This window comes from Paraburkholderia sp. UCT2, from assembly GCF_014397665.1.
GTDB lineage: Bacteria > Pseudomonadota > Gammaproteobacteria > Burkholderiales > Burkholderiaceae > Paraburkholderia > Paraburkholderia tuberum.
In genome coordinates this window covers 56,083-106,147 of sequence record NZ_VZQO01000025.1, presented here as the reverse complement: position 1 = coordinate 106,147, position 50,065 = coordinate 56,083, and the positions used below count along the sequence as shown (strand labels likewise).

The following is a 50,065-nucleotide window of genomic DNA, read 5'->3' as shown; positions in this document are numbered from 1 at the left end:
TTCCGCATCAAGCGCCCACACTTATCGACTGTTAGTTTTTAAAGATCGGTCCGCCAAACCCGCCGCGCCTGAACCACCACTACCCGGCACTGCTTCGTTTGCGTCGCTGCGTCTGCAGCAGAGAGACAAGATTATGGAGAACTTCCGTCGGATCGTCAACAGGTTTTTATCACTCGCTTAACCTGCCCACGCCGCTGAAGCCCACGCCATCAAAGGCTTCCCGCTTCTCCGCACCCCGGTGTCCGGAGCGCGAAAGAGCGGAATTCTAGTCGCCGCAGCCAGAACTTGCAAGCGAAATCCTGGGGTTTTCCTTAGGGGATCTTTCCCATACGGCCCGGACCGTCTATCGATGGGGTTTTCACCTCGGGCGCCAGCGTCTGGGCGGCGGATGCGCCGATCGTCCAATCATGCAGCACGGTATAAGCGACCGCCAGCAACGTCGGGCCGATGAAAACACCAAGAAAACCAAACGCAAACGCGCCGCCGAGGATGCCGAGCATCACCAGAATCAACGGCATGTCACTGTTTTTGCCAATCAGGATCGGCTTGATGACGTTGTCGGCCATGCCGACTACCAGCAGGCCCCATATGACCACAAAAATCGCCCATCCAGTCGACCCGCCCTGATACAGCCAGATCGCTGCCGGCAACCAGACAATGACCGGACCGCCCGGCACCACCGACAGAAAAAACGTCACGAGCCCGAGCAACGCCGGCGCCGGTACGCCCGCCATCCAGAAACCGAATCCCGCGAGAACCGCCTGTACGAGGGCCGTACCCAGAATCCCGTAGACCACCCCCTTCACCGTGCTGCCCGCCAGCGCCAGCAGATACTCGGCGCGCTCACCGGCTACTCGACGCATGCCGGCGTTCAGCCAGGCGGCCGCCCCCTCGCCACCGGTATAAAAGAAGAACGCGAGCACGATGCTCAACGCCAGCAGCCCCAGCCCATGCGTCACCGCAAGCGCCGCCGCCAGAATCCACTTCCCAGCCGGAGCGGCGAGCGTGCGCAATTGCGCGATCAACTCGGAATTGCTGCTGGTCAAGCGCTCCCAAAACGCCCCGATGCTCGAACCAACCAGCGGGATCCGCTGCACCCACGGCGGCAGATCGGGCAACCCCGACTCGAAAAGTCTTTGCACCAGCGCAACGATGTCGTGAACATGCGCGCCGAACGCGAAACCCGCATAGACGAACGGCCCGAGCACCACGACCAGAATAATCAGCACGATCAAGGTCGCGGCCAGCTTGCGCCGCCCGCCGACCACGCCAGTGAGTCGCCGGTAGAGTCCCCAGGAACTGTAGCTGAGGATGGCGCCCCACAGCAGCGCGGTCGTAAATGGCGCCAGCACCAGCAACGACCCACCCACGAGCACAATCAATGCGAATACCGCGGCAAGTCGCTCGATCAGTTGGTCAGATTTCACGATGAATCTCCTATTGCGCCAGACCGTGGCAATGACATGACACACGCCCGTCAGGCGCCCGCTGAACGCCGTCAGTATAGAAGCGAGTTGGGCGTCCCGGGTGTCTTATACCATCCCGCCAGCGTGTTGCAAGTCGCTTGCGACTGTGCCGGTGGCGACCGCATTTTTTGAGATGAAAGCGCCCAAATTGCCCGGAGATTGCTGGCCAATCCATATAGCTGCCTGGAAAAGACTAGAATATAAGGTTCCGTGCCCCCAATTTTTCTGGATTTATGCGCTCGCGAATCACCAAACGTCTCCCTCCCGACGCCGACAAGCTCGTCGGTCTCTCGCTCGCGCTTTTCGCGTCGGGCAGCCGTACCGAAGATCGCTTCTGGGAAGCGAAGCTCGACGCGCTGCTGGCCAAAGTCGTGCGCAACGCCAACCAGACTACGCTGGACGCCGCGCTCGACCATCTGCAGCAAAACCATCCGGATGCCTACGGCGCGCTGGCCGACATGGCGGAAACGCACAGCGAATCGTTCGCGATCGAACATGAAGGCGTGTCTTATGAAGCGCTGCTGATCGCCGCGCCTGTGCTCGCCTGGACCCGCTACGTGATTCCGTCCGGCCCGCTCAAGTCCGACGCCGCCGACGCCCTGCGCGCACACCTGCAAGCGCACGTGCTCGCCGCCAACACGCGCGTGGCAATGGCTCCGTTCCTGTTCAGCATCGACCAGTTGCCGCGCCATCACGTCGAAACGTGGCGCATCGCCCAGCAACTTGCGCAAGCCGCGGTCAGCGGCGGCAACGCGAAGCTCAATTTCGGCGAACTGCCGGAGACCTCGCCGATTCTGGCGGACCCGCGCTTTTTGCTCGCCGTAGTCGCCGCTCCCTTCGGCGACGCGACGTTCCGCTGGCAGGAAGAAGAGCACGGCACTCGCATCGAGCGCGGCCAATGTCTCGAGCAATGGGCCACCCAAGGCGGCGCGAATCTGTCGGTTGTGCTGCCGGGCTGCGAATTCGAATGTCTGCTGCCGGATGCGTACTACTCGGCGTGCCGCGACGCCGATGAAAGTGTGCGTCCGCACACCGTGCGTACCGCCGTGCGTTATCTTTTCGACACTATTGGCGCGGCGCCGCAGGATCTGCGCGCGGTGGTCGCCGGCTTCGGCGAACGGCGCATCGACGAGTACCGCGTCGGCTTCACGCGCAAGGGCAGCAACGACGTGATCTACGGTGTCGTGTGGCCACTCTACGGCCGCGAAAACGGCGAGGCGGGCATCGACGAGGAGCCGGAGGAAATCACCGGCTCGGACGAACCGCTCGAGGAAATCGTCGCGCTGCTCAAGGAAACCGGCATCACGGATGTGCGCCGCCACGCGGGCCGCTTCGAGCCGGAATATTGCGACGACTGCGGCGTGCCGCTGTATGCGGACCCGCTCGGCGAAATCGTCCACGCGGAAATGCCCGAAGACGCCGAGCCCGCGCAACCCCATTTCCATTGAGACCGAAGTCGACATCCCTGCCTTATCGCAAAAAAGCCCCGTATATACGGGGCTTTTTTTGTTGATTGTCCGCATTTCTTATGCCTTTTGGACAGCCGTCAAAACGAAGGGAATTTGTCATCATAGGCACGGTGACGCATCGCCGTGATCGAGTCAGCTCCACGAGTACCACAGATGCGTCGCGCCATTTCGCCCGATACATCTGGAGACATGCATGCGCTTCGCGATTCTCAATTCAAACGCAGAACGACGTGATGGACTCAAGGCCTTGCTGCGGCAGATCGACCGGCTGGCACGCTTCACAGAAGCCGATGAATGGCGTCTGCTCGAACGTCCGTTCAAGCGTTATCGGCCTGATCTCGTCGTGATCGACTGGGAGGACTGGATGTCGGTTGCGCAGGTGCGTGCGTTGCTCAGCCACTTTCCGGACCTGCGCATCAGCGTGCTCACCGACGGGACTTTGCCCGCGCTCGTGCGCGCGCTGATGGACGAAGGTGTGCTCGGCGTTGTTCCACGCGACACCGATCCCTGCCTGATCGTGCGCGCATTGGAAATGGTGCTGCTCGGCGGTCACTACGTGCCGCCCGGCGCGCTGGCGATCGATCCGCCGCTGCCGACCGACACCGCGATCCGTACGTTCGACGAAGAAAGTCCGCCGCCCCGCCGCAACAAGCTCTCGGGCGGGCTGTCACCGCGGCAGGAGCAGATCATGCGCTGCGTGCACATGGGCAGCACCAACAAGATGATCGCGCGCACGCTCGGCATTAGCGAAGGTACGGTCAAGATCCACCTGACGAGCATATTCCAGCAACTTGGTGCGCCCAATCGCGCCGCCGCGGTCGCGCTTTACAACGGATGGCTCACGAATCATTTGCAAGTGCTCCGCAACAACGGCGAGCACAGCGCGCGGCCGGTCATCCGCGGGCAGCCTGGCCCAGTTCCACTCCGGCGCCGCACACGTGCGCGCTTCCAGTATCCGTTGCCGGGCAGCGACACCAGCAGCGCGCTACCGATGGCCGCGGAGCCCGCCACGTCGTACGGCGAGGCCCCACCCGGCCGGCCCGCGCGGAAGTCGGTCGGGCCGGGTTCCGCATGACGCGGGGCGCGAGGCACGCCGCGCGCATGGGTTGGAACGTCCCGCATGCGCGCAGCGTCGAGGGTGGGCTGGCATGGAATCCGCTCACACCTTTTGTCGTCCAACGAGTAATATGAGACACATGGGTTTCCTCTACACACCGCTTCCGTTTTGGGTCGCTGTCGGTGGCTGGATTGCCACTGCGATGGTGATCGCGCTCGCGCTGTGGAAAAAACCTTTCAAAAGACTTCAGGACGGCACGCTCCAGCATGTCTGGCTCGCGATAATCGTCGCGGTGTCGGTGCTGTGGTCGAGCAACGCCTGGCTCGACGACGGCACCGTGATGCACCTGCTCGGCGCCACGCTCGTCGTCACGCTGTTCGACTGGGGGCTCGCCCTGATCGCGATGGCGGTGGTCGCGGGTCTGGCCGCCGTCGTCTTCGATGCGCCGTGGCAGGGCATCGCGCTGACGTTCCTCGTGTACGGAGCCCTGCCCGTCGCCATCTCGACCTTGCTCCAGCGCATCTGCACCGCGTGGCTACCGCGCAATCTTTTCATGTTCATCTTCGGCCAGGGCTTCGTTTCGCCCGCCATTGCCGTGTCGTTGACGGCCGCGGCAGCGCTCGGCATCCATATCGTCGTGTCCGGCGGTTCGATGACCGTGGTGCCGATCGGCTACGCGCTCAGCGTGCTGCTGCTCGCCACCGGCGAAGCATGGTTCACTGGCATGGCGACCGCGCTGATCGCGGTCTACCGTCCCGCATGGGTGACCACCTACGACGTGCGGCGCTATCGTCTGGGCGGCCCGCGCACCTGAGAATGCGCGCTTTGACGTCGCGTGCGGCGCATCTGTGATAATCAGCGCCTCATCACTGGAGACTTTCCGGGCGCCCCCATAGGACAAGGCAGAATATTTGCAGCAACATTGAACTCAACCCTTGCGCGCGGCATCTTATTTGCCTCATCTCCCATTTGCGTCTAAAGAACTAGATGGATCGCACCAATGTACCGAGCCGGTTGCTGCGGGTGATCGGCCGGTTGGCAGCCTGCGCAGCGAGTCTCTCGCTCATCTGCGCGGCTCCCGCATTCGCTGATCAGCTCGAACAGCACAACGACCTCGTCAAAAGATTTATCACCGAAATGCACGCGGATCCGCTCGTCGCGGACTGCGCCGCGCATGGCGACTTCGTCGCGAGCACGTCGACCGCTTTCGACCACGTCGAATTCCCGTCCAGTTCGTTCGACAGTGCGCACTCGTCGGTCACGCCATGGAACGACTCGTTCGACGAAGGCAAGCAGCGCGTCAAGGTGGACAGCATCGTCACCGTCGAGGGCGTCGGCGTGCGCCAGGACAACTCAGGCGAGCCGGCCGATCTGAAATTCCGCTGCGGCTACGTCGGCTCGCAGATGCTCGCATTCAGCTGGAACGATCCGGTACCGCCAAACCGCGCGCATAGCGCGGGATCGGGCAAGCACAAAGGCGGCAAAGGCAAGCACGCGGTCGGCGGCAAGACGTCGAAGAAGTCGTCGAAGACAGGCTCGGGCCAATCGTCGCGCACGACGTCGAGCAAATCGGCAAACAAGAACTCGAAGAAGAAGAGCCAATGACATCTGGCGCTGATCGAGCCGCGCCACCGTCCGATCAGTCGCCCCAATAAAAAACGAGGCACGCACTTTTGCCGTGCGTGCCTGGTTTTTTGTGTCCATCCGTCCGCTTCTTCAGGCGAACGTCTCCACGTGTCGCAGGATCGCTTGCAACATTGCGGCGCCAAGCGATGCGCTGCGCTCGCCGTTCCAGCCGACCCGCTCGTCGGGCAGATTTGCGTTGTCCTTGAACGGCATTTCCAACGTCAACGACAGACAGCCGAATTCGTTGCCGATGTACTTCGACGCGAGCTTCAACGCATCCTCGCGATACTTGCTCGCCGCATAGCCATACTTGTCCTGAAAATCCGGACTCGCGTGCTTGAACGCCTCGATGAACGCCGTCTGCTCGCGGCCCTGCCGCTCGGTGAAGCCCGGCAACATTTCGGAGCCCGCGACGAACACATACGGCAATGCCTCGTCGCCATGAATATCGAAGAACAGGTCGCAGCCTATCGCATGAATCGCGTCGCGCACCACCAGCACCTCGGGACTGCGCGCGGCATCCGGCTCCATCCATTCGCGATTCAGGTTTGCGCCGGCCGCGTTGGTGCGCAGATTGCCGCGCACGCTGCCGTCCGGATTCATGTTCGCCACGATGTGAAACACCGCATGATCGTAGAGCTTGCGCGCGACCGGGTCGCCCGCCCAATCGCCCCAACCGACGAGGCGCTTCACGAACCCCTCGATGAACCATTCGGCCATCGTCTCGCCCGGATGCTGCCGGGCAATCAGCCAGATGTTCTTTTTCGGCGCGGCGTTGGCGGCATCGTTGGCGGGCGGCGTGCCGAGCGTGAGCAGCGAAATCGGCCGGCCTTCGACCGTCTTGCCGAGTTCGGTCAGCGACGCGTGCGGCATCTGCTGCACGGCGCCGAGAAACTCCGCATGACGCTCCTCGCTGTACGGTTCGAAGTACGCGTAGTAGATGCTGTCGAAATCGGGCGTATGGTCGATCGTCAGCACGCGGCCGTCGTACGACGTCGGCACGCGAAACCAGTTCACGCGGTCGTAGCTCGCGACCGCCCGATAGTCGCGCCAGCCCTCCGCGAACGCGCACGCGGCGGCGTTCTCGAAGGTCATCACGCAGCGCTCGCCCGCCGCGCCCGATAGGCGGAAATAGAACCACTGCGCAAACTCGGCGTGGCTGTCGGGCCGTACGCGCAGGCGAATATTGCCGGCGTCCTCGCAGGACAACACATCAACTGCGCCTGCGTCGAAATTGCTCGTAATCGATAACGTCATCGGAGTCTTCCCTGCCTGAATTCACGCTGCCTTTTTTGCGCAGCGGCACGCTTATTCCGCAACGCGGCGGCGAAATACGAAAGTGGAGTCGTTCGAGGCTTCGGCACTGAACGCGTAGCCTTCGGTCTCGAAGTCCTTCAACTGCTCGGGACGATCGAGGCGATTTTCCACCGCGAAACGCGCCATCAAGCCGCGCGCGCGTTTTGCATGGAAGCTGATGATTTTGTAGCGGCCGCCCTTCCAGTCTTCGAACACCGGCGTGACGACCTGCGCGTCGAGCAGCTTCGGCTTGACCGACTTGAAATATTCGCCCGATGCGCAATTGACCAGCACGCGCGAGGTGGCCGCATTCTTCTTCAACTGCGCGTTCAACGCGTGCGTGATCCGCTCGCCCCAGAACGCGTACAGATCCTTGCCGCGCGGGTTGACGAAACGCGTGCCCATTTCGAGCCGGTACGGCTGCAGCAGATCGAGCGGACGCAGCAGGCCGTAGAGGCCCGACAGCACCCGCACGTGATTCTGCGCATAGTCGAGATCGGCCGACGACAACGTCTTCGCATCGAAACCTTCGTACACGTCGCCGTTGAAAGCGAGCACCGCCTGCTTGGCGTTGTGCATGCCGAATTGCGGCGACCAGTCCGCGTAACGCTGAAAATTGAGGTGCGCGAGCTGATCGGAAATGCTCATCAGCGAGGCGATCTGTTGCGGCGACAAACGGCGCAGGCCGCTGATCAGTTCGGCGGCGTCATCGACGAAATCGGGGATCGTGTGCTTTTTGACGTGCGGCGGGGTGTCGTAGTCGAGCGATTTCGCCGGCGACAGAACGATTATCATAGAGGCTTGCAGGCACGCCGTGCCTGGCGGTCAAAGACGAAAGCCCGATTGTAACGAATGCCCGGTTCCCTCGCCTCAAGCGGCGCGTTGCGCGTCGTACTCGATTCCAATGTCTGGATCGACATACTCGTATTCGACGACCCTCACACGCGGCCGATCGCCGCCGCGCTCGAAAACGGCGCGCTCGCCGCGCTGATCGACGCGCGCTGCCTCGCCGAGCTCGCCTACGTGCTCGACTATCCGCAGTTCGCGCACCGCAATGTCGACAAAGCCGCTGCGCTCGCGGTCGTCGCGCGGCTGGCGCAACTGGTCGAGCCGTGTGAGCCGACCGAGTCCGCCGCCGACGCGCGGCCGCTGCCCCAATGCAAGGATCGCGACGATCAGAAGTTTCTCGAGCTTGCGCATGCGGCGCAGGCCGACTGGCTCGTGTCGAAAGACCGTGCGGTGCTGAAGCTCGCGAAACGGATCGCGCGCGACTTCGGCTTCAGGATCGCGCAACCGGCACCGTTCGTCGCGGAAATCGGCATCGCGCAGAATGCTGGGGGCGAGCCCGTCAACGCGTGAATCCGACCGTCCGTGTGGCGCGTTGAGCCGAGCGCATGTTGAAGGTTCATCGTCAGGCGGCTTCTGACGATCAACGTGACACCCGCGGCGCGCACAGCGTGTCGCGATTCCCTACAATCAGGCTTCGCCCTTCGCAACGACAGTTCGAGAACCGGCCCACCTTATCGCCCTGCTACCCACGACGCCATGAACGCACCGCACGACACGCCCACGAGCCCCACGTTTCCGTCTCGCCTGCCGAACGTCGGCACGACGATTTTCACCGTGATGAGCGCGCTCGCCGCGGAAAAAGGCGCGGTGAATCTGGGTCAGGGCTTTCCCGACTTCGCCTGCGATCCGCGCATCGTCGACGCGGTCGCGAACGCGATGCGCGACGGTCACAACCAGTATCCGCCGATGGCCGGTGTGCTGCCGCTGCGTCAGGCGATTTCGGACAAGATCGCGAATCTGTACGGCCGCCACTACGACGCCAATAGCGAAATCACCGTGACCGCGGGCGCCACACAGGCGTTGCTGACCGCGATTCTTTGCACTGTCCATCCCGGCGACGAAGTGATCGTGATCGAACCGACCTACGACAGCTATCTGCCGTCGATCGAACTCGCGGGCGGCAAGCCGGTTTTCGTCACGCTCGACGCACCCGACTACGCCATCCCGTTCGACAAGCTCGCCGCCGCGATCACGCCGAAGACGCGGCTCATCATGATCAACACGCCGCACAATCCGACCGGCACCGTGTGGCGCGAACAGGACATGCGCAAGCTCGAGGAGATCGTGCGCGGCACCAACGTGCTGATCCTGTCCGACGAGGTGTACGAGCACATGGTCTACGACGGCGCGCCGCATGAAAGCGTCGCGCGTTATCCGCAACTCGCGCAGCGCAGCTTCGTCGTGTCGAGCTTCGGCAAGACCTACCACGTGACGGGCTGGAAAGTCGGCTATGTGGCCGCGCCCGCCGCGCTGAGCGCCGAGTTCCGCAAGGTGCACCAGTTCAACGTGTTCACCGTCAACACGCCGATGCAGATCGGCCTCGCCGATTACATGAAGGACCCGGCGCCGTACGTGGAGCTACCGGCGTTCTATCAGCGCAAGCGCGATTTCTTCCAGGCGGGCCTCGCGAATTCGCGCTTCAGGCTGCTGCCGTGCACGGGCACGTATTTTCAATGCGTCGACTATTCGGCGATCAGCGACCTGCCCGAAGCCGAATTCGCGCAATGGCTGACCGGCGAAATCGGCGTCGCGGCGATTCCGGTCTCGGCGTTCTATCACGAGGCGCACGAGTCGGGCGTGGTGCGCTTCTGCTTCGCCAAGCAGGAAGGCACGCTCGCTACCGCGCTCGAACGGCTCGCGCGGCTCTAGGATGCCTTGCGCGATGCCACGAACGAACCCACGTTACTTGCCATCGCGCTGCGCGGCATGGGTGTGCGCTTCGCACCCACGCGCGCTTCATGGCACTGCGCTCATTCCCTCAGGACGCACGCGACGCCGCGACACAGGCCTTGCGATCCTCCGTCACGCGCTGCGCAGCCGGCCGCGGGTTGACCGTCTTCACGTAGCGCTTCCAGTCGATCCCCGCTTCGAGCAGAAGATCGCGGCCGTAAATGGTCTGTGTCGCCATACCGACGAGCGGCAGGCTCACGTAGCCGGCGGTATCCGCCACGCTGAATTGCTCGCCGCACAGATACGGCGAGAACTTCGCGATCCGTTTGAAACCGGCGATGTGATGCGTGAGCAGCTTCTCGACGCGCCCTTTCGTCGCGTCGCTGACCGTGCCGCCGAAAAACGCTTCCTTGTACAGATTGCGCACTGTCAGCTCGAGATGTACATCGACGAAAAAGATCATTTCGCGTTCCTTGGCGGCCTGCCACGGATCGGCGCTGAAGATCCGCTTGTCGGGAAAACGCGCAGCCAGATATTCGACGATGCACTGCGACTCGCAGAGGTCGCCGTGCTCGGTCTGCAGATATGGCACCTTGCCGAGCGGCGAATGCTCGAGCAGCGCTTCTTCCTGACTCGGCTTCACGAACTGCTCCTCGAACTCGATGCCATGTTCGAGCAGCACGAACTTGACCTTGTTGTAGTAGTTGGACAGCGCAAAACCGCACAGCTTGATCATGGGGTGTCTCCTTGTGTCATGGTGTGTGAGACCGCGCGTCGAGGTTGAAGCAGCGGCTTTCCATCGAATCATCCAAGAAATTGCACGATCGTGCTATTCTAAAATAACCATGGAGTCGGGCATCACAATGAACTCTCGCAATTTCAGCATCGAGACCATCGGCATCGTCGGCACCGGCGCGATGGGCCGCGGTATCGCGCAAATCGCGGCGCTCGCTGGCCTGCGCGTGCGGCTCTACGACACCCACGCGGCCGCCGTCGGCGCCGCGCGCGACTATCTCGCGGAGACTTTCGCCAAATTGACGGCCAAAGGCAAGCTGGAGCAGTCACGCTCGCTCGCCGCGCTCGCCAACGTGAGCGGCGTGCAGGCGATCAGCGAACTGGTCGGCTGCGATCTCGTCATCGAGGCGATCGTCGAAAAGCTCGAGGTGAAGCAGGCGCTGTTTCGCGAGCTCGAAACCGTGGTCAGCGGCCGCTGCATCCTCGCGTCGAATACGTCGTCGCTGTCGATCACCGCGATTGCCGCGGGCTGCACCGATCCGTCGCGCGTGGTCGGCTATCACTTCTTCAATCCGGTGCCACTGATGAAGGTCGTCGAAGTGATCGACGGCCTGCGCAGCGACCCCGAAGCCGGCGACGCGCTGATGGATCTCGCGCGCCGCATGGGCCACACGCCGGTGCGCGCGAAGGACATGCCGGGCTTCATCGTCAATCACGCGGGCCGCGGCATGAATACCGAGGGCTTGCGCGTGGCGGGCGAAGGCGTCGCGAGCTTTGCGGACATCGACCGCATCATGCGCGAGCAGGCCGGCTTTCGCCTCGGGCCGTTCGAGCTGCTGGACCTGACCGCGCTCGACGTGTCGCATCCGGTGATGGAGTCGATCTATCACCAGTTCTACGAAGAACCGCGTTACACGCCGTCGCCGATCACGGGCACGCGGCTATCGGGCGGACTGCTCGGCCGCAAGAGCGGCGAAGGTTTCTATCGCTACGTAGACGGTAAGCAGCAGGTTGCCGCCGAAGCGCCCGCTCCGACCACGCTGCCGCAAAGCGTGTGGGTCAGCCAACGCTACCGCGACGCGTATGAGGCCGTCGTGCAACTGGTCGGCAAAGCGGGCGTAAAGCTCGACGAAGGCGCGACGCCCGCCGCCGGTTCGCTGATCGTCGTCACGCCGTTCGGCCACGACGCGACCACGGCCGCGGTCGACGAAGCGCTCGACGCGAGCCGCGTCGTCGCCGTCGACGCACTGTTCCCGCTCGTCGGCGCGCAACGCCGCACGCTGATGACCACGCCGGCCACGACACGCGCCGCGCGCGATAGCGCGCATGCGCTGTTCGCCGCCGACGGCATCCCCGTCACCGTGATCCGCGATTCGACCGGCTTCGTCGCGCAGCGGGTGGTCGCGACGATCGTCAACATCGGCTGCGACATCGCGCAGAAGCAGATCGCGACGCCGGAGGACATCGACCTCGCCGTCACGCTCGGCCTCGGCTATCCGCGCGGACCGCTCGCGCTCGGCGATGCGCTCGGCGCCACCACCATTCTCACGATCCTGCGCAACGTGCACAGCGTGCTCGGCGAGCCGCGCTATCGTCCGTCGCCGTGGCTCGCAAGACGCGCGCAACTCGGCCTCGCGCTCACGCAGCGCGACGCCGCCGACATCCCAACGGAGACCCAATCATGAGCGCCGCCCTGCTCGCTTCACGCCCGGCCAGCAGCGAATCCACGCTGGTGCTCACGCTGTCGAACCCCGGTGCGCGCAACGCGCTGCATCCGGACATGTACGCCGCGGGCATCGAGGCATTCGATACCGTCGAGCGCGATCCGTCGATTCGCGCCGTCGTGATCACCGGCGCCGATAACTTCTTTTGCGCAGGCGGCAACCTGAACCGCCTGCTCGAAAATCGCGCGAAAGATCCCTCCGTGCAAGCCGATAGCATCGACATGCTCGCTCAATGGATTTCGGCACTGCGGCTATCGTCGAAGCCGGTCATTGCCGCGGTGGAAGGCGCGGCGGCAGGCGCGGGATTTTCGCTCGCGCTCGCCTGCGATCTGATCGTCGCCGCGGACAACGCCAAATTCGCGATGTCCTATGCGCGCGTCGGCCTGACGCCCGACGGCGGCGGCTCGTGGTTTCTCGCCGAGGCGCTGCCGCGCCAGCTGGCCACCGAGGTACTGATCGAAGCCAAGCCGATCGGCGCCGCGCGTCTGCACGTACTCGGCGTCGTCAACCGGCTCACCAAAGCCGGCACCGCGCTCGATAACGCGCTCGCGTGGGCCGACGAGCTCGGCGCGATTTCGCCCAATTCGGTCGCGCGCATCAAGGGGCTGATCGCCGCGGCCGGTACGCAGCCGCTCGCGGATCATCTGCTCGCCGAGCGCGATAACTTCGTCGCGTCGCTGCATCATCGCGACGGTCTCGAAGGCATCACCGCGTTCCTCGAAAAACGCGCCCCCATCTACAAATAAACGACGAGAGAGCCGCCCGACATGCCCGACTACCAACTGCCGAAACGTCGCCGCATCTTCCTGATGCGTCACGGCGACGTCACCTACTTCGACGACACCGGCCGCGCGATCGATCCCGAAACCGTGCCGCTGAACGCGAACGGCCGCGAGCAGGCAAGCGCGGCGGGCCGCGTGTTCGCCGAACAGCAGGTGCGCTTTGACCGCGTGATCGTCAGCGGCTTGCCGCGCACGATCGAAACCGCGCGGTGCGTGCTTGCCGAAACGGGTCAGCAGATCGAGCCCGAAATCGAGCCCGCGTGGCGAGAAATTCGCGGCGGACGGCTCGGCGGCATCCCGCCGAGCGATATCGAGGCCGCCTTTCTCGGCGTGTTCGACGGCATCGTGCCGGAGAGCATGCGCTTTCTCGACGGCGAAACGATCGGCGAGCTGTTCGATCGCGTTCTGCCGGCCGTCACGGCGCTGCGCGAAGACACGTCGTGGGACACCGCGTTGCTGGTGCTGCACGGCGGCGTCAATCGCGCGATCCTGTCGCACGCGCTGACGGCCGGCGGCCGCACGTTCTTCGGTCATCTGGCGCAGGCGACCGGCTGCATCAATGCGCTCGACGTCGGCGCCGCGCCGCGCGACTGGGTGCTGCGCATGCTCAACTATTCACCGCCGTCGCCGTTGCATCGCGACGTTCGCAACACCACGATGGAAATGCTCTACGCACAATTCATCCGATACCAGCGTAGCTGACACCGAACTGGAGGAGACACATGGCGCAAGCCACGCAGACCGGCGAACCCGCACGCAGACAGGACTACTCGGCTTTCGAGGGCACCCGCCCGGTCAACGAGCGGCAACGCTTCGACAACGACGCGCTCGCCGCGTGGCTGGCCGGACATGTCGACGGATTCGAGGGGCCGCTCACGCTCGAGCAATTCGCGGGCGGACAATCCAATCCCACGTTCAAGCTGATCACGCCGTCGCGCGCGTACGTGATGCGCGCGAAGCCCGGACCCGCGGCGAAGCTGCTGCCGTCCGCGCATGCGATCGAACGCGAATATCGCGTGATGCACGCGCTCGCCGACACCGACGTGCCGGTCGCACGCATGCTCGCGCTGTGCGAGGACGAAAGCGTGATCGGTCGCGCGTTCTACGTGATGGAGTTCGTGGAAGGTCGCGTGCTGTGGGATCAATCGCTGCCCGGCATGACGCCCACCGAGCGCTCGGCGATCTACGACGAAATGAATCGCGTGATCGCGGCGTTGCACAGTGTCGACGCCGCCACCGCCGGCCTCGCCGACTACGGTAAGCCAGGCAATTACTTCGCGCGCCAGATCGGCCGCTGGAGCAAGCAGTATCTGGCGTCCGAGACGGAGCCGATCGACGCGATGCACCGGCTGATCGAATGGCTGCCGCAGCATATGCCGGCCGAAACGAACGAGCGCGTGTCGGTCGTGCATGGCGACTACCGGCTCGACAATCTGATTTTCGATCGCAACGAGCCGCGCGTGCTCGCGGTGCTCGACTGGGAACTGTCGACGCTCGGCGATCCGCTCGCCGACTTTGCTTACCACTGCATGGCGTGGCATGTCGACCCCACGCAGTTCCGCGGCATCGCGGGACTCGATTGGGCCGCGCTCGGCATTCCCGATGAAGCGCGGTACGTCGAGCGCTATTGCCAACGCACCGGTTTCGAGATTCGTGGCGACTGGAATTTCTATCTGGCCTACAACATGTTCCGCATCGCAGCGATCCTGCAAGGGATCATGAAGCGCGTCGTCGACGGTACCGCATCGAACGCGCAGGCGCTCGACGCCGGCCGGCGCGCGAAGCCGATGGCCGAACTCGCCTGGCACTATGCGCAGAAGGTTCTCTAGACACAAGGGCGCGCCCTGCTCCCCATCATTCGCAGTCCGTTACCCGCGAGGTCCAAGATGAATTTCGATTACACCCCGAAGGTCCAGGCGTTGCGCGGAAAACTGCTCGCCTTTTTCGACGAGCACATCTACCCGAACGAACAGGCGTTCTATGCGGAGATCGCGCGCAACCGCCAGAACGGCAACGCATGGGTGCCGACCGAACTGGTCGAGCAACTCAAGCAGAAGGCGCGCGACGCCGGTCTGTGGAATCTGTTCCTGCCGCAATCGGAGCGCGGCGCGGGCCTGACGAATCTCGAATACGCGCCGCTGTGCGAGATCATGGGCCGTGTGCCGTGGGCGCCGGAAGTGTTCAACTGCAACGCGCCGGACACCGGCAACATGGAGACGATCGAGCGCTACGGCAGCGAAGAGAACAAGCGCGAGTGGCTCGAACCGCTGCTGCAAGGGCAGATCCGTTCGGCGTTTCTGATGACGGAGCCAGAGGTCGCGTCGTCGGATGCGACGAACATCCAGACCAGCATCGTGCGCGATGGCGACCATTACGTGATCAACGGTCACAAGTGGTGGTCGTCGGGCGCGGGCGATCCGCGCTGCAAGGTCTATATCGTGATGGGCAAGACCGATCCCGACGCGCCGCGCCATCAGCAGCAGTCGATGATCCTCGTGCCCGCCGACGCCACCGGCATCACCGTGCATCGCCCGCTCACGGTGTTCGGTTACGACGACGCACCGCACGGCCACATGGAGATCACACTCGACAACGTGCGCGTGCCCGCTACCAACATGCTGCTCGGCGAAGGCCGTGGCTTCGAGATCGCGCAAGGCCGTCTCGGCCCGGGACGCATCCACCACTGCATGCGCCTGATCGGTCTCGCCGAACGCGCGCTCGAATTGATGGCGAAGCGCTCGCTGCAGCGTGTCGCGTTCGGCAAGCCGGTGGCGTCGCAAGGGGTCACGCAGGAGCGTCTTGCCGAGGCGCGCTGCATGATCGAGCAGGCGCGTCTGCTCACGCTGAAGACCGCGTACATGATGGATACCGTCGGCAACAAGGGCGCGCGCGGCGAGATCGCGATGATCAAGGTGGTCGCGCCGAACATGGCGTGTCAGGTGATCGACTGGGCGATTCAGGCTCATGGCGGCGGCGGCGTCAGCGACGATTTTCCGCTCGCATATGCCTATGCGTCGGCGCGCACGCTGCGTTTCGCCGACGGCCCCGACGAAGTGCATCGCAACGCGATCGCCAAGCTCGAACTTGCGCGCCATACGGATGCGGGCGCGGCGGCTCGCGTTGAGATGCCGGTCACACGCGTTTGAGTGCTTCGGCTCGGTGTGAGCGTGGGGCCTGAGCCCGCGGCAAGCAGCGTCGCGCGATCTATGCTCTAATTTTCGGCAACGGCGGCGCCCTCTTTGCGGCGCCGCTTCGACGAACAAAGGAGCCAGGATGATCGACGTCTATAGCTGGGCAACCCCGAACGGCCACAAGATTCATATCATGCTCGAGGAAACGGGCCTACCCTACAACGTGCATGCCGTGAACATCGGTGCCGGCGACCAGTTCAAGCCGGAATTTCTCGCCATCAGTCCCAACAACAAGATTCCCGCGATCGTCGATTCCGAAGGTCCGAAAGGCGCCGACGGCCGGCCCTTCGCGCTATTCGAATCGGGCGCGATCCTGATTTATCTGGCCGAGAAAACCGGCAAGTTTCTACCGAACGATCCGGCCGAGCGCTACGCGGCACTGCAATGGCTGATGTTCCAGATGGGCGGCCTCGGTCCGATGCTGGGGCAAACGCATCACTTCCGCGTGTATGCACCCGAGCAGATCGAATACGCGGTCAATCGCTACACCAATGAGGCGCGACGTCTGTACGGCGTGATGGACTCGCAACTCGGCAAGACGCGGTACCTCGCGGGCAACGACTATACGATCGCGGACATCGCCGCGTTTCCGTGGACCCGTTCGTGGAAAAACCAGGGCATCGAGCTCGATACCTTGCCGAACGTGAAGCGCTGGCATGAAGAGATCGCTGCGCGGCCGGCGGTGGTGCGCGGCGTCGACGTGCTGGCGTCGGCGCGCGCGCCGCTGATGGACGACAAGGCGAAAGAGGTGCTGTTTGGCGCGACGCAGTACGCGAAACACTAGTTTCGGCCGTCTCGCTGACGCGGCTCGACACAAACAGAAAGCGCGAGCGGCATGCCTGCCGGCTCGCGCTTTTTCATTTCGTCTGCGAAGGGAAAACGCTAGAAGTAATGCCGCGTGATGAACTCCGCGACGCACACCGGTCGTTCGCTGCCCTGACACTCCAGCGTCACGTTCCACGCGAGTTGCACGCCGCTGTTGTCGACGTCGGTCACCGACTCGACGGCGAACTTCCCGCGCAGCGACGACCCCACGAGTACCGGCGACACGAAACGCACGCGGTTCAAGCCATAGTTGACACCCATGCGCTGCTCGATCTTCACCGTTTTGCCGAGCAGAGCCGGAATCAGCGACAGCGTCAAAAACCCATGCGCGACCGGGCCGCCAAACGGCGATTCGCGTTTGGCCCGCTCGGGATCGATGTGAATCCACTGATGATCGCCGGTTGCCTCGGCGAAACGGTCGACCCTCTCCTGATCGACGCTCAGCCATTCGCTGACGAGCGGCTCGGCGCCAATGAGCGCGCGCAAAGCACCCGCATTGTCGAAAGCGACTAGCGTCGCCGCGCTCGCCGTCATGCCGCCGCTCCCGGATTGCGCAGGCCGAACATGCCGTTCGAGCGCACGGTGATCACCGTTTCGCCGTGCTGATTGATGCCCTCCCAGCGTGTCGACACGATGCCGCGATCCGGCTTGCTCTGCGACACGCGCTTGTCGACGATGACGTTCATCATCGTGATCGTGTCGCCGACTCGTACCGGCTTGAGCCAGCGGATCTCGTCGATCCCGGGCGAACCCATCGATGTCGAATCCGCCAGTACCTTGCGCACGAGCATGCCCATCATTACCGAGCAGGTGTGCCAACCACTCGCGACGAGGCCGCGGAACGGCGATTCGGCCGCGGCGGCTTCGTCGAGATGAAACGGCTGCGGATCGAACTTCTGCGCGAACTCGACAATCTCCTCGCGCGTGAACATGTGCTTGCCGATTTCGCGGCTCGAGCCCACTTCCATGTCTTCGAAACTGATTTTCATCGTGCACCTCCTTTGTCCGGTGGAACGGCCCGATCAGTCTTCGGCGACCGCAAATCCGGGCAGCGTGGCAAACCGCGCGAGATGATGATCGACGTCGCCAAGCGTGGTCTCGATGATCGCGAGGCGCTTGAACAGATGCGCGGCCGCCACTTCGTTCGTGACACCCATGCCGCCGTGCAACTGCACCGCCTGTTGACCAACGAAACGCGCGGCCTGGCCGACCCGAACTTTTGCCGCGGAGATCGCTCGACGGCGCTCGTTCGCGTCTTCACTCGCGTAGCGCATCGCAGCCAGATACGTGATCGAGCGCGCCTGCTCCGCGTGGATCAGCATCTCAACCATGCGATGCTGCAATGCCTGGAAACGCGCGATCGGCTGGCCGAACTGCTGGCGCGTTTTGGTGTACTCGACGGTGGCGTGATTGAGCGCGTCGAGCGCGCCGAGCGCTTCCGCGCACAGCAGCAGCGTGCCGTAGTCGGCGATCTGCTCGAGGGTTGCCGCCCCCGCGTGTTCGCCGGCGAGCCGGCGCGCGGGCGTGCCATTGAATTCGAGCGTCGCGGCGCGTTGACCGTCGATCGTGCGGTACTCGGTGAGCGTGACGCCGGCCGCGTCACGCGCGACGACAAAGAGTGCGATCTCGCCATCGAGGCGCGCCGGCACGATCCAGTGGTCCGCCTGCGCGCCGTGCAGCACGACCGATTTGGTGCCGCTCAGCGTGTGCTGCGCACCCTGCCCGCTCGCGGTCGTCGCGACGTCGAACAGATCGTAGCGCGCATGCGGCTCGTGAAACGCCACGGCCAGCCTGGCTTCGCCCTGGGCCGCCCGTTCGAGCAGCGCGGCATCTTCGCCGTCGCCGGTGCCGGCAAGGCGCAGCGCTTCGATGCCGACCGCGGCCGCCCAAAACGGCTCGACGACGAGCGCGCGGCCGAGCTCCTGCATGACCACGAGCATGTCGATCGGACCACCGTTGAAGCCGCCCTGCGTTTCGGGCACCGGCAACGCGGTCAGCCCCAGTTCGGTGAACGCGGCCCAGTGCACAGCCGATACGCCCGCCTCCGAGCGCACGATCTGCTGGCGCGCTTCGAAGCCGTAGCTCCTGTCGAGATAGCGGCGCAGCGCATCGGCAAATTGCTGTTGTTCGTCGTTGAAAGTGAAGTCCATGCGCCGCTCCTCAAAGTCCGAGAATCATCTGCGCGATGATGTTCTTTTGAATTTCGTTCGAGCCGCCGTAAATCGACGTCTTGCGGAAGTTGAAGTAGTACGCGGCAAGCGGCGCGGCATCGTCGTCGCCGGCAAGACTGTGCTCGCGTTCGCCTTCGAGGAACGGCACGTCGAACGGCGCGGCCAGCGGGCCGATTGCTTCGAACATCAGCTCGGTGAGCCCCTGTTGCACTTCCGTGCCCTTGATCTTCAGCATCGACGCTTCCGGGCCCGGGCCGCGACCGCCCGCCTCGTTGGCTACCACCCGTTGCACGGTGACTTCCAGCGCCATCAACTCGATTTCGAGACTCGCTACCTTCGCCGCGAACACCGGATCGTGCAGCAGCGGCTTGCCGTTCTTTTTCTGATTCAGCGCGACACGCTTCAGAAACGCCAGCTCACGCTTCGACGCTCCGACTCGCGCAATGCCGGTACGCTCGTGGCCGAGCAGATATTTCGCATACGTCCAGCCGCGATTTTCTTCGCCGACGAGATTGTCGACCGGCACTTTGACGTCCTCGAAGAACACCTCGTTGACTTCGTGATCTTCGTCGAGCGTGATGATGGGCCGCACCGTGATGCCCGGGGTTTTCATATCGATCAGCAGGAACGAGATGCCCTCCTGCTTTTTGGCGCCGCTGTCGGTGCGCACGAGGCAGAACATCATGTCGGCGTGCTGGCCGAGCGTGGTCCAGGTCTTCTGGCCGTTGATCACGTAATGATCACCGACGCGCTCCGCGCGGGTGCGCAGCGACGCAAGGTCGGAACCCGATCCCGGTTCCGAGTATCCCTGACACCACCAGTCCGTGCCGTCGAGAATACGCGGCAGATAGTGGCGCTTCTGCGCCTCGTTACCGTACTTCATCAGCACCGGCGCAACCATCGACACACCGAAGGGCAGCACGGAAGGTGCGCCGATACGCGCGCACTCTTCTTCCCAGATATGTCGTTGCGTCGCGTCCCAGCCGGGGCCGCCGTATTCGCGCGGCCACGAGACTGCCGACCAGCCTCGCGTGCCGAGCAGCCTGTGCCAGCTTGCGAAGTCTTCGCGGGAAAGCCGTTTGTGATTGAGAACCTTGTCGCTCAGCTCGCGAGGCAGATTCGCTTCGAGCCAGGCGCGGATGTCGGCGCGGAATGCGTCTTCAGCGGGGGAATAGTCCAGATTCATGCGTAGTGTCTCCTGGCCGCCGCCACCCGGCCGCCTGGAGCCACCGCGCTATTGCAGTGGTTCCTTCAGCGCAGCTGGGACCGGCAGCGGCATCACTTCGATGCCTTCCTCGACCAAGGCACGCGCATCCTCCGGTGTCGTGACACCGCGAATACTGCGCACAGGCGCTTCGTTGTAGTGAATGCGCCGTGCTTCCTCGGCGAAGCGGTCGCCCACGTTCTCCGTCTTCTCCAGTACCTCGCGCAGCGCGCGCATCATGTGCGCCTGCATTTGCTCCACGCCCGCCGGCGCCTTCGAGTCGGTCGCGCCCGACAGATTCAGACGCGGTGCCGAAGGCAAACGGCTCACCTCGTTCGCACCGCAGATCGGACATTCGACGAGCTTGCGGGACTGCTGCGACTCGAAGTCATCGGTCGAAGCGAACCAGCCTTCGAACCGATGGCCATGCGGACACTGTAAATCGAGGACCTTCATGTGGAATCAGGGCTTGCGTGCCAGTTTAGCGCAAAATGGAAATTTGTGAACGATCGTTCGCAAAGCTTTAGAGCCGACGCGCAACCGCCGGTAGCCGCAAGGGAATATGACGCGGGTGGGCGATTTTAACGCTTTACGGCATATGCTGCCGAAGGCGGCCCGGCTAGTAAGCGGTGCCACATCTGCTCCGCTCTACGGCCCGCTTGCGGCGCACTGCTACGCCACGAGATTGCTCAGTTGACAGCTCACACGCGGTTCAATCTGACGGGCCTCCTTCGTCAGATTGATCTGCTTCGCGAGTTTTGCGACATCCGCCACACCGATCTCGATCTCGTACCCGCCGCGCGCGGTCAGCCATTCGAGCACGTCCGCCAGATGCCACACCGATGCACTGCCTTCGTGGACCGGTGACGGGAAGTCGATTGCGTTGTTCAGCATCAGCTTGCGCATGTTTTGCCGCGACACGCCGGCCACCTCGGCCACGTCGGTCAGCCCTACGAAGTCAGGTCCCGCCTCGATCAGCTGCGCGGACGGCACCGCACCTTTCACGTCCTTGAGCGCGCTGGTGACAGCCGCGAGCGCGCTCGCGCCTTCACGGCTGAAAAGCAGCCCGAGGCGGCCGGGTTGCCCGACGCCAATCGTGGCGTCGTCGCACCCCGCTTCGCCCAACCGCTCGACGATTGCGTCTGCATCGCATTCTTCCGCGGCGAGGCGGTATTTCAACGTGAACACATATTCCATACGTTACTCCTGTCTTCGTTGAGCCCAGGTTGTTGCGATTCCTGCTTGATACCTGCGTGATACCTACGAACCCACTAGCGCCGTGCCGTGCAGTTGCCGACGATGCGCCGCAAGTGCCTGGCGTGATTGCCGGCATTCTTCGGCGTACTCCAGACGCTCGATATACAGAACTCCCCGCAACGACATTCGGCGTCTCTGAACGGGCAATGGATTTTTCCCCACGCATGACCTCTTCCGCCGTCCTGAACGCGCCAGCCGTGCTGCTCCGCGTATGCCAATGCGGCCTCGATCTCTTTCTTCATGTGCCTTGCTCGAACCATCGAGACCTCCAATTTAGTCGCTCCAGCACAGGTTGTCAATTGACAACCTGTGCTGGAGCAGAAATGAGACCACTGCGATCTTTAACGTCAGCCATCCAAAACAAAATCGACGACGAATTCGGTGATCGAGAGGTTCATATTAGCCGGCCGCCGGCGCCACGACGAGCCGGCCAGATGGCATAGGAGACGGCTTATTTTTCGAGCCAGAAAGAAACCGGGAAGCCAATGAAAAGCCCCTGCCGGTCATCGACCAACAGGGGCTCCGTTCACCTGCAACGCGGATCAGCTATCGGGCAGACGCGAACTTATACCGTTTCGGGCGCCTCGGTCGGCCACGTACCCGACAGCACTTTCTCGAGCCAGAAGGTACCGATGATCGTCTTCACATCGGTGATCTTGCCCGTGCGCACCCACTCGGATACCTGCTCCACGGTCGCGGTGAAAAGTTCGAGAAACTCGCCTTCATCGAGGTTGCGCTCACCCGCGGTCAAGCCCCGCGCGAGATAGATATCAATGAATTCGGTCGAGTAAGAAATGATCGGGTGAATCCGAGTCAGGTACACGTACTCGCGCGCGGTATAGCCGGTTTCCTCGCGCAGTTCCCGGACCGCGCAGGCCAGCGCGCCCTCGTTCGGGTCGAGCTTGCCGGCCGGATATTCGACCATCACCTTGCCCATCGGATAGCGATACTGACTTTCGAGCAGCACGCGAGCGTCGTCGAACAAGGGGATCACCATGACGGCGCCCGGATGCTGAACGTATTCGCGCGTTGCCTGTTTGCCGTCGGGCAGTCGGACCGTATCGTACTTGACAGTCATGAACGGTCCTTGATGGACCGTCTTGCTGTCGATACAAGTCTCGGTTAGCGCGGCGTCGTGATTGGGAAGCTCAGCCATGTGCGGACCTCAGAACAGCCAGGCGCGCGCGACGGCGGGACGCCGTCAGCGGCGTTTGACGAGATATTGGAAGGTAAAGCCGGGGAAAGCGAACACGACGAACAGCGCGAACGTGATCGCGTAGAACTGCCAGCCCTGCTCGAAGCGATTTCCCGCGCGCGCTTCGAGCAAAAAGCCCAGCGCGCCGACCACGAAATACAGCACGATCAATTCGGCAATCCGGAGCCAGGCGCTTTTCTTCGCCGCTTTCAACGGCACCGCGGCGAAGAGGCGCTGATTCAGGAACGGCAGGTTGGCGCCGACCAGCGCCAACAGCACGATAAACCAGCCCGCAGCGGACATCAGAGCAGCAGCGTGTGCTGGATCGCCTGCAAGCAGGCGCGCAACAGCGGATCCGGCACGATACCGAGCACCAGCACGGCGACGCCGTTCAACGCGAGCAACGCGCGCGTGCTCGTGTCCGCCACGATCGGCGACTTGTCTTGCGGCTCGTCGAAGTACATCAGCTTGACGATACGCAGGTAGTAGAACGCGCCGAACAGCGACGTGATCACGGCGAGCACGGTGAGCCAGGTCAGGCCGGCGTTCATCGTCGCTTGCAGCACGGCGAGCTTCGCATAGAAGCCGACTGCCGGCGGAATACCCGCGAGCGAGAACATCATGATCATCATCACGAACGCGAATACCGCGCTGCGCTGATTGAGGCCCTTGAAGTCCTCCAGCGTGTCCGCTTCGAAGTCGCGGCGCGCGAGCAGCATGATGACGCCGAAGGTGCCGAGCGTCGTGATCAGGTAGACGATGCTGTAGAACATCGCCGAGCCGTACGCGTTCGCGGCGCCCGTGGTCTTCTGGTCGACCACGCCGGCGAGCAGGCCGAGCAGCACGAAGCCCATGTTCGAGATCGCCGAATACGCGAGCATCCGCTTGACGTTGCGCTGCACGATCCCGGTGATGTTGCCGACGATCAGCGACAGCGCCGCCAGAATCACCAGCATCTGCTGCCATTCGACCGCCAGCGGCAGCAGGCCCATCACGAGGAAACGCAGACCCCACGCGAACGCCGCGACCTTCGGGCCGCCGCCGACGATGAGCGTCATCGCCGTCGGTGCGCCCTGGTACACGTCAGGCACCCACATATGGAACGGCACCGCACCCATCTTGAACGCCACGCCCGCCACGATGAAGATGACGCCGAACAGCAGCACGGTCGGATCGTAGTGGCTCGTGCTGATCGCCTTGAACACTTCGTTCAGGTCGAGCGAGCCGGTCGCGCCATACAGCATCGAAACACCGTACAGCAGGAAGCCGGAAGCCAGCGCGCCGAGCACGTAGTACTTCATCGCCGCTTCGTTCGACGACGCCACTTCGCGACGCAGCGCGATCACCGCGTACAGCGACAGCGACATCAGTTCCAGACCGAGATACAGCGTCAGGAAGTTATTGCCCGAGATCATCACGATCTGGCCGAGCAGCGAGAACATGCCGAGCAGGAAGAAGTCGCCGCGGAACAGGCTACGGTCTTCGAGGTAGCGACGCGAATAAACGATCGTCACCGCATAGCCGAGCGACACCACTGCCTTCATCACATTGGCGAACGGATCGACCACGTACATGTGATCGAAGAAGTAATGCACTTGCGGGTCGAACGCATTGATCGCGAACCAGATCCCGGCGACGAGCGTCGAGTAGAACGCGATGAAATACGTGGTACGGCGACCCTCCTGGCCGACGAACGTGTCGTTGAGCCACGCGATGACAATGGCGAGCATCACCAGTGCGTCGGGCAACAGAGCAGTCATAGGGGCGTTTTGCATGGTCTTAAATTCCTCCGCTCGTCGTTACTGAGGCAACGGCAGCTTCGATTGGGCAACGTGGGAGAGGAGGTTTTCCACGGATACGTGCATCACATCGGTAAAGGGCTTCGGGTACAGGCCCATGAACAGCGTCAGTGCGGCGAGCACAGCCAGCATGAAAAATTCGCGACGGTCGATGTCGAGCAGGTTCTTCACGTGGTCGTTCGCGACCGCGCCGAAGTACACGCGCTTGTACATCCACAGCGTGTAGGCCGCGCCGAGAATCAGCGTGACTGCCGCGCCACTCGCGATCCAGAAGTTGTACTGGACGGAAGCCAGAATCACCATGAATTCGCCGACGAAACCGGAAGTGCCCGGCAAGCCGCAATTCGCCATCGCGAACAGCATCACGAACGCCGCGAACTTCGGCATCACGTTGACGACGCCGCCGTAATCGGCGATCTGACGCGAGTGCATGCGGTCGTACAGTACGCCGATGCACAGGAACATCGCGCCCGACACGAAACCGTGCGAGATCATCTGCACGATCGCGCCTTCCGCGCCGAGCTGATTGAAGATAAAGAAGCCGAGCGTGACAAAACCCATGTGCGCGATCGACGAATACGCGACCAGTTTCTTCATGTCGGCCTGCACCATCGCGACGAGACCGATGTAGATCACCGCGATCAGCGACAGCGTGATGACGACCGGTGCGAGGAGATGGCTCGCATCAGGCGTGATCGGCAGCGAGAAGCGCAGGAAACCGTACGCACCGAGCTTCAGCATGATCGCGGCCAGCACGACCGAGCCGCCGGTCGGCGCTTCCACGTGCGCGTCCGGCAACCACGTGTGCACCGGCCACATCGGCACCTTCACCGCGAAGGCCAGGAAGAACGCGATAAACAGTAGCACCTGCGGCGTCATCGCTATCTGCGCGTGCTGCCACGTGGCGATGTCGAACGAGCCGGTCTGGTTGTACAGATAGATCAGCGCAACCAGCATCAGCAGCGAGCCCGCCAGCGTGTACAGGAAGAACTTGAATGCCGCGTACACGCGGTTCGCCCCGCCCCACACGCCGATGATGATGTACATCGGGATCAGCGTCGCTTCGAAGAACACGTAGAACAACAGGCCGTCGGCCGCGCTGAACACGCCGACCATGATGCCCGACAGGATCAGGAAGGCCGCGAGGTACTGGCCGACGTTCTTCGTGATCACTTCCCACGCCGCGATCACGACGATCACCGTGATCAACGCGGTCAACGCAACGAACCACATCGAAATGCCGTCCACGCCGAGGTGATACGTGATGTGGAAGCGCTCGATCCAGTTCGCCTGCTCGACGAACTGCAGCTCGGCGGTGCTCGAATCGAAGCTGGTGATCAGTGGCAGCGTGACGAGGAAGCTCAGAACCGAGCCGATTAGTGAAATCCAGCGCGCGGGGGCGGGGTTCTCGTCGTTGCCGATCGCGAGGACCAGCAGACCGAAGAAGATCGGCAACCAGATCGCGATGCTCAGAATCGGATAAGCGTGCATGGGTGTCCCTCGCCTTTATTTGCCGCCGAGCGTTACGAACAGGGTCAGGAGCCCCAGCATGCCAATGATCATGGCGAACGCGTAGTGGTAGATGTAGCCGGATTGGAGGAAGCGGATCACGCTCGCGAACCAGCCGATAAAGCGTGCGCTGCCGTTGACGATGCCGTCGATCACGACCACGTCGCCTTCCTTCCACAGACCCCGGCCAATGGCCACCGCGCCTCGCGCAAACACGACTTCGTTGATCTTGTCCATGTAGTACTTGTTATCGAGCAACGTGTAGATCGGGCCGAATGCGCGCTTGATGACAGCGGGCAGATCCGGACGGACCAGATACAGGAACCATGCGACCACCACGCCTGCGAGCGCGAGCCACACAGGCAGGCCCGACACCGAGTGCAGACCCATCGATGCCCAGCCATGGAATTCTTCGGCCATCTCGTGCAGCGCCGGATGGCTCTCGCTGATGTAGATCACCTTGTCGAACGCGACGCCGTGCTGGAAGAAGTCGCCGAACAACATCGGACCGACGCCGATCGCGCCGATCACGATCGACGGAATCGCCAGCAGCACGAGCGGCACCCACACGACCCACGGCGTTTCGTGCGGCTCGTGAGCGTGGTCGTCGTGACCATGACCATGGTCGTCATGCCCATGCGACTCGGCCTCCGCGCCCATCGGTGATTCCGGGTGCTTCGGATTACGGAAGCGCTCCTCACCGTGGAACACCATGAAATACATACGGAACGAATACAACGCGGTCACGAACACGCTTGCGACCACCGCGAAGTACGCGAAACCCGAGCCCGGCAGATGCGACAGCTTCACCGCGTCGATGATCGAGTCTTTCGAGTAGAAGCCCGAGAAGAACGGCGTGCCGATCAGCGCGAGCGAACCGATCAGCGACGTGATCCACGTAATCGGCATGTACTTGCGCAGGCCGCCCATGTTGCGCATGTCCTGATCGTGATGCATGCCGATGATCACCGAACCCGCGCCGAGGAACAGCAGCGCCTTGAAGAACGCGTGCGTCATCAGGTGAAACACGGCGACCGAATATGCCGACGCGCCGAGCGCGACCGTCATGTAACCGAGCTGCGACAGCGTGGAATAAGCGACCACACGCTTGATGTCGTTCTGGACGATCCCGAGGAAACCCATGAACAGCGCGGTAATCGCACCGATGACCATGACGAACGACAGCGCCGTATCCGACAGTTCGAAGAGCGGCGACATGCGCGTGACCATGAAGATACCGGCCGTCACCATGGTCGCCGCGTGAATCAGCGCGGAGATCGGCGTCGGGCCTTCCATCGAGTCCGGCAGCCACACGTGCAGCGGGAACTGAGCCGACTTACCCATCGCGCCGATGAACAGGCAGATGCAAGCCACCGTCAGCAGGCCCCAGTCGGTACCCGGGAAGTTCAGCGCCGCGAGTTCGGTACGCTTCGCGAAGACTTCGCCGTAGTTCATAGAGCCGGCGAACGCGAACAGCAAACCGATGCCGAGCAGGAAACCGAAGTCGCCGACGCGGTTCACGATGAACGCCTTCATGTTCGCGTAGATCGCGCTCTCACGCTTGAAGTAGAAGCCGATCAGCAGGTACGACATGAGACCCACCGCTTCCCAGCCGAAGAACAGCTGCAGGAAGTTGTTGCTCATCACGAGCATCAGCATCGAGAACGTGAACAGCGAGATGTACGAGAAGAAGCGCTGGTAGCCGTCGTCGTCGGCCATGTAGCCGATCGTGTAGATATGCACCATCAGCGACACGAAGTTCACCACGCAGATCATCATCGCGGTCAGCGAGTCGACCAGGAAACCGACTTCAAGCTGGGTCTTGCCGATTGACATCCATTGATAAATGGTAGCGTTGAAGCTCGCGCCGTCCATCACCTGGAAAAAGACCATGACCGACAGGATGAACGAAATCGCGACGCCGAGGATCGTGACCGAATGCGCACCCGCCCGCCCTATCGCCTTGCCGAACAGCCCCGCAATCAGGGAACCAGCGAGCGGTGCCAGCGGAATTGCCAACAGCAGGTTTTCATTGAGTATCGTGGACATAACCGCTTTTCCTGAAATTAACCTTTGAGCTGATCGAGATCCTCGACATTGATCGTGTCGAGACTACGGAACAGGGTCACCAGAATTGCGAGACCGATCGCCGCTTCGGCTGCCGCAACCGTCAGCACGAAGAAGACGAAAATCTGGCCATGCACGTCGCCCAGGTAGTGCGAGAACGCGACGAAATTGGTGTTCACCGCGAGCAGCATCAGTTCGATCGCCATCAGGATGATGATGACGTTGCGGCGGTTCAGGAAAATGCCGACGATGCTGATCGCAAACAGGATCGCGCCGAGGACAAGGTAATGGGCAAGGGTCAACATGATTTCTATCTCCTGTCCGCTCAGCTGTTCTTGGCCGGCGCCGAGTCGGCTGCTGCTGCAGCTGCCGCGGCAGCCGCCTGTTCCGCAGCGAGGGTCGCCGCGGTTTTCTCTGACGGCATCTTCACAACGCGCACGCGGTCCTGCACGCGCACCTTGACCTGTGCGCTGACGTTCTGACGCTTGCTGTCCTTCTTGTGGCTCGTGGTCAGCGCGATCGCCGCGATGATGGCAACCAGCAGGATCAGGCCGGCAATTTCGAACGCGAAGATGTAGTCGGTATAGATGACCTTGCCGATCAGGCGCGTGTTCGACCAGTCGCCCATGCCAGCGGCAGCCGCGGCCGTGTCACGCAGCGCCGTGGTGGTCGCGCCGTAGCCGTGCCACAGGATCAGCGCGGTTTCGATCACGATGATCGCGCCCACCGCCGAGGCCATCGGCACGAAGCGTTTGAAGTCCTTGCGCAGCACGTCGAGATTGACGTCCAGCATCATCACGACGAACAGGAACAGCACCATCACCGCGCCGACGTAGACCAGCACCAGCAGGATCGCGAGGAACTCGGCTTCCAGCAGCATCCAGATCGCCGCTGCGTTGAAGAACGCCAGCACGAGAAACAGTGCGGACGACACCGGGTTGCGCGAGGTGATCACCTTCAGCCCTGAAACCACCAGGAGCAGCGCGAAGATGTAGAACAGTACGGTCGTGAATTCCATGATTACCGGTTCATCGTTAGGCCATCGTCAGGCATTGTTCTTTGGCACCCGTGGCTGGCAAAAGCGGACGAAACCGCCAGAACCGCCACACAGGTGCGCCGTGCCGCGGCGTTCAGGCCGCGGCGGTCGGCCCGACAGCAGGCCGTGTTACTGCTTTTACTGCCGCATTTGCTGCAAGCGGGAAAACGCTTCAACGATACGGTGCGTCGGCTGCCTTGTTGGCGGCGATTTCTGCTTCGTAGCGGTCGCCAACGGCCAGCAGCATTTCCTTCGTGAAGTAAAGGTCGCCGCGCTTCTCGCCGTGATACTCGAGAATGTGCGTCTCGACGATCGAATCGACCGGGCAGCTTTCTTCGCAGAAACCGCAGAAGATGCACTTGGTCAGGTCGATGTCGTAGCGCGTCGTGCGGCGCGTGTTGTCCGCGCGCGTTTCCGATTCGATTGTGATCGCGAGCGCCGGGCACACTGCTTCGCACAGCTTGCACGCGATGCAGCGCTCTTCGCCGTTTTCATAGCGGCGCAGCGCATGCAGACCGCGGAAACGCGGCGAGATCGGGGTCTTCTCTTCAGGGAACTGCACGGTGATCTTGCGCTGGAACGCGTAGCGTCCGGTCAGCGCGAGGCCTTTCAGCAGTTCCGTGAGGAAGAAAGTCTTGAAGAAGTTTTGGATTGCGGTCATAGGTTCGTCCGCCCTTTATTTCCAGATGTTCAACGGCGACATGATCCAGAAGCCGACCACCACGAGCCACACCACGCAGACCGGAATGAAAACCTTCCAGCCGAGACGCATGATCTGGTCATAGCGATAGCGCGGGAACGTGGCACGCGCCCAGATGAACACCGACAACAGCAAGAAAACCTTGGCGACGAGCCAGACGATGCCCGGGATAAACGACAGGAACCCGAACGGGGCGCTCCAGCCGCCGAGGAACAGTGTTGCAGCCAATGCCGAGATCACGATCATGTTGATGTACTCGGCGAGGAAGAACAGCGCGAACGCCATACCCGAGTAATCGATCATGTGGCCCGCGACGATTTCCGATTCGCCCTCCACCACGTCGAACGGGTGGCGGTTCGTTTCGGCGATGCCGGAGATGAAGTACACGACGAACATCGGCAGCAGCGGCAGCCAGTTCCAGGACAGGAAGTTCAGGCCGTGCGAGGCGAAGAAGCCCTGCTCCTGCGAGCCGACGATGCCCGACAGGTTCAGCGTGCCAGCCGTCATCAGCACGACCACCAGCGCAAAGCCCATCGAGATTTCGTACGAGACCATCTGCGCGGCGGCGCGCATCGCGCCGAGGAACGCGTACTTCGAGTTCGACGCCCAGCCGGCCAGAATCACGCCATACACGCCGATCGACGAGATCGCCATCGCGTATAGCAGACCCGCGTTGATGTCACCGAGCACCGCGCCCGCCTGGAAAGGAATCACCGCCCAGACCGCGAAGGCCGGCACCACCACCATGATCGGCGCGATCACGTAGATCCAGCGGCTTGCCTGAGCGGGCTGGATCACTTCCTTCAGCAGCAGTTTCAGCACGTCGGCGATCGGCTGCAAGAGCCCGGCGGGACCGACGCGGTTCGGACCGAGACGCACATGCATCCAGCCGATCAGCTTGCGCTCCCACAGAATCAGGTAAGCGACGCACAGCAGGATCGCGACGGCCACCACCAGGATGCGCACGAGCGCCCACACCGTGGGCCATGCCACACCGAGAAGTTGGGCGCCGCCCGAGTTGATCGTATCGAACAAGCTCATTTACGCCTTCTCCACCACCAGTTCACCGAACAGGCTGCCCAGCGCTGCACCGGCAGGCGTAGCCGCCGATACGCGGACGACCGTCTCCGCAAGATTCGCATCGCGCACGGCCGGCAACTGCACCGCTTGCTCGCCCTGACGAACGCGCACCGCGTCGCCCTCTTTCAAACCCAGTTTGTCGAACAGCGCAGCGGGCAGGCCGACCGAATTCGCCGTACGGGCCGCCGCGGTCAGATGCAGCGACTCCGCGCGACGCACGAGCGCATCGGCATGATAGATCGGCACGTTCGCGAGACGCTCGAACTTGCCTTCCGCCGCCTTCGCGGCCTGGCCGCGCGTCACCGCGACACTAGTGCGGTTCGATAGACGCGACTTCAGCTCGCCGTCGCCGAGCGCGGCCGCACGCACTTCTTCGACCGTGTCGTATTCGAAACCCGGCGCGCCGAGCAGGCTGCCCAGCACGCGCAACACCTTCCAGGCCGGACGCGTGTCGCCGAGCGGACGCACGACGCCGTTGAACGCCTGCACCGTGCCTTCGGCATTGACGAACGTACCGCCCGATTCGGTGAATGGCGCGATCGGCAGCAGCACGTCGGCATAGTCGGCGCCGGTCTGGAACGGCGACATCACGACGACCATTTCGGCCTGCTTCAGCGCCGCAAGCGCCCGCGCCGGATTGGCCGTGTCGAATTCCGGCTCGAGATTCAACAGCAGATAGCCTTTGCGCGGCTGCTCGAACACTTCGCGCGCGTTCAGACCGCCTTCGCCCGGCAGCGCGTTCACGAGGTGCGCGCCGACCGTGTTGGCCGCTTCGGTCAGGAAACCGAGCGTTGCACCGGTTGCCTCGGCAATCCATTGCGCCGCGGCGTGGATCGCCGCGAAGTCCGGATGACGGACCGCTTCGTTACCGAGCAGCACGACGCGGCGCTCGCCGGTAGTCAGCGATTTCGCTATCTGCTTGTGCGCGTCCGTCGGCTGCGTGCCCGCGAATGCTTCCGGCAGCGCGACGCCCTTCGCTTCGCCCACCGCGCCGGCGATGCCTGCCAACACCTCGAGCCATGCCGACGGAGCCGCGACCACGCGTTGCGCCTGAGGGATCATCGCGTCGTCGTTGGTGGCCTGGAGCAGCGTAAGTGCCGAACCGCCTCGTGCGACCTGGCGCAAACGCGCGGCGAACAGCGGATGGTCACGGCGCAGATCCGAGCCGATCACGAGCGCCGCATCGACGTTCGACAGATCGGCGATCGTGCCGCCGAGCCACGGCGCGCCAGTAACGGGCGCCGAGAAATCCGACTGACGCAGACGGAAGTCGACGTTCGGCGTGCCGACCGCTTGCGCGATCTGCTTCAACAGGAACAGTTCTTCGACGGTGCTGTGCGCGCTCGACAGTGCGGCAAGCGCGTTCGCGCCGTGGTCACTGTTGATGCCCTTCAGACCCTTGACCACGTATTCGAGCGCGGTCTGCCAGTCGGTTTCGACCCACTGGCCGCCTTGCTTGAGCATCGGTTTGGTCAGACGCTCGGGGCTGTTCAGGCCTTCGTACGAGAAGCGGTCCTTGTCCGAGATCCAGCACTCGTTGATCGCTTCGTTTTCGAACGGCAGAACGCGCATCACGCGATTGTTCTTCACCTGCACGATGAGGTTCGCACCGACGGAATCGTGCGGGCTCACCGATTTGCGGCGTGACAGCTCCCACGTACGGGCGCTGTAGCGGAACGGCTTGCTCGTGAGCGCGCCGACCGGGCACAGGTCGATCATGTTGCCCGACAGCTCGGAGTCGACCGTCTTGCCGACGAACGACGTGATTTCCGCATGCTCGCCGCGACCCAGCATGCCGAGTTCCATCACCCCGGCGATTTCCTGGCCGAAGCGAACGCAACGCGTGCAGTGAATGCAGCGCGACATCTCTTCCATCGAGATCAGCGGACCCACGTTCTTGTGGAACACCACGCGCTTTTCTTCGCTATAGCGTGACGACGACTTGCCGTAACCAACGGCCAGATCCTGCAACTGGCATTCGCCACCCTGATCGCAGATCGGGCAGTCGAGCGGATGGTTGATCAGCAGGAATTCCATCACGGCTTGCTGGCCTTTCACCGCCTTGTCCGACCTGGTGCGCACGATCATGCCAGCCGACACCGGGGTCGCGCACGCGGGCACGGCCTTCGGCATCTTCTCGACATCGACCAGACACATCCGGCAGTTGGCCGCAATCGACAGCTTCTTGTGATAGCAGAAGTGAGGAATGTAGGTGTCGACCTTATGCGCAGCCTGGATCACCATGCTGCCTTCAGGCACCTCGACTTTCTTGCCGTCTATTTCCAGTTCAACCATGATGGTCAATCTTCCTTAACCTGTTACCGCTCAATCGTTCGCCTGTTCATCGCCCGCTTCGGGCCATGAATCCTGCGGTTGAGGTGTTCGTCTGGTAGTTATCCGTCAGCCGAACCTGGCGGGCCGACTCAGGCAGCCACCGTCAGGCAGCCACTGTTTCGGGCGCCGCCGTGCCGGCATGGCCGCCGACGAGGCAATGCTTGTGGGCGACGTGATATTCGAATTCGTCCCAGTAGTGCTTGAGCATGCCCCGAACCGGCATCGCGGCCGCGTCGCCGAGCGCGCAGATCGTGCGGCCCATGATGTTTTCCGCGACGGAGTTCAGCAGATCCAGATCTTCCTGGCGGCCGAGACCATGCTCGATACGATGCACGACGCGATACAGCCAGCCCGTGCCTTCACGGCAAGGCGTGCATTGACCGCACGACTCTTCGTAATAGAAGTACGACAGGCGCAGCAGCGAGCGCACCATGCAGCGCGTCTCGTCCATCACGATCACTGCGCCCGAGCCGAGCATCGAGCCGGCCTTCGCGATCGAGTCGTAATCCATGTCGGTCTGCATCATCATCTCGCCCGGAATCACCGGCGCCGACGAACCACCAGGAATCACAGCCTTGATCTTCTTGCCGCCACGCATGCCGCCGGCGAGTTCCATCAGCGTCGCGAACGGCGTGCCGAGCGGAATTTCGTAGTTGCCCGGACGCTCGACGTCGCCCGACACCGAGAAAATCTTCGTGCCGCCGTTGTTCGGCTTGCCGATTTCAAGGTAATTCTGCGGGCCGATGGCGAGCAGGAACGGCACCGCCGCGAACGTTTCGGTGTTGTTGATCGTGGTCGGCTTGCCGTACACGCCAAAGCTCGCCGGGAACGGCGGCTTGAAGCGCGGCTGCCCCTTCTTGCCCTCGATCGATTCGAGCAGCGCGGTTTCTTCGCCACAGATGTACGCGCCGTAACCGTGATGCGCATGCAGCTCAAACGAAAAGCCAGAGCCCATGATGTTGTCGCCGAGGAACCCGGCGCGGCGAGCTTCTTCCAACGCTTCTTCGAAGCGCTTATAGACTTCCCAGATTTCGCCGTGAATATAGTTGTAGCCGACCGTGATGCCCATCGCGTACGCGCCGATCGCCATACCTTCGATCAGCGAATGCGGATTGAAGCGCAGAATGTCGCGGTCCTTGAACGTACCCGGCTCGCCCTCGTCCGAATTACAGACGAGGTACTTCTGGCCCGGGAACTGACGCGGCATGAAGCTCCACTTCAGACCGGTCGGGAAGCCCGCGCCGCCGCGGCCGCGCAGACCCGACGCCTTGACGTCGGCGATCACCTGCTCGGGCGCGATCTTTTCTTCCAGGATGCGGCGCAGCTGGGCGTAACCGCCGCGAGCCACATAGTCTTCGAGATGCCAGTTGTCGCCGTTCAGTCCGGCGAGAATCAGCGGTTTGATGTGACGATCGTGTAAAGCCGTCATTTCGAAAGTTCCTCGAGCAGCTGGTCGATCTTCTCGCGGCTCATGAAGCTGCACATGCGTTGGTTGTTCACCAGCATCACCGGCGCGTCGCCGCACGAACCCATGCACTCACCCTCTTTCAGCGTGAATTTGCCATCGGGCGTGGTTTCGCCGAAGTCGATGCCGAGCCTCTGCTTCAGGTATTCAGCGGCGCTTTCGGAACCGCCGTCCGGGCCGAGCTGGCACGGCAGGTTCGTACAGAGCGTGATCTTGAACTTGCCGACCGGCGAGGTCTCATACATCGTGTAGAAGGTCGCTACCTCCTGCACGGCGATTGCCGGCATGCAGAGATAATCCGCGACGAACTGCATGAGTTCGGGCGACAGCCAGCCATGCTCCGTTTGAGCAATGGCCAACGCCGACATCACGGCGGACTGTTTCTGATCCGCGGGGTACTTTGCGACCGCACGATCGATTTCTTTCAGGCCTTCAGCTGAGATCATTTTCAGACACGACTCTTTCAATTCCTACCGAACGAAAACCTGTCGCTCACGTCATACTGCGACAGACCCGGCGTTCCTTTGCTTGACCCGCGTGGCGGTGCGACGACCGCAGACGCGCGTCGATGAATACGTCCTAGCGATCCACTTCGCCGAACACGATGTCCTGCGTGCCGATGATCGTCACGGCGTCGGCGATCATGTGGCCGCGCGCCATTTCGTCGAGCGCGGACAGGTGCGCATAGCCCGGGGCGCGGATCTTCAAACGATACGGCTTGTTGGCGCCGTCCGAGATCAGATAGATGCCGAACTCGCCCTTCGGATGTTCGACTGCGGCATACGCCTCGCCTTCGGGCACATGGAAGCCTTCGGTGAACAGCTTGAAGTGGTGGATCAGATCTTCCATGTTCGACTTCATGCCGATGCGCGACGGCGGCGCAACCTTGTGATTGTCCGTCATTACCGGGCCCGGATTTTTGCGCAGCCACTCAATGCACTGTTTCGCGATACGCGTGGACTGGCGCATTTCTTCGACGCGCACCAGATAGCGGTCATAGCAGTCACCATTCACGCCGACCGGAATGTCGAAGTCGAGCTTGTCATAAACCTCATACGGCTGCTTCTTGCGCAGATCCCACTCGATGCCCGAGCCACGCAGCATCGCGCCGGTCATGCCGAGCTGCAGCGCGCGCTCCGGGCTGACCACGCCGATACCAACCAGACGCTGCTTCCAGATCCGGTTGTCGGTGAGCAGCGTTTCGTATTCGTCGACACACTTCGGGAAGCGCGTAAAGAAGTCGTCGATGAAGTCGAGCAGCGAACCCTGACGGTTTTCGTTCATCTTCGACAACGCCTTCGCATTGCGAATCTTCGACGCCTTGTATTGCGGCATTGCGTCAGGCAGATCGCGATAGACGCCGCCCGGGCGATAGTAGGCCGCGTGCATGCGCGCGCCCGACACCGCCTCGTACACGTCCATCAGGTCTTCGCGCTCACGGAACGCATACAGGAACACCGCCATCGCACCGACGTCGAGCGCGTGCGAGCCAATCCACATCAGGTGATTCAACACGCGCGTGACTTCGTCGAACAGCACACGAATGTATTGCGCGCGCAGCGGCACGTCGATGCCGAGCAGCTTTTCAATGGCGAGCACGTAGCCGTGCTCGTTGGCCATCATCGACACGTAGTCGAGACGGTCCATGTACGGCACCGACTGGATGAACGTCTTGCTTTCGGCGAGCTTTTCAGTCGCGCGATGCAGCAGACCGATGTGCGGATCGGCGCGTTGGATCACTTCGCCGTCGAGTTCGAGCACGAGACGCAACACACCGTGCGCTGCCGGGTGCTGCGGACCAAAGTTGAGCGTGTAGTTCTTGATCTCTGCCATGACGTTCTCTTAGTGTTTCAGACCGCCATAGCGATCCTCGCGGATCACGCGCGGCGTGATTTCCCGCGGCTCGATCGTCACCGGCTGATAAACGACGCGCTTCTCTTCCGGGTCGTAACGCATCTCGACGTAGCCGGAGACCGGGAAATCCTTGCGGAACGGATGACCGATGAAACCGTAGTCGGTCAGAATGCGGCGCAGGTCCGGGTGACCTTCGAAGACGATGCCGTACAGGTCGAACGCTTCGCGCTCGTACCAGTTGACCGAATTCCAGATATCGACGACGGACGGCAGGATCGGCATGTCGTCGTCCGGCGCGAACACGCGCAGCCGCAGACGCCAGTTGTTTTGTACCGACAGCAGATGCAGCACTGCCGCAAAACGCGGGCCGTCGTAAGCGCCTTCGGCATAGGTCTGATAATCGACGCCGCACAGGTCGACACACTGCTCGAAACCGAGCGAGCGATCGTCGCGCAGACGCTTTGCCACGTTGAGGTAGTCGCCGGCCTTGACGACGATCGTCAATTCACCGACCGACTCGGTCACGCTCAACAGGAGGCCGCCAAAGGCCGCCTCGAGGTTCGCTTTCAGGGTCTCGAGTTTGCTTGCCATATTGTGGGAGGCGTTGGCCTTATTGACGGGCGATGGTGTTAGTGCGGCGAATCTTGGCTTGCAGCTGGATCACGCCGTATACCAGCGCTTCCGCCGTGGGCGGACAACCCGGCACGTACACGTCGACCGGGACTATCCGGTCGCAGCCGCGCACCACCGAGTACGAGTAGTGGTAATAGCCACCGCCGTTCGCGCATGAGCCCATCGAGATCACCCACCGCGGCTCCGCCATCTGGTCGTAAACCTTGCGCAGAGCGGGCGCCATCTTGTTGCACAGCGTGCCGGCGACGATCATCACGTCCGACTGACGCGGACTCGGACGAAACACCACGCCGAAACGGTCGAGATCATAACGGGCAGCGCCCGCATGCATCATCTCGACCGCGCAGCACGCAAGACCGAACGTCATCGGCCACAGCGAGCCGGTGCGCGTCCAGTTGATCAGTTTGTCCGCCGTAGTGGTGACAAACCCTTCCTTCAAGACCCCTTCGATACTCATTTGCTTTCCACTCCAGACGGGGCGGCAAGCCTGGCCACCCACGCAAACCGGCGATTAATCCATCATTCCCAGTCGAGGCCGCCCTTCTTCCAGATGTAGGCAAAGCCAAGCAGGAACTCGAGCAGGAAAATCATCATTGCCGTGAACCCAGCCCAGCCGATGTCACGCAACGCCACGCCCCACGGGAACAGGAATGCGGTCTCAAGGTCGAAAATGATGAAGAGAATGGCGACGAGGTAGTAGCGCACGTCGAATTTCATGCGCGCATCTTCGAATGCTTCGAAGCCGCACTCGTACGGTGCGTTTTTCTCGGTGTCGGGCTTGTTGGGACCGAGGAGCTTGCCAATACTGACCAGTGCTACGCCTAAACCGGTGCCCACAATAAGGAACAGCAAAACGGGGAAATAGGCTGCGAGGTTCAAGACAATCCTCAATCGGTTGGTTCTAAGTGCCGTCAGGAGCATAGCACCCCTGACGCGAAATCACTTCCTCAACGCGCATGACGTAAGCCGTACAGCGATACGCCAGAAGTGAAAATGCCAGCCGAAGCGAAGCAAACGGCTGGCATTTAGATAACATTTGGTGCCGACGGCGAGACTCGAACTCGCACAGCTTTCGCCACTACCCCCTCAAGATAGCGTGTCTACCAATTTCACCACGTCGGCACTATATGCAATCCCGGAAAACAACTTGCAAAACCCGCGAATCGCTTCAAGACTTGAATTGTAACTTGCTTAAGCAGATTGTTCAACGCACAAGACCACGTCCGCCGAAAATTTATTTCGGCACGCCCGTCGCCGGAACCGACGCAGGCGCAGCCGGCGTTGCAGGCGATGCCGCCACCGGGGCCGAGCCCGCAGCCGGCGCCGAAGCCGCGACCGGCGCAGTAGCTGCCGCGCCCAGCACGCCTGCCGACGGCTTCACGTGATACGCACCAAGGTAAGTGAGTGCCAGTGTCGTGGCAAAGAACAGCGCTGCGAGCACTGCCGTGGTACGCGACAGGAAGTTCGCCGAACCCGTCGCACCGAACAGGCTACCCGACGCGCCGCTGCCGAAAGCCGCGCCCATATCGGCACCTTTGCCGTGCTGCAGCAACACAAGTCCGATGACCCCGAACGCCGACAACAACTGAACGACGATAATCAATGTTTTCAAATACAGCATCACACTCACCTGAGTCTTTATTTAACCGCGCCGCACACTGTGTGTTGCGCGAAATGGAGTCATCCTCGCCGAGACGCCCAGCTTAACCAGCCACGCTGGTCGCAGCGGCCGCCTTGCAGATCGCCAGAAAATCCTGATCTTTCAACGACGCGCCGCCGATCAGGCCGCCGTCGATATCGAGCTGACGGAACAGTTCTTCCGCGTTGTCCGGCTTAACGCTGCCGCCGTATAGCAACGGCACGTCCGCCGCACCCTTGGCCGCGAGACGTGCGCGCAGGAACCCATGCACGGCCTGCGCCTGTGCCGCCGATGCGCTCTTGCCGGTGCCAATTGCCCACACCGGCTCATACGCGACGACGAGGCGAGCCGCTTCCTGAGCCGACAGCTTCGCGAGCACCTCGTCGAGCTGACCGCCGACGACCTGCTCGGTGCAACCCGCTTCGCGTTCTTCGAGCGTTTCGCCGACGCACACGATCGGCGTCAAACCCGCCTCGAGCACACGCTGCGCTTTCACCGCGACCAGTTCGGCGCTTTCGCGGTGATACGCGCGGCGCTCCGAGTGCCCGACGATCGCAAACGTGGCGCCGAAGTCCGTCACCATCGGCGCAGCCACTTCGCCGGTATAGGCGCCATGCGTGAACGCGGACACGTCCTGCACGCCCCACACGACCGGGCTGCCTTCGAGCAGCGACTGAGTCTGCCCGAGATAGAGGCTCGGCACGCACACACCGACGCGCACGTCGGCCGGCAATTCACTGGCGCCCTGTGCCACTGCCTGCAGCAACGCGGCGTTGGCGGCGAGCCGCCCATGCATCTTCCAGTTACCGACTACCAGTTTGGCTCGTTGTTGATTCGACATCGTCTCGTATTGTCCTGTCTTGCCAGTCCGGCCTGCTGCCGGCGGACTTCGCTCGCGCCTCGCTGCAGTTTGTTCCTGCGCTCGCGGCCCGCCCGTCGGATTGATCCGGCGCGCGCAAAACGCGCAATTTTACTGCGTGGGGTGGATCGGGTCAAACCGATGACGTCAAGCCTCCTGACCCCACGTCAACACGATCTTGCCGACGTGCGTGCCGCTTTCCATCAGCGCATGCGCGTCGGCAGCCTGGGCGGCCGGAAACACGCGATGCACGACCGGCTTGATGCGCCCAGCTTCGAGATGCGGCCACACGCGCTCCTTCAGTTGAGCGGCGATCTGCGCCTTGAACTCGATCGGCCGTGGTCGCAGTGTGGAACCGGTAACCGTCAGACGGCGGCGCAACACTTCGTTCAGGTTCAGCTCCGCCTTCGCGCCGCCGAGCAGCGCAATTAGTACGATACGGCCACCGTCGGCGAGAGCCGACAATTCGCGCGGCACGTAGCTGCCTGCCACCATGTCGAGGATCACGTCGACGCCACGATCGTTGGTCAGCGACTTGATGACTTCGACGAAATCTTCAGTCCTGTAGTTGATCGCGCGTTCGGCGCCGAGCGCTTCGCACGCGCGGCACTTTTCGTCCGAGCCCGCGGTCGCGAACACACGGAAGCCGAGTGCGTGCGCAATCTGGATCGCCGTCACGCCGATGCCGCTCGCCCCCCCCTGCACGAGCAGCGTTTCATTCGCACCGCCCTCGCCCTGGCCGAGCTGCGCGCGATTGAAGACGTTGCTCCACACCGTGAAAAAAGTCTCGGGCAGCGAAGCCGCTTCGATATCCGACAACCCCGTCGGCACCGGCAGGCATTGCAGCAGCGGCGCGGCAGCAAATTCCGCGTAGCCGCCGCCCGCGAGCAGCGCGCACACGCGATCGCCGATCTTCAGACCGAACGGGTTGCTCTTCGCGTCGATCGTGCCGCCGACGATCTCGCCCGCCACCTCCAGCCCCGGCAGATCCGACGCTCCCGGCGGCGGCGCATAGCCGCCCTTGCGCTGAAACACGTCCGGACGATTGATGCCGGATGCCGCCACCTTGATCAGCACCTCGCCAGCCTTGAGCTGCGGCGTCGGACGCTCCGCCAGCTTGAGGACTTCCGGCGCACCGAATTCAGTGATTTCGATCGCTTTCATCTGTGTCAACTCCAAGATTGGATTGCGTTACCTACCCGTTGCTGCCGTCTGCCATAGCGCCGCGCTGCGATTCGAATGCGCAACGCAATCCATCCTGCATGAAAAACGGCCGGCGCGCATGACACGGCCGGCCGTTTGTCCGCTACCGCCTTACTGCGGCGTCGGCTCGCCTTGCGGCGCGTCGTTCAGCAATGCCTTCGCCGACAGACGCACACGACCCTTCTCGTCCGTCTGGATGACCTTGACCTTCACCTGCTGGCCATCCTTCAGATAGTCGTTGATGTCCTTGATGCGCTCGTTCGCGATCTCGGAGATATGCAGCAGACCATCCTTACCCGGCAGGATGTTCACGATCGCGCCGAAGTCGAGCAGCTTGAGCACGGTGCCTTCGTACACCTGGCCCACTTCGACTTCCATCGTGATCGCTTCGATACGACGCTTCGCTTCGGCCATGCCTTCGCTGTTCGTGCTCGCGATCGTGACGACGCCGTCATCCGAAATGTCGATCGTCGTGCCGGTTTCTTCGGTGAGCGCGCGGATCACCGAGCCGCCCTTGCCGATCACGTCGCGAATCTTTTCCGGGTTGATCTTGATCGTGATCATGCGCGGTGCGAACTCCGATAGTTGGGTGTTCGCGCCGGCCACGGCCGAGGTCATCTTGCCGAGGATGTGCATGCGGCCTTCCTTCGCCTGCGCGAGCGCGACCTGCATGATTTCCTTCGTGATGCCCTGAATCTTGATGTCCATCTGCAGCGCGGTCACGCCTTGTTCCGTACCCGCGACCTTGAAGTCCATGTCGCCGAGGTGATCTTCGTCGCCGAGAATGTCGGTCAGCACCGCGAAGCGATTACCTTCGAGGATCAGGCCCATCGCGATACCGGCGACGTGCGCCTTCATCGGCACGCCGGCGTCCATCAGCGCGAGGCAGCCGCCACACACCGAAGCCATCGACGACGAACCGTTCGACTCGGTGATTTCCGACACGACGCGGATCGAGTAGCCGAACTCGTCGGCGCTCGGCAGGCACGCGACGAGCGCGCGCTTGGCGAGACGGCCGTGACCGATTTCACGGCGCTTCGGCGAACCGACGCGGCCCGTTTCGCCCGTCGCGAACGGAGGCATGTTGTAGTGGAGCATGAAGCGTTCGCGGTACTCGCCTTCGAGCGCGTCGATGTTTTGCTCGTCGCCCTTCGTGCCGAGCGTCGCGACCACCATCGCCTGCGTCTCGCCGCGCGTGAACAGCGCCGAGCCGTGGGTACGCGGCAGCACGCCGGTGCGGATTTCGATCGGGCGCACGGTGCGCGTGTCGCGGCCGTCGATACGCGGCTCGCCGTTCAGGATCTGCGTACGGACGATCTTCGCTTCGATGTCGAACAGCACGTTGCCGACCGACGCCTTGTCGGCCGCCACGGTGCCCGCTGCCGCCGCTTCTTCCTCGAGCTTCGCCGAGGTCGCCGCGTAGACTTCCTTCAGCTTGGTCGAGCGAGCCTGCTTGTCGCGGATCTGGTAAGCGGCGAGCAGATCGGCCTGCGCGAGTTCGGTCACGCGTGCGATCAGCGCTTCGTTCTTTGCGGCGGGCTGCCAGTCCCACTCGGGCTTGCCGCCTTCCCGGACGAGTTCGTGGATCGCGTCGATCGCGGTCTGCATCTGCTCGTGACCGAACACGACGGCGCCGAGCATCACTTCTTCGCTCAATTGCTGCGCTTCCGATTCGACCATCAGCACCGCGCGTTCCGTGCCGGCGACGACGAGGTCGAGTGCCGATTCCTTCATCTGCGGACGCGTCGGGTTCAGCACGTATTCGTTGTTGATGTAGGCCACGCGCGCCGCGCCGACCGGGCCGTTGAACGGCAGACCGGACACCGCGAGCGCCGCCGAGGCGCCGATCAGCGCAGGGATGTCGGCGGGGATTTCCGGATTCAGCGACAGCACGTGAATCACGACCTGCACTTCGTTGTAGAAGCCTTCCGGGAAGAGCGGACGCAGCGGACGGTCGATCAGGCGCGAGATCAGCGTCTCGCCTTCCGACGGACGGCCTTCGCGACGGAAGAAGCCACCCGGGATCTTGCCGGCGGCGTAAGTCTTTTCGATGTAATCGACGGTGAGGGGGAAGAAGTCCTGGCCCGGCTTCGCGATCTTCGCGCCGACCACGGTGGCGAGCACCACGGTATCTTCGACGTCGACGATCACCGCGCCGCCCGCCTGGCGAGCGATTTCACCGGTTTCGAGGCGAACGTTGTGCTGCCCCCACTTAAACTCTTTGACGATCTTATTGAACATAGTCATTGCTTTTCCTCATCGTAATGCCGCGCGGACCGGAGCGGCGCGGCAACGCCAGGCCGGCGCCGCATGGGAAGAGTCGTGCTATGCCATTCCAGAGAGCCACGTGCTGCGACTGCGCGCGAACCGCTGGAATGACACAAAACTCCGCCCTGAAGCCCGGCCTTGTTTCCTGTTACTGCTTCTTCTACTGCTGTTCTGCTACTGCTACTGCGCTTGCCCATAGACGCCGCGCGAACCGGCATACGCCGCGGATCACAGGCGGTGCGCGTTACACGAAGCGCGCCGCGCAAAAACAAAATGCCTGTATCAGCGAAACTGACACAGGCATCTTGCTGAACGACTGGCCGATTACTTACGCAGACCCAGCTTCTCGATCAGGCTGCGGTAACGATCCGCGTCCTTACCCTTCAGGTAGTCGAGCAACTTGCGACGGCGGCTCACCATGCGCAGCAGACCGCGGCGGCTGTGGTGATCCTTCGTGTGCTCCTTGAAGTGGGAGGTCAGTTCGTTGATACGGGTCGTGAGCAGCGCGACCTGAACTTCGGGGGAGCCGGTGTCGTTGGCTGCGCGTGCGAATTGCGCGACGACTTCGGACTTCTTGCTTGCTTCAACTGCGGACATGTCAATTTCCTTGATAACTGGACAGGCGGTCACGGAAGAAAGGCCGTGCCGTGGGATACCCGTTTCACAATTTACTGAGTCCCGTTCGTGGCTGAATTAACTGAATCAGAACCCAGCCCGACAACGGGACGCGTATTGTAGCACAGCCGATTCCGGCCGCGAACCCCGGGCCAGCAAGGCGGATCGAGTGTCGCTCGCGGGCGCTCAAGGGCGCCGCATCCGGCAGACCGTCGGCAATAGTGTGCGCTCGGCTGGTATCGCCAGCACCGTGCGGAAGCCATAGCCCGACCCCTCGTTATCGAAATGCACGCCGGGTGTGCCTGCTTTGTCCATCTGCATCACGTAGAGGGGCTGGATCAGCTGATGGTCATCGGCGCGCATCCACGATGCGTGAATACCGTTGTCGAAGCGGATGCCCTCGAGCGCTTTCGCGACCGCCGTCGGAGCGGCGCTGCCGGCGCGGCTCATCGCGGCGGCGAGCGTTTCGATCATCAGTGGCATGCGCAGCACCGGATAGTCGTCCTGGGCGGCCGGAAAGCGCGCGCGGAACGCCGCGTACCACGCGTCGGAGGCCGCGCCACCGACATTCGGATGCCACTCGGCCACCGCGATCACGTGACCCACGCCTGCGTCGCCAAGCGCGGCCGGCGCGCCGAGGCTGTTGCCGTAGAACGTGTAGAACTTCGTGTCGAGGCCCTGCTCGCGCGCCGCCTTCACGAGCAGCGTCAGGTCGTTGCCCCAGTTGCCGGTGATCACGGCGTCCGCGCCGCTCGCGCGGATCTTCGCAATGTACGGCGCGAAATCCTTCACGCGGCCGATCGGGTGAAATTCGTCGCCGACCACCGCGATGTCGGGACGCTTCGCCGCGAGCGTCGAACGCGCGAGGCTGCTCACGTCGTGTCCGAAGCTGTAATCCTGGTTCAGCAGGTACACCTTTTTCACCGCCTTGTCGCGCTCGATCACCTCGGCGAGCGCGGCCATCCGCATGCCGGCGTGCGCGTCGAAGCGGAAGTGCCAGAAGCTGCAGTCCGCGTTGGTGAGCGCGGGGTCGTCGGCGGAGTAGTTGAGGAACAGTTCGCGGTTGTCCGGCTCGCGGCTGTTCTGCTTCTCGATCGCGCCGATCAGCGCCGCGGCGACCGCCGAGCTATTGCCCTGCAGGATGTAGCCGATATGGCGATCCGCGGCCGCGCGCAATTGCGTCAGCGCTTCCTCCGTGCTGCCCTTGCTGTCGAGCACGACGAGTTCGAACGGATGCGCGCCGTCCGCGAACTCCACGCCGCCGTGCGCGTTGACCTGCTCGACACCGAAACGCAGATTGCGCTCGACCGCCGCGCCCGCATTCGCGAACGGGCCGGACATGCCTTCGATCAGCGCGAGCTGGATTGGCGTGCCGGCGAGTTTGCCGGCCGGCAGGCTGGCGGACTTGCTTGCGTGATTACCGGCCGGGCTTGCCGCCAGCGTGGCCGCGCGGCTCCCCGGCTTGCCGGTGGGCGGAACGGTCCCCTGCGCGGACGCCTGACTCGCGCCCGTCGAGGCCGGATTCGCCGCCTCAGCCACGCCAACTCCCGCCACCGCCATCGAAATCGCCGTCAGCGCAACCGCCGCCGCCCCTCGCCACATCGCCGTCATGGTCGTCCCGCCTGAATCTTCGAAGCGCGGATCATAGGATGACGCGCACGGAATAGGCAAGCCGGCGCATCCGTTACCGTTTGGTGGCGACGCACGTTCAAGCAACGCCGTTCTTTCGCCACAGCGCGTGTCAAAATAGTGCGTTTCGATGATAAGAACCGCTATTCAAACGCCATCGGAGGAATACATGCCGAACCGCCACCACCCCACGGCGGCTGCTATCACAGCCCCGGCCGGCGCCAGTCTGCGCCGCGCCGCGCTCGTTTGCCTGAGCGTGCTCGCGCTCGCCGGCTGCGCCCAGCCGTGGCAGCAGTATCAACAGGGAGCGGACGCATCGACGGTCATCGCGCGTCTCGGTCCGCCGCGCGAAACCTATGATCTGCCCGACGGCGGCAAGCGTCTGATGTGGCCGACCCAACCGATGGGCGAAACCACCACCGCCGCCGACATCAACGCAGCCGGCAAGATCATCAACGTGCGCCAGGTGCTGCAGCCCAACGAGTTCTACCGCGCCGAGATCGGCAAATGGACACGCAGCGACGTGCTGGTGAACTTCGGCCGCCCGGTCGAAACGTCGTACTTCCCGCTGATGAGGCGCGAAGTCTGGACCTATCGCTATCTCGAAGACAACGTCTGGTACATGATGTACAACTTCTACTTCGATGACCAGGGCATCTTGCGCCTCACGCAGAAGACCCCCGACCCGCTGCACGACCCCGACCGCCGCAACCTGTTCTGAGCACTGAGCACCCTCTTCGGAAGAAGCACCAAATCTCAAAAAAGCCGCCTTCGATAGGCGGCTTTTTTATTGTTTAAGCATAAAACAGAATTTTATCCTGTTTACGCCAACAAATTTGCGAAAGAAAGGTTATTGTAAACGCCGTTCGGGCACCGGCTCGCAATCACGTGCAGACGCGGTTTCGGTCCGGTGCCAGGTCAATTGCCTCTCATACGGAGTTGCTACGATGAACCGACCCAAACACCTGCTGGTCGCCAACGTCGCGTGGGCCCATGAAACCGCGACGCGTAATCCGGCATTTTTTCGCGACCTGATGCGCGGACAGAATCCACACATTCTTTGGATCGGCTGCGCGGACAGCCGCGTGCCCGCCGAAACGATCACGCATTGCGAGCCCGGCGATCTGTTCGTCCATCGCAACATCGCCAACCTGTTTCATCCCGGCGACGACAACGTCGCGAGCGTCCTTGAATACGCGGTGCGGGTGCTCAAGGTCGGCCATGTGATCGTCTGCGGCCACTATGGCTGCGGCGGCGTGCGCGCCGCGCTGCTGCCGCCGGACCCCGCGCTGCCCCATGTGAACCGCCGTATCGCGCCGCTCTGCGCACTCGCCAAAACGCATCACTCGGAGCTGGACGGCGCGGCGACCGAGCCGGATCGCGTCAATCGCCTCGCCGAGCTGAACGTGCTCGAACAGGTGCGGCAGCTACGGGCGAGCCCGATCGTGCACGAGGCTGAGCCGGCGCCGCTCGTGCACGGCTGGATCTTTGCTCTCGACGACGGGCGCATCAAGGTTCTCACCTCCGGCTATACCGCCGACGACGCGATGACCTGCACGACCGCGGCGCACAGCGCGGCCTAGCGAAGCGCGTCGCCCGTCCCATTCGAACCGCGGACGGAGCCGACAGCGGAATCGTCATCGGGCCATACCTGTTCGTCGCCCATCGTCCCACCTCTCGCTCTTCGACACCATGGATAATCAAACCTCTTTCTCCGCGCTCCAGAGCGACGTGCTCGCCGGAACGGCCGTTTTTCTGGTGGCCCTGCCGCTTTGCCTCGGCATTGCTCACGCATCGGGCGTCGACCCGTTTGCCGGACTGGTGTCCGGCATCATTGGCGGGCTCGTGGTTGCCGCGCTGAGCGGCTCGCGTCTGAGCGTGAGCGGCCCGGCCGCGGGCCTCGTCGTGATCGTCGTCGACGGCATCGCACGGCTTGGCGGCTTTTCCGCGTTCCTGCTGGCCGTACTGCTGTCGGGCGTCATCCAGTTCGGCTTCGGCATGCTCAAGGCCGGCCGGTACGCCGCCTACGTGCCGTCGCCGGTGATCAAGGGGATGCTCGCGGCCATCGGCGTGCTGTTGATCCTCAAGCAGCTCCCCGTTGCGCTGGGGCTGTCCGGCACCGCCGACTCCGTCCAGTCGGCGGCGGCGGTCGCAACGCCGCTCGGCCCAATCTCGCTGACCGCCGTGCTGATCACACTGCTGTCGCTCGCGATCCTCGCCGGCTGGGAAACGCGCGCGCTGCGCCGCTTCGCTGTCGTGCGCATCATGCCCGCGCCGCTCGCGGTGGTGCTGCTCGGCATCGGCGCGACGCTCGCCCTCAATCTCGTCGCGCCATCGTTGGCACCGCCCGCCGAAGGGCGGGTCGCGCTGCCGTCGCTGGAATCGTTCGCGGCACTGCAGGCCGTGCTCGCGTCGGCCGACTTCGGCCCACGGTTCGCCCAGCTCATCAATCCCGACATATGGCGCGTTGCGATCACGATCGCCATCCTCGCAAGTCTCGAAACGCTACTGAGCCTCGAAGCGGTCGAACAGATCGATCCGGAGCGCCGCCGCGCGCCTCCCGATCGCGAGCTGAAGGCGCAGGGCGTGGGCAATCTGATCGCGGGTGCGATCGGCGGCCTGCCGATCACCGCGGTGATCGTGCGTAGCTCCGCGAACGTCCATGCCGGCGCAAAAAGCCGACTCTCGGCGATCGTTCACGGCGTGTTGCTTCTCGTCAGCGTGTTCGCGCTCACGAGCGTGATCAACCTGATCCCGCTCGCCTGCCTTGCCGCGATCCTGATCTTCACCGGCTTCAAACTCGCCAAGCCGTCGTTGTTCGCCGGGCTCGCGCGGCAGGGATTCGCGCCGTTCGCACCATTTATCGTCACAGTCGTCGGTGTGCTCGTCACCGATCTGCTGATCGGTATCGTGCTCGGCATCCTGTGCAGCATGCTGTTTGCGCTGTACGCAAACCTGCGCGGCCCGATCGTGCTCGCGCAGCATGGCGATCACTACCTGCTGTCGTTTCGCAAGGACGTGTCGTTTCTCGGTAAGGTGCCGCTCAAGCACTATCTGCAGCAGATTCCGGATGGCGCCACGGTTATCGTCGATGCGACACGCGCCGATTTCGTCGACCACGACGTGCGCGAACTGCTGGACGCGTTCGTCGCCGATGCGCCTCGCCGTGGGATTACCGTCGACGTCAGATTTCAAGTCCGCGAGCAGGCCCGCGCAACGCGCGGCTGGTCGCTGCGGCGCACGACGGCGGAGTAGTTTCGTCATATCGCGCCGCCGCAGCTGCGCGATGACGGCAGAAAAAAGCCCCGTGTGCCGAGCACCACGGGGCTTCTCCTCCGATCCACACAAGCGATCGCGCGCTACCGGCGCGCCATGCTCGCGTTACTCCGAGCGCTGCGGATTCACCTTGTCCGCATTCGAATACAGCTTGTTGAGCGCCGAAAAATATGCCTTCGCGGATGCCGCGACTATATCCGGATCAGTGCCCGTGCCGTTGACGATGCGCCCGCTCTTCGACAACCGCACGGTCACTTCGCCCTGCGCCTGCGTGCCGGTCGTGATCGCGTTGACCGAGTACAGCAGCAGTTCGGAGCCGCTGCCCACTTCCGTTTCGATCGCGTTGAGGGTGGCGTCGACCGGTCCGTTGCCGCGCGCTTCGCCGGTGATCTCTTTACCCTCTACCGAGAACACGACCTTCGCGTGCGGCTGCTCGCCGGTTTCGGAATGCTGCGACATCGACAGAAACTTGTAGTGCTCCTTCTCGTGCGCTTCCGCCGATTCCTCGTTGACGATGGCGATGATGTCTTCGTCGAAGATCTCCGCCTTGCGATCGGCGAGTTCCTTGAAGCGCGCGAACGCGGTGTTCAGTTCGGCTTCGCTGTCGAGCGCGATGCCAAGCTCCTGCAGACGCTGTTTGAACGCATTGCGGCCCGACAGCTTGCCGAGCACGATCTTGTTCGCGGCCCAACCCACGTCTTCCGCGCGCATGATTTCGTAAGTATCGCGCGCCTTCAGCACGCCATCCTGATGGATGCCCGACGCGTGCGCGAAAGCGTTCGCGCCGACCACGGCCTTGTTCGGCTGCACGACGAAGCCAGTGATCTGCGACACGAGCTTCGAGGCCGGCACGATCTGAGTCGTATCGAGGCCGACCTCGAGTCCGAAGTAATCCTTGCGGGTCTTCACCGCCATGACGATTTCTTCGAGCGACGTATTGCCCGCGCGCTCGCCGAGCCCGTTGATCGTGCATTCGACCTGGCGCGCGCCGCCAATCTGCACGCCGGCGAGCGAATTCGCGACCGCCATGCCGAGGTCATTGTGGCAATGCACGGAGAACACCGCCTTGTGCGAGTTGGGAATGCGCTCGCGCAGCGTCTTCACGAGTTGGCCATAGAGTTCCGGCACGCCGTAGCCGACGGTGTCCGCGATGTTGATCGTGGTCGCGCCTTCGGCGATCACCGCTTCCAGCACACGGCACAGGAAGTCCAAATCCGAGCGGCTGCCGTCTTCCGGCGAGAATTCGACGTCGTCGGTGAACTTGCGCGCGAAACGCACCGCAAGCTTGGCCTGCTCGAATACCTGCTCGGGCGTCATCCGCAGCTTCTTCTCCATGTGCAGTGGCGACGTTGCGATGAACGT

50 protein-coding genes and 1 tRNA gene (1 of these 51 cut by a window edge) are annotated in these 50,065 nt (G+C 62.9%); 16 read left to right on the top strand and 35 right to left on the bottom strand.

What is annotated here, in order from left to right:
• A partial coding sequence (locus F6X39_RS36380) for a hypothetical protein (RefSeq protein ID WP_222945276.1) occupies nt 1-181 on the top strand: 181 nt, incomplete at its 5' end.
• A 130-nt stretch (nt 182-311) separates the two neighbouring features.
• Here F6X39_RS36380 and F6X39_RS21365 read toward each other — a convergent pair.
• The gene (locus F6X39_RS21365) at nt 312-1,427 is read right to left on the bottom strand and encodes an AI-2E family transporter (protein ID WP_187618003.1); all 1,116 of its coding nucleotides are present in this window, start codon (nt 1,425-1,427) and stop codon (nt 312-314) included.
• A 272-nt stretch (nt 1,428-1,699) separates the two neighbouring features.
• Between F6X39_RS21365 and F6X39_RS21360 the strand changes: the two genes are divergently transcribed.
• The 4 genes from F6X39_RS21360 (at nt 1,700) to F6X39_RS21345 (ending at nt 5,597) form a co-directional block, all read left to right on the top strand.
• Nucleotides 1,700-2,914: a DUF2863 family protein gene (locus F6X39_RS21360; protein WP_187618000.1), complete on the top strand. Its 1,215-nt coding sequence runs from the start codon at nt 1,700-1,702 to the stop codon at nt 2,912-2,914.
• A gap of 214 nt (nt 2,915-3,128) precedes the next feature.
• Complete coding sequence (locus tag F6X39_RS21355) at nt 3,129-4,010, top strand: response regulator transcription factor (RefSeq protein ID WP_090803814.1); 882 nt, start codon at nt 3,129-3,131, stop codon at nt 4,008-4,010.
• Nucleotides 4,011-4,131: 121 nt separating this feature from the next.
• A complete protein-coding gene (locus F6X39_RS21350) occupies nt 4,132-4,806 on the top strand; it encodes an energy-coupling factor ABC transporter permease (RefSeq protein WP_184028785.1) in 675 nt (224 codons plus the stop codon).
• A 173-nt stretch (nt 4,807-4,979) separates the two neighbouring features.
• Nucleotides 4,980-5,597, top strand: coding sequence for a BspC domain-containing protein (locus F6X39_RS21345; RefSeq protein WP_187617999.1), 618 nt, complete (start codon nt 4,980-4,982; stop codon nt 5,595-5,597).
• 111 nt (nt 5,598-5,708) lie between these two features.
• Here the strand turns inward: F6X39_RS21345 and F6X39_RS21340 are convergent, their stop codons facing one another.
• Both F6X39_RS21340 and yaaA read right to left on the bottom strand, forming a co-directional pair.
• Nucleotides 5,709-6,875: a carboxypeptidase family protein gene (locus tag F6X39_RS21340; RefSeq protein ID WP_187617998.1), complete on the bottom strand. Its 1,167-nt coding sequence runs from the start codon at nt 6,873-6,875 to the stop codon at nt 5,709-5,711.
• Nucleotides 6,876-6,926: 51 nt separating this feature from the next.
• A complete protein-coding gene (yaaA, locus tag F6X39_RS21335; RefSeq protein ID WP_187617997.1) occupies nt 6,927-7,709 on the bottom strand; it encodes a peroxide stress protein YaaA in 783 nt (260 codons plus the stop codon).
• A gap of 57 nt (nt 7,710-7,766) precedes the next feature.
• Between yaaA and F6X39_RS21330 the strand changes: the two genes are divergently transcribed.
• Together F6X39_RS21330 and F6X39_RS21325 are read left to right on the top strand one after the other, a co-directional pair.
• Nucleotides 7,767-8,273, top strand: coding sequence for a putative toxin-antitoxin system toxin component, PIN family (locus tag F6X39_RS21330; RefSeq protein ID WP_187617996.1), 507 nt, complete (start codon nt 7,767-7,769; stop codon nt 8,271-8,273).
• A gap of 186 nt (nt 8,274-8,459) precedes the next feature.
• Nucleotides 8,460-9,632 (top strand): pyridoxal phosphate-dependent aminotransferase, encoded by a 1,173-nt coding sequence (locus F6X39_RS21325; RefSeq protein WP_187617995.1) that lies wholly within the window; start codon nt 8,460-8,462, stop codon nt 9,630-9,632.
• A 109-nt stretch (nt 9,633-9,741) separates the two neighbouring features.
• On the opposite strand, the gene F6X39_RS21320 is transcribed toward F6X39_RS21325, so the two are convergent.
• The gene (locus tag F6X39_RS21320) at nt 9,742-10,389 is read right to left on the bottom strand and encodes a glutathione S-transferase family protein (protein WP_187617994.1); all 648 of its coding nucleotides are present in this window, start codon (nt 10,387-10,389) and stop codon (nt 9,742-9,744) included.
• A gap of 127 nt (nt 10,390-10,516) precedes the next feature.
• Between F6X39_RS21320 and F6X39_RS21315 the strand changes: the two genes are divergently transcribed.
• The 6 genes from F6X39_RS21315 (at nt 10,517) to F6X39_RS21290 (ending at nt 16,869) form a co-directional block, all read left to right on the top strand.
• A complete protein-coding gene (locus F6X39_RS21315; protein ID WP_187617993.1) occupies nt 10,517-12,073 on the top strand; it encodes a 3-hydroxyacyl-CoA dehydrogenase in 1,557 nt (518 codons plus the stop codon).
• Nucleotides 12,070-12,858, top strand: coding sequence for an oxepin-CoA hydrolase, alternative type (locus F6X39_RS21310; RefSeq protein ID WP_187617992.1), 789 nt, complete (start codon nt 12,070-12,072; stop codon nt 12,856-12,858). The genes F6X39_RS21315 and F6X39_RS21310 overlap by 4 nt, the downstream gene beginning before the upstream one ends.
• 21 nt (nt 12,859-12,879) lie before the next feature.
• Nucleotides 12,880-13,596, top strand: a complete 717-nt coding sequence (locus tag F6X39_RS21305) for a histidine phosphatase family protein (protein WP_187617991.1) — start codon at nt 12,880-12,882, stop codon at nt 13,594-13,596.
• 20 nt (nt 13,597-13,616) lie between these two features.
• The gene (locus F6X39_RS21300) at nt 13,617-14,723 is read left to right on the top strand and encodes a phosphotransferase (protein ID WP_187617990.1); all 1,107 of its coding nucleotides are present in this window, start codon (nt 13,617-13,619) and stop codon (nt 14,721-14,723) included.
• A 57-nt stretch (nt 14,724-14,780) separates the two neighbouring features.
• Nucleotides 14,781-16,040 (top strand): acyl-CoA dehydrogenase family protein, encoded by a 1,260-nt coding sequence (locus F6X39_RS21295; protein WP_187617989.1) that lies wholly within the window; start codon nt 14,781-14,783, stop codon nt 16,038-16,040.
• A gap of 127 nt (nt 16,041-16,167) precedes the next feature.
• A complete protein-coding gene (locus F6X39_RS21290; RefSeq protein WP_187617988.1) occupies nt 16,168-16,869 on the top strand; it encodes a glutathione binding-like protein in 702 nt (233 codons plus the stop codon).
• A gap of 98 nt (nt 16,870-16,967) precedes the next feature.
• Here F6X39_RS21290 and F6X39_RS21285 read toward each other — a convergent pair whose 3' ends face one another.
• From F6X39_RS21285 to F6X39_RS21140, 30 genes are all read right to left on the bottom strand, one after another.
• The gene (locus F6X39_RS21285) at nt 16,968-17,444 is read right to left on the bottom strand and encodes a MaoC family dehydratase (RefSeq protein WP_184028664.1); all 477 of its coding nucleotides are present in this window, start codon (nt 17,442-17,444) and stop codon (nt 16,968-16,970) included.
• Entirely contained in the window at nt 17,441-17,899 is a 459-nt protein-coding gene (locus F6X39_RS21280; protein WP_090803790.1) for a MaoC family dehydratase, read from the bottom strand. The genes F6X39_RS21285 and F6X39_RS21280 overlap by 4 nt, the downstream gene beginning before the upstream one ends.
• Nucleotides 17,900-17,932: 33 nt before the next feature.
• Nucleotides 17,933-19,060, bottom strand: a complete 1,128-nt coding sequence (locus F6X39_RS21275) for an acyl-CoA dehydrogenase family protein (RefSeq protein WP_187617987.1) — start codon at nt 19,058-19,060, stop codon at nt 17,933-17,935.
• 10 nt (nt 19,061-19,070) lie between these two features.
• Nucleotides 19,071-20,267 (bottom strand): acyl-CoA dehydrogenase family protein, encoded by a 1,197-nt coding sequence (locus F6X39_RS21270; protein WP_187617986.1) that lies wholly within the window; start codon nt 20,265-20,267, stop codon nt 19,071-19,073.
• Nucleotides 20,268-20,315: 48 nt separating this feature from the next.
• Nucleotides 20,316-20,741, bottom strand: a complete 426-nt coding sequence (locus F6X39_RS21265; RefSeq protein WP_184045929.1) for a DUF1178 family protein — start codon at nt 20,739-20,741, stop codon at nt 20,316-20,318.
• A gap of 216 nt (nt 20,742-20,957) precedes the next feature.
• The gene (locus F6X39_RS21260; RefSeq protein ID WP_187617985.1) at nt 20,958-21,482 is read right to left on the bottom strand and encodes a helix-turn-helix transcriptional regulator; all 525 of its coding nucleotides are present in this window, start codon (nt 21,480-21,482) and stop codon (nt 20,958-20,960) included.
• A gap of 74 nt (nt 21,483-21,556) precedes the next feature.
• Complete coding sequence (locus F6X39_RS21255) at nt 21,557-21,802, bottom strand: hypothetical protein (RefSeq protein WP_187618002.1); 246 nt, start codon at nt 21,800-21,802, stop codon at nt 21,557-21,559.
• 305 nt (nt 21,803-22,107) lie between these two features.
• Nucleotides 22,108-22,698, bottom strand: a complete 591-nt coding sequence (locus F6X39_RS21250; protein ID WP_090803782.1) for an NUDIX domain-containing protein — start codon at nt 22,696-22,698, stop codon at nt 22,108-22,110.
• Nucleotides 22,699-22,743: 45 nt separating this feature from the next.
• A complete protein-coding gene (locus F6X39_RS21245; protein ID WP_018420024.1) occupies nt 22,744-23,040 on the bottom strand; it encodes a DUF2818 family protein in 297 nt (98 codons plus the stop codon).
• The gene (gene nuoN / locus F6X39_RS21240) at nt 23,040-24,512 is read right to left on the bottom strand and encodes an NADH-quinone oxidoreductase subunit NuoN (RefSeq protein WP_187617984.1); all 1,473 of its coding nucleotides are present in this window, start codon (nt 24,510-24,512) and stop codon (nt 23,040-23,042) included. Before nuoN ends, F6X39_RS21245 begins: the two co-directional genes overlap by 1 nt.
• A 24-nt stretch (nt 24,513-24,536) precedes the next feature.
• Nucleotides 24,537-26,027 carry an NADH-quinone oxidoreductase subunit M gene (locus tag F6X39_RS21235; RefSeq protein ID WP_187617983.1) on the bottom strand — a complete coding sequence of 497 codons (1,491 nt, stop codon included), beginning with the start codon at nt 26,025-26,027 and terminating at the stop codon, nt 24,537-24,539.
• Nucleotides 26,028-26,042: 15 nt separating this feature from the next.
• A complete protein-coding gene (gene nuoL, locus F6X39_RS21230) occupies nt 26,043-28,094 on the bottom strand; it encodes an NADH-quinone oxidoreductase subunit L (protein ID WP_187617982.1) in 2,052 nt (683 codons plus the stop codon).
• 17 nt (nt 28,095-28,111) lie between these two features.
• Nucleotides 28,112-28,417 (bottom strand): NADH-quinone oxidoreductase subunit NuoK, encoded by a 306-nt coding sequence (gene nuoK, locus F6X39_RS21225; RefSeq protein WP_006052894.1) that lies wholly within the window; start codon nt 28,415-28,417, stop codon nt 28,112-28,114.
• Nucleotides 28,418-28,437: 20 nt separating this feature from the next.
• Complete coding sequence (locus F6X39_RS21220; RefSeq protein ID WP_187617981.1) at nt 28,438-29,130, bottom strand: NADH-quinone oxidoreductase subunit J; 693 nt, start codon at nt 29,128-29,130, stop codon at nt 28,438-28,440.
• 190 nt (nt 29,131-29,320) lie between these two features.
• Nucleotides 29,321-29,809 (bottom strand): NADH-quinone oxidoreductase subunit NuoI, encoded by a 489-nt coding sequence (nuoI, locus tag F6X39_RS21215; protein ID WP_090803773.1) that lies wholly within the window; start codon nt 29,807-29,809, stop codon nt 29,321-29,323.
• Between the two features lie 15 nt (nt 29,810-29,824).
• On the bottom strand, nt 29,825-30,889 hold the full coding sequence (gene nuoH / locus F6X39_RS21210) for an NADH-quinone oxidoreductase subunit NuoH (RefSeq protein ID WP_187617980.1): 1,065 nt from the start codon (nt 30,887-30,889) through the stop codon (nt 29,825-29,827).
• Nucleotides 30,890-33,223, bottom strand: coding sequence for an NADH-quinone oxidoreductase subunit NuoG (nuoG, locus tag F6X39_RS21205; RefSeq protein ID WP_187617979.1), 2,334 nt, complete (start codon nt 33,221-33,223; stop codon nt 30,890-30,892).
• Between the two features lie 142 nt (nt 33,224-33,365).
• Complete coding sequence (gene nuoF / locus F6X39_RS21200; protein ID WP_187617978.1) at nt 33,366-34,691, bottom strand: NADH-quinone oxidoreductase subunit NuoF; 1,326 nt, start codon at nt 34,689-34,691, stop codon at nt 33,366-33,368.
• The gene (gene nuoE, locus F6X39_RS21195) at nt 34,688-35,173 is read right to left on the bottom strand and encodes an NADH-quinone oxidoreductase subunit NuoE (protein WP_187617977.1); all 486 of its coding nucleotides are present in this window, start codon (nt 35,171-35,173) and stop codon (nt 34,688-34,690) included. Before nuoE ends, nuoF begins: the two co-directional genes overlap by 4 nt.
• A gap of 133 nt (nt 35,174-35,306) precedes the next feature.
• Nucleotides 35,307-36,560 (bottom strand): NADH-quinone oxidoreductase subunit D, encoded by a 1,254-nt coding sequence (locus F6X39_RS21190; RefSeq protein ID WP_187617976.1) that lies wholly within the window; start codon nt 36,558-36,560, stop codon nt 35,307-35,309.
• A 9-nt stretch (nt 36,561-36,569) separates the two neighbouring features.
• On the bottom strand, nt 36,570-37,172 hold the full coding sequence (locus F6X39_RS21185) for an NADH-quinone oxidoreductase subunit C (protein WP_090803764.1): 603 nt from the start codon (nt 37,170-37,172) through the stop codon (nt 36,570-36,572).
• A 19-nt stretch (nt 37,173-37,191) separates the two neighbouring features.
• On the bottom strand, nt 37,192-37,671 hold the full coding sequence (locus tag F6X39_RS21180; protein WP_006052903.1) for a NuoB/complex I 20 kDa subunit family protein: 480 nt from the start codon (nt 37,669-37,671) through the stop codon (nt 37,192-37,194).
• Between the two features lie 62 nt (nt 37,672-37,733).
• Nucleotides 37,734-38,093 (bottom strand): NADH-quinone oxidoreductase subunit A, encoded by a 360-nt coding sequence (locus F6X39_RS21175; RefSeq protein ID WP_018420012.1) that lies wholly within the window; start codon nt 38,091-38,093, stop codon nt 37,734-37,736.
• Between the two features lie 158 nt (nt 38,094-38,251).
• A tRNA-Leu gene (locus tag F6X39_RS21170) sits at nt 38,252-38,336 on the bottom strand.
• 112 nt (nt 38,337-38,448) lie between these two features.
• Entirely contained in the window at nt 38,449-38,835 is a 387-nt protein-coding gene (gene secG / locus F6X39_RS21165; protein ID WP_187617975.1) for a preprotein translocase subunit SecG, read from the bottom strand.
• 82 nt (nt 38,836-38,917) lie between these two features.
• Complete coding sequence (gene tpiA, locus F6X39_RS21160; protein ID WP_090803761.1) at nt 38,918-39,694, bottom strand: triose-phosphate isomerase; 777 nt, start codon at nt 39,692-39,694, stop codon at nt 38,918-38,920.
• Nucleotides 39,695-39,859: 165 nt separating this feature from the next.
• The gene (locus tag F6X39_RS21155) at nt 39,860-40,876 is read right to left on the bottom strand and encodes an NAD(P)H-quinone oxidoreductase (protein WP_187617974.1); all 1,017 of its coding nucleotides are present in this window, start codon (nt 40,874-40,876) and stop codon (nt 39,860-39,862) included.
• Nucleotides 40,877-41,026: 150 nt separating this feature from the next.
• On the bottom strand, nt 41,027-43,162 hold the full coding sequence (gene pnp, locus F6X39_RS21150) for a polyribonucleotide nucleotidyltransferase (RefSeq protein ID WP_187617973.1): 2,136 nt from the start codon (nt 43,160-43,162) through the stop codon (nt 41,027-41,029).
• 345 nt (nt 43,163-43,507) lie between these two features.
• A complete protein-coding gene (gene rpsO / locus F6X39_RS21145; RefSeq protein ID WP_008920609.1) occupies nt 43,508-43,780 on the bottom strand; it encodes a 30S ribosomal protein S15 in 273 nt (90 codons plus the stop codon).
• A gap of 204 nt (nt 43,781-43,984) precedes the next feature.
• Nucleotides 43,985-45,409 (bottom strand): branched-chain amino acid ABC transporter substrate-binding protein, encoded by a 1,425-nt coding sequence (locus F6X39_RS21140; RefSeq protein ID WP_187617972.1) that lies wholly within the window; start codon nt 45,407-45,409, stop codon nt 43,985-43,987.
• Nucleotides 45,410-45,596: 187 nt separating this feature from the next.
• Here F6X39_RS21140 and F6X39_RS21135 point away from each other — a divergent pair, with 187 nt between their 5' ends.
• The 3 genes from F6X39_RS21135 (at nt 45,597) to F6X39_RS21125 (ending at nt 48,682) form a co-directional block, all read left to right on the top strand.
• The gene (locus F6X39_RS21135; RefSeq protein WP_187617971.1) at nt 45,597-46,148 is read left to right on the top strand and encodes a hypothetical protein; all 552 of its coding nucleotides are present in this window, start codon (nt 45,597-45,599) and stop codon (nt 46,146-46,148) included.
• A 226-nt stretch (nt 46,149-46,374) separates the two neighbouring features.
• Nucleotides 46,375-47,010, top strand: coding sequence for a carbonic anhydrase (locus F6X39_RS21130; protein ID WP_018420005.1), 636 nt, complete (start codon nt 46,375-46,377; stop codon nt 47,008-47,010).
• A gap of 109 nt (nt 47,011-47,119) precedes the next feature.
• A complete protein-coding gene (locus F6X39_RS21125) occupies nt 47,120-48,682 on the top strand; it encodes a SulP family inorganic anion transporter (RefSeq protein WP_184028491.1) in 1,563 nt (520 codons plus the stop codon).
• A gap of 126 nt (nt 48,683-48,808) precedes the next feature.
• Here the strand turns inward: F6X39_RS21125 and F6X39_RS21120 are convergent, their stop codons facing one another.
• Nucleotides 48,809-50,065 carry the 3' portion of a 2-isopropylmalate synthase gene (locus F6X39_RS21120; RefSeq protein WP_187617970.1) on the bottom strand. The gene runs 291 nt beyond the window's last position, so 1,257 of the gene's 1,548 nt are visible here — the last part of the coding sequence; the start codon falls outside the window, past its right edge; its stop codon occupies nt 48,809-48,811.

What these genes read in the sequence shown, in the direction of transcription:
- F6X39_RS21360 (WP_187618000.1), top strand. Translation starts at nt 1,700, where the DNA reads ATGCGCTCGCGAATCACCAAACGTCTCCCTCCCGACGCCGACAAGCTC.
- F6X39_RS21355 (WP_090803814.1), top strand. Translation starts at nt 3,129, where the DNA reads ATGCGCTTCGCGATTCTCAATTCAAACGCAGAACGACGTGATGGACTC.
- F6X39_RS21350 (WP_184028785.1), top strand. Translation starts at nt 4,132, where the DNA reads ATGGGTTTCCTCTACACACCGCTTCCGTTTTGGGTCGCTGTCGGTGGC.
- F6X39_RS21345 (WP_187617999.1), top strand. Translation starts at nt 4,980, where the DNA reads ATGGATCGCACCAATGTACCGAGCCGGTTGCTGCGGGTGATCGGCCGG.
- F6X39_RS21340 (WP_187617998.1), bottom strand. Translation starts at nt 6,875, where the DNA reads ATGACGTTATCGATTACGAGCAATTTCGACGCAGGCGCAGTTGATGTG.
- yaaA (WP_187617997.1), bottom strand. Translation starts at nt 7,709, where the DNA reads ATGATAATCGTTCTGTCGCCGGCGAAATCGCTCGACTACGACACCCCG.
- F6X39_RS21330 (WP_187617996.1), top strand. Translation starts at nt 7,767, where the DNA reads ATGCCCGGTTCCCTCGCCTCAAGCGGCGCGTTGCGCGTCGTACTCGAT.
- F6X39_RS21325 (WP_187617995.1), top strand. Translation starts at nt 8,460, where the DNA reads ATGAACGCACCGCACGACACGCCCACGAGCCCCACGTTTCCGTCTCGC.
- F6X39_RS21320 (WP_187617994.1), bottom strand. Translation starts at nt 10,389, where the DNA reads ATGATCAAGCTGTGCGGTTTTGCGCTGTCCAACTACTACAACAAGGTC.
- F6X39_RS21315 (WP_187617993.1), top strand. Translation starts at nt 10,517, where the DNA reads ATGAACTCTCGCAATTTCAGCATCGAGACCATCGGCATCGTCGGCACC.
- F6X39_RS21310 (WP_187617992.1), top strand. Translation starts at nt 12,070, where the DNA reads ATGAGCGCCGCCCTGCTCGCTTCACGCCCGGCCAGCAGCGAATCCACG.
- F6X39_RS21305 (WP_187617991.1), top strand. Translation starts at nt 12,880, where the DNA reads ATGCCCGACTACCAACTGCCGAAACGTCGCCGCATCTTCCTGATGCGT.
- F6X39_RS21300 (WP_187617990.1), top strand. Translation starts at nt 13,617, where the DNA reads ATGGCGCAAGCCACGCAGACCGGCGAACCCGCACGCAGACAGGACTAC.
- F6X39_RS21295 (WP_187617989.1), top strand. Translation starts at nt 14,781, where the DNA reads ATGAATTTCGATTACACCCCGAAGGTCCAGGCGTTGCGCGGAAAACTG.
- F6X39_RS21290 (WP_187617988.1), top strand. Translation starts at nt 16,168, where the DNA reads ATGATCGACGTCTATAGCTGGGCAACCCCGAACGGCCACAAGATTCAT.
- F6X39_RS21285 (WP_184028664.1), bottom strand. Translation starts at nt 17,444, where the DNA reads ATGACGGCGAGCGCGGCGACGCTAGTCGCTTTCGACAATGCGGGTGCT.
- F6X39_RS21280 (WP_090803790.1), bottom strand. Translation starts at nt 17,899, where the DNA reads ATGAAAATCAGTTTCGAAGACATGGAAGTGGGCTCGAGCCGCGAAATC.
- F6X39_RS21275 (WP_187617987.1), bottom strand. Translation starts at nt 19,060, where the DNA reads ATGGACTTCACTTTCAACGACGAACAACAGCAATTTGCCGATGCGCTG.
- F6X39_RS21270 (WP_187617986.1), bottom strand. Translation starts at nt 20,267, where the DNA reads ATGAATCTGGACTATTCCCCCGCTGAAGACGCATTCCGCGCCGACATC.
- F6X39_RS21265 (WP_184045929.1), bottom strand. Translation starts at nt 20,741, where the DNA reads ATGAAGGTCCTCGATTTACAGTGTCCGCATGGCCATCGGTTCGAAGGC.
- F6X39_RS21260 (WP_187617985.1), bottom strand. Translation starts at nt 21,482, where the DNA reads ATGGAATATGTGTTCACGTTGAAATACCGCCTCGCCGCGGAAGAATGC.
- F6X39_RS21255 (WP_187618002.1), bottom strand. Translation starts at nt 21,802, where the DNA reads ATGGTTCGAGCAAGGCACATGAAGAAAGAGATCGAGGCCGCATTGGCA.
- F6X39_RS21250 (WP_090803782.1), bottom strand. Translation starts at nt 22,698, where the DNA reads ATGGCTGAGCTTCCCAATCACGACGCCGCGCTAACCGAGACTTGTATC.
- F6X39_RS21245 (WP_018420024.1), bottom strand. Translation starts at nt 23,040, where the DNA reads ATGTCCGCTGCGGGCTGGTTTATCGTGCTGTTGGCGCTGGTCGGCGCC.
- nuoN (WP_187617984.1), bottom strand. Translation starts at nt 24,512, where the DNA reads ATGCAAAACGCCCCTATGACTGCTCTGTTGCCCGACGCACTGGTGATG.
- F6X39_RS21235 (WP_187617983.1), bottom strand. Translation starts at nt 26,027, where the DNA reads ATGCACGCTTATCCGATTCTGAGCATCGCGATCTGGTTGCCGATCTTC.
- nuoL (WP_187617982.1), bottom strand. Translation starts at nt 28,094, where the DNA reads ATGTCCACGATACTCAATGAAAACCTGCTGTTGGCAATTCCGCTGGCA.
- nuoK (WP_006052894.1), bottom strand. Translation starts at nt 28,417, where the DNA reads ATGTTGACCCTTGCCCATTACCTTGTCCTCGGCGCGATCCTGTTTGCG.
- F6X39_RS21220 (WP_187617981.1), bottom strand. Translation starts at nt 29,130, where the DNA reads ATGGAATTCACGACCGTACTGTTCTACATCTTCGCGCTGCTCCTGGTG.
- nuoI (WP_090803773.1), bottom strand. Translation starts at nt 29,809, where the DNA reads ATGACCGCAATCCAAAACTTCTTCAAGACTTTCTTCCTCACGGAACTG.
- nuoH (WP_187617980.1), bottom strand. Translation starts at nt 30,889, where the DNA reads ATGAGCTTGTTCGATACGATCAACTCGGGCGGCGCCCAACTTCTCGGT.
- nuoG (WP_187617979.1), bottom strand. Translation starts at nt 33,223, where the DNA reads ATGGTTGAACTGGAAATAGACGGCAAGAAAGTCGAGGTGCCTGAAGGC.
- nuoF (WP_187617978.1), bottom strand. Translation starts at nt 34,691, where the DNA reads ATGACGGCTTTACACGATCGTCACATCAAACCGCTGATTCTCGCCGGA.
- nuoE (WP_187617977.1), bottom strand. Translation starts at nt 35,173, where the DNA reads ATGATCTCAGCTGAAGGCCTGAAAGAAATCGATCGTGCGGTCGCAAAG.
- F6X39_RS21190 (WP_187617976.1), bottom strand. Translation starts at nt 36,560, where the DNA reads ATGGCAGAGATCAAGAACTACACGCTCAACTTTGGTCCGCAGCACCCG.
- F6X39_RS21185 (WP_090803764.1), bottom strand. Translation starts at nt 37,172, where the DNA reads ATGGCAAGCAAACTCGAGACCCTGAAAGCGAACCTCGAGGCGGCCTTT.
- F6X39_RS21180 (WP_006052903.1), bottom strand. Translation starts at nt 37,671, where the DNA reads ATGAGTATCGAAGGGGTCTTGAAGGAAGGGTTTGTCACCACTACGGCG.
- secG (WP_187617975.1), bottom strand. Translation starts at nt 38,835, where the DNA reads ATGCTGTATTTGAAAACATTGATTATCGTCGTTCAGTTGTTGTCGGCG.
- tpiA (WP_090803761.1), bottom strand. Translation starts at nt 39,694, where the DNA reads ATGTCGAATCAACAACGAGCCAAACTGGTAGTCGGTAACTGGAAGATG.
- F6X39_RS21155 (WP_187617974.1), bottom strand. Translation starts at nt 40,876, where the DNA reads ATGAAAGCGATCGAAATCACTGAATTCGGTGCGCCGGAAGTCCTCAAG.
- pnp (WP_187617973.1), bottom strand. Translation starts at nt 43,162, where the DNA reads ATGACTATGTTCAATAAGATCGTCAAAGAGTTTAAGTGGGGGCAGCAC.
- rpsO (WP_008920609.1), bottom strand. Translation starts at nt 43,780, where the DNA reads ATGTCCGCAGTTGAAGCAAGCAAGAAGTCCGAAGTCGTCGCGCAATTC.
- F6X39_RS21140 (WP_187617972.1), bottom strand. Translation starts at nt 45,409, where the DNA reads ATGACGGCGATGTGGCGAGGGGCGGCGGCGGTTGCGCTGACGGCGATT.
- F6X39_RS21135 (WP_187617971.1), top strand. Translation starts at nt 45,597, where the DNA reads ATGCCGAACCGCCACCACCCCACGGCGGCTGCTATCACAGCCCCGGCC.
- F6X39_RS21130 (WP_018420005.1), top strand. Translation starts at nt 46,375, where the DNA reads ATGAACCGACCCAAACACCTGCTGGTCGCCAACGTCGCGTGGGCCCAT.
- F6X39_RS21125 (WP_184028491.1), top strand. Translation starts at nt 47,120, where the DNA reads ATGGATAATCAAACCTCTTTCTCCGCGCTCCAGAGCGACGTGCTCGCC.